Annotated in this window: 54 protein-coding genes (2 of these 54 running past the window's edge); 17 read left to right on the top strand and 37 right to left on the bottom strand. The window is 65.2% G+C overall.

The genetic code is table 11. From position 1 onward, the window contains the following. Both J5M67_RS06395 and J5M67_RS06390 read right to left on the bottom strand, forming a co-directional pair. Nucleotides 1-540, bottom strand: partial view of a MoxR family ATPase gene (locus J5M67_RS06395; protein ID WP_207884481.1) — the 5' portion only. It extends 378 nt beyond the left edge of the window; only the first 540 of its 918 coding nucleotides appear in the window; it begins with the start codon at nt 538-540; its stop codon lies off the left edge, out of view. A 118-nt stretch (nt 541-658) separates the two neighbouring features. Then, on the bottom strand, nt 659-1519 hold the full coding sequence (locus tag J5M67_RS06390; RefSeq protein ID WP_207884480.1) for a LysR family transcriptional regulator: 861 nt from the start codon (nt 1517-1519) through the stop codon (nt 659-661). A gap of 119 nt (nt 1520-1638) precedes the next feature. Between J5M67_RS06390 and J5M67_RS06385 the strand changes: the two genes are divergently transcribed. After that, entirely contained in the window at nt 1639-2085 is a 447-nt protein-coding gene (locus J5M67_RS06385; RefSeq protein ID WP_207884479.1) for a multidrug/biocide efflux PACE transporter, read from the top strand. Nucleotides 2086-2374: 289 nt separating this feature from the next. Here J5M67_RS06385 and pyrF read toward each other — a convergent pair whose 3' ends face one another. Then, nucleotides 2375-3073: an orotidine-5'-phosphate decarboxylase gene (pyrF, locus tag J5M67_RS06380; protein WP_207884478.1), complete on the bottom strand. Its 699-nt coding sequence runs from the start codon at nt 3071-3073 to the stop codon at nt 2375-2377. A gap of 290 nt (nt 3074-3363) precedes the next feature. On the opposite strand from pyrF, the gene J5M67_RS06375 reads away from it, so the two are divergent. The 3 genes from J5M67_RS06375 to J5M67_RS06365 all read left to right on the top strand — a co-directional run bounded on the left by J5M67_RS06375 (nt 3364) and on the right by J5M67_RS06365 (nt 5405). Next, nucleotides 3364-4287 carry a YeeE/YedE thiosulfate transporter family protein gene (locus J5M67_RS06375; protein WP_207884477.1) on the top strand — a complete coding sequence of 308 codons (924 nt, stop codon included), beginning with the start codon at nt 3364-3366 and terminating at the stop codon, nt 4285-4287. Nucleotides 4288-4369: 82 nt separating this feature from the next. Beyond that, a complete protein-coding gene (locus J5M67_RS06370; RefSeq protein WP_207884476.1) occupies nt 4370-4540 on the top strand; it encodes a DUF2897 family protein in 171 nt (56 codons plus the stop codon). Nucleotides 4541-4640: 100 nt separating this feature from the next. Beyond that, nucleotides 4641-5405 (top strand): CPBP family intramembrane glutamic endopeptidase, encoded by a 765-nt coding sequence (locus tag J5M67_RS06365; protein WP_207884475.1) that lies wholly within the window; start codon nt 4641-4643, stop codon nt 5403-5405. 110 nt (nt 5406-5515) lie between these two features. On the opposite strand, the gene J5M67_RS06360 is transcribed toward J5M67_RS06365, so the two are convergent. Then, the gene (locus J5M67_RS06360) at nt 5516-6136 is read right to left on the bottom strand and encodes a TetR/AcrR family transcriptional regulator (RefSeq protein ID WP_207884474.1); all 621 of its coding nucleotides are present in this window, start codon (nt 6134-6136) and stop codon (nt 5516-5518) included. Nucleotides 6137-6347: 211 nt separating this feature from the next. On the opposite strand from J5M67_RS06360, the gene J5M67_RS06355 reads away from it, so the two are divergent. From J5M67_RS06355 to J5M67_RS06320, 8 genes are all read left to right on the top strand, one after another. Then, nucleotides 6348-8150 (top strand): acyclic terpene utilization AtuA family protein, encoded by a 1803-nt coding sequence (locus tag J5M67_RS06355; protein WP_207884473.1) that lies wholly within the window; start codon nt 6348-6350, stop codon nt 8148-8150. Nucleotides 8151-8291: 141 nt separating this feature from the next. Beyond that, entirely contained in the window at nt 8292-9167 is an 876-nt protein-coding gene (locus tag J5M67_RS06350; protein ID WP_207884472.1) for an SDR family oxidoreductase, read from the top strand. 3 nt (nt 9168-9170) lie between these two features. Beyond that, complete coding sequence (atuC, locus tag J5M67_RS06345; RefSeq protein WP_207884471.1) at nt 9171-10787, top strand: geranyl-CoA carboxylase subunit beta; 1617 nt, start codon at nt 9171-9173, stop codon at nt 10785-10787. Nucleotides 10788-10891: 104 nt separating this feature from the next. After that, the gene (gene atuD / locus J5M67_RS06340; RefSeq protein WP_207884470.1) at nt 10892-12052 is read left to right on the top strand and encodes a citronellyl-CoA dehydrogenase; all 1161 of its coding nucleotides are present in this window, start codon (nt 10892-10894) and stop codon (nt 12050-12052) included. A gap of 4 nt (nt 12053-12056) precedes the next feature. After that, nucleotides 12057-12851, top strand: coding sequence for an isohexenylglutaconyl-CoA hydratase (atuE, locus tag J5M67_RS06335; RefSeq protein WP_207884469.1), 795 nt, complete (start codon nt 12057-12059; stop codon nt 12849-12851). A 17-nt stretch (nt 12852-12868) separates the two neighbouring features. Continuing rightward, nucleotides 12869-14860 carry a geranyl-CoA carboxylase subunit apha gene (gene atuF / locus J5M67_RS06330; RefSeq protein WP_207884468.1) on the top strand — a complete coding sequence of 664 codons (1992 nt, stop codon included), beginning with the start codon at nt 12869-12871 and terminating at the stop codon, nt 14858-14860. Between the two features lie 223 nt (nt 14861-15083). After that, entirely contained in the window at nt 15084-15905 is an 822-nt protein-coding gene (locus tag J5M67_RS06325) for an NAD(P)-dependent oxidoreductase (protein WP_207884467.1), read from the top strand. Between the two features lie 215 nt (nt 15906-16120). Further along, entirely contained in the window at nt 16121-17947 is a 1827-nt protein-coding gene (locus J5M67_RS06320) for a long-chain-acyl-CoA synthetase (protein WP_207884466.1), read from the top strand. Nucleotides 17948-18194: 247 nt separating this feature from the next. Here the strand turns inward: J5M67_RS06320 and J5M67_RS06315 are convergent, their stop codons facing one another. The 9 genes from J5M67_RS06315 to J5M67_RS06275 form a co-directional block, all read right to left on the bottom strand. Beyond that, nucleotides 18195-18824, bottom strand: coding sequence for a hypothetical protein (locus J5M67_RS06315; RefSeq protein ID WP_207884465.1), 630 nt, complete (start codon nt 18822-18824; stop codon nt 18195-18197). Nucleotides 18825-18904: 80 nt separating this feature from the next. After that, nucleotides 18905-19543, bottom strand: a complete 639-nt coding sequence (locus J5M67_RS06310; RefSeq protein ID WP_207884464.1) for a hypothetical protein — start codon at nt 19541-19543, stop codon at nt 18905-18907. Then, complete coding sequence (locus J5M67_RS06305) at nt 19540-20130, bottom strand: RNA polymerase sigma factor (protein WP_207884463.1); 591 nt, start codon at nt 20128-20130, stop codon at nt 19540-19542. Before J5M67_RS06305 ends, J5M67_RS06310 begins: the two co-directional genes overlap by 4 nt. Nucleotide 20131: 1 nt before the next feature. After that, the gene (locus tag J5M67_RS06300; protein ID WP_207884462.1) at nt 20132-21868 is read right to left on the bottom strand and encodes a VWA domain-containing protein; all 1737 of its coding nucleotides are present in this window, start codon (nt 21866-21868) and stop codon (nt 20132-20134) included. Between the two features lie 205 nt (nt 21869-22073). Continuing rightward, nucleotides 22074-23513 (bottom strand): PLP-dependent aminotransferase family protein, encoded by a 1440-nt coding sequence (locus tag J5M67_RS06295; RefSeq protein ID WP_207884461.1) that lies wholly within the window; start codon nt 23511-23513, stop codon nt 22074-22076. A gap of 123 nt (nt 23514-23636) precedes the next feature. Continuing rightward, nucleotides 23637-24272 (bottom strand): response regulator transcription factor, encoded by a 636-nt coding sequence (locus J5M67_RS06290; protein ID WP_207884460.1) that lies wholly within the window; start codon nt 24270-24272, stop codon nt 23637-23639. A gap of 156 nt (nt 24273-24428) precedes the next feature. Continuing rightward, the gene (locus J5M67_RS06285) at nt 24429-25241 is read right to left on the bottom strand and encodes an OmpA family protein (RefSeq protein ID WP_207884459.1); all 813 of its coding nucleotides are present in this window, start codon (nt 25239-25241) and stop codon (nt 24429-24431) included. Then, nucleotides 25238-25597: a DUF4398 domain-containing protein gene (locus J5M67_RS06280; protein WP_207884458.1), complete on the bottom strand. Its 360-nt coding sequence runs from the start codon at nt 25595-25597 to the stop codon at nt 25238-25240. Before J5M67_RS06280 ends, J5M67_RS06285 begins: the two co-directional genes overlap by 4 nt. A 13-nt stretch (nt 25598-25610) precedes the next feature. Beyond that, nucleotides 25611-26423, bottom strand: a complete 813-nt coding sequence (locus J5M67_RS06275) for an ABC transporter substrate-binding protein (protein ID WP_243434539.1) — start codon at nt 26421-26423, stop codon at nt 25611-25613. Nucleotides 26424-26534: 111 nt separating this feature from the next. Here J5M67_RS06275 and J5M67_RS06270 point away from each other — a divergent pair, with 111 nt between their 5' ends. Continuing rightward, the gene (locus tag J5M67_RS06270; protein ID WP_207884456.1) at nt 26535-27485 is read left to right on the top strand and encodes an alpha/beta fold hydrolase; all 951 of its coding nucleotides are present in this window, start codon (nt 26535-26537) and stop codon (nt 27483-27485) included. Nucleotides 27486-27564: 79 nt separating this feature from the next. On the opposite strand, the gene fabV is transcribed toward J5M67_RS06270, so the two are convergent. The 3 genes from fabV to J5M67_RS06255 form a co-directional block, all read right to left on the bottom strand. After that, entirely contained in the window at nt 27565-28761 is a 1197-nt protein-coding gene (gene fabV, locus J5M67_RS06265; RefSeq protein ID WP_207884455.1) for an enoyl-ACP reductase FabV, read from the bottom strand. A 215-nt stretch (nt 28762-28976) separates the two neighbouring features. Next, a complete protein-coding gene (locus J5M67_RS06260) occupies nt 28977-29906 on the bottom strand; it encodes an electron transfer flavoprotein subunit alpha/FixB family protein (protein WP_207884454.1) in 930 nt (309 codons plus the stop codon). Beyond that, nucleotides 29906-30655: an electron transfer flavoprotein subunit beta/FixA family protein gene (locus tag J5M67_RS06255; protein WP_207884453.1), complete on the bottom strand. Its 750-nt coding sequence runs from the start codon at nt 30653-30655 to the stop codon at nt 29906-29908. Before J5M67_RS06255 ends, J5M67_RS06260 begins: the two co-directional genes overlap by 1 nt. Before the next feature lie 311 nt (nt 30656-30966). Here J5M67_RS06255 and J5M67_RS06250 point away from each other — a divergent pair, with 311 nt between their 5' ends. Continuing rightward, nucleotides 30967-32655: an electron transfer flavoprotein-ubiquinone oxidoreductase gene (locus tag J5M67_RS06250; protein WP_207884452.1), complete on the top strand. Its 1689-nt coding sequence runs from the start codon at nt 30967-30969 to the stop codon at nt 32653-32655. A 119-nt stretch (nt 32656-32774) separates the two neighbouring features. On the opposite strand, the gene J5M67_RS06245 is transcribed toward J5M67_RS06250, so the two are convergent. From J5M67_RS06245 to J5M67_RS06225, 5 genes are all read right to left on the bottom strand, one after another. Beyond that, nucleotides 32775-33335, bottom strand: a complete 561-nt coding sequence (locus J5M67_RS06245) for a DUF1285 domain-containing protein (protein WP_207884498.1) — start codon at nt 33333-33335, stop codon at nt 32775-32777. A gap of 8 nt (nt 33336-33343) precedes the next feature. Continuing rightward, the gene (locus tag J5M67_RS06240) at nt 33344-33955 is read right to left on the bottom strand and encodes a DUF4823 domain-containing protein (protein ID WP_207884451.1); all 612 of its coding nucleotides are present in this window, start codon (nt 33953-33955) and stop codon (nt 33344-33346) included. A gap of 106 nt (nt 33956-34061) precedes the next feature. After that, nucleotides 34062-35519 carry a glycosyltransferase family 39 protein gene (locus tag J5M67_RS06235; protein ID WP_207884450.1) on the bottom strand — a complete coding sequence of 486 codons (1458 nt, stop codon included), beginning with the start codon at nt 35517-35519 and terminating at the stop codon, nt 34062-34064. A 182-nt stretch (nt 35520-35701) separates the two neighbouring features. After that, nucleotides 35702-36670: a GTP 3',8-cyclase MoaA gene (locus tag J5M67_RS06230; RefSeq protein WP_207884449.1), complete on the bottom strand. Its 969-nt coding sequence runs from the start codon at nt 36668-36670 to the stop codon at nt 35702-35704. A 93-nt stretch (nt 36671-36763) separates the two neighbouring features. Beyond that, nucleotides 36764-37402, bottom strand: coding sequence for a TetR/AcrR family transcriptional regulator (locus J5M67_RS06225; RefSeq protein WP_152224531.1), 639 nt, complete (start codon nt 37400-37402; stop codon nt 36764-36766). Between the two features lie 84 nt (nt 37403-37486). Here J5M67_RS06225 and J5M67_RS06220 point away from each other — a divergent pair, with 84 nt between their 5' ends. Beyond that, complete coding sequence (locus tag J5M67_RS06220) at nt 37487-38620, top strand: aminotransferase class V-fold PLP-dependent enzyme (protein ID WP_207884448.1); 1134 nt, start codon at nt 37487-37489, stop codon at nt 38618-38620. Between the two features lie 279 nt (nt 38621-38899). Here the strand turns inward: J5M67_RS06220 and J5M67_RS06215 are convergent, their stop codons facing one another. From J5M67_RS06215 to J5M67_RS06155, 13 genes are all read right to left on the bottom strand, one after another. Beyond that, complete coding sequence (locus J5M67_RS06215) at nt 38900-39676, bottom strand: TatD family hydrolase (RefSeq protein WP_207884447.1); 777 nt, start codon at nt 39674-39676, stop codon at nt 38900-38902. Nucleotides 39677-39757: 81 nt separating this feature from the next. Then, nucleotides 39758-40114, bottom strand: coding sequence for a PilZ domain-containing protein (locus J5M67_RS06210; RefSeq protein ID WP_009621447.1), 357 nt, complete (start codon nt 40112-40114; stop codon nt 39758-39760). A 35-nt stretch (nt 40115-40149) separates the two neighbouring features. Then, nucleotides 40150-41136 carry a DNA polymerase III subunit delta' gene (locus tag J5M67_RS06205; RefSeq protein ID WP_207884446.1) on the bottom strand — a complete coding sequence of 329 codons (987 nt, stop codon included), beginning with the start codon at nt 41134-41136 and terminating at the stop codon, nt 40150-40152. After that, a complete protein-coding gene (gene tmk, locus J5M67_RS06200; RefSeq protein ID WP_207884445.1) occupies nt 41129-41761 on the bottom strand; it encodes a dTMP kinase in 633 nt (210 codons plus the stop codon). The genes J5M67_RS06205 and tmk overlap by 8 nt, the downstream gene beginning before the upstream one ends. 39 nt (nt 41762-41800) lie before the next feature. Next, on the bottom strand, nt 41801-42877 hold the full coding sequence (gene mltG / locus J5M67_RS06195) for an endolytic transglycosylase MltG (RefSeq protein ID WP_207884444.1): 1077 nt from the start codon (nt 42875-42877) through the stop codon (nt 41801-41803). Nucleotides 42878-42883: 6 nt separating this feature from the next. After that, on the bottom strand, nt 42884-43699 hold the full coding sequence (gene pabC / locus J5M67_RS06190) for an aminodeoxychorismate lyase (protein ID WP_207884443.1): 816 nt from the start codon (nt 43697-43699) through the stop codon (nt 42884-42886). Then, complete coding sequence (fabF, locus tag J5M67_RS06185; RefSeq protein WP_207884442.1) at nt 43699-44943, bottom strand: beta-ketoacyl-ACP synthase II; 1245 nt, start codon at nt 44941-44943, stop codon at nt 43699-43701. Before fabF ends, pabC begins: the two co-directional genes overlap by 1 nt. A 118-nt stretch (nt 44944-45061) precedes the next feature. Further along, nucleotides 45062-45298: an acyl carrier protein gene (gene acpP / locus J5M67_RS06180; RefSeq protein WP_015477931.1), complete on the bottom strand. Its 237-nt coding sequence runs from the start codon at nt 45296-45298 to the stop codon at nt 45062-45064. A gap of 192 nt (nt 45299-45490) precedes the next feature. After that, a complete protein-coding gene (gene fabG / locus J5M67_RS06175; RefSeq protein WP_207884441.1) occupies nt 45491-46234 on the bottom strand; it encodes a 3-oxoacyl-ACP reductase FabG in 744 nt (247 codons plus the stop codon). Between the two features lie 13 nt (nt 46235-46247). Next, complete coding sequence (fabD, locus tag J5M67_RS06170) at nt 46248-47186, bottom strand: ACP S-malonyltransferase (RefSeq protein ID WP_207884440.1); 939 nt, start codon at nt 47184-47186, stop codon at nt 46248-46250. A 102-nt stretch (nt 47187-47288) separates the two neighbouring features. Then, nucleotides 47289-48296 (bottom strand): phosphate acyltransferase PlsX, encoded by a 1008-nt coding sequence (gene plsX / locus J5M67_RS06165; protein WP_207884439.1) that lies wholly within the window; start codon nt 48294-48296, stop codon nt 47289-47291. Nucleotides 48297-48299: 3 nt separating this feature from the next. Next, nucleotides 48300-48482, bottom strand: coding sequence for a 50S ribosomal protein L32 (gene rpmF / locus J5M67_RS06160; protein WP_009621425.1), 183 nt, complete (start codon nt 48480-48482; stop codon nt 48300-48302). Between the two features lie 13 nt (nt 48483-48495). Continuing rightward, entirely contained in the window at nt 48496-49026 is a 531-nt protein-coding gene (locus J5M67_RS06155) for a YceD family protein (protein WP_207884438.1), read from the bottom strand. Nucleotides 49027-49138: 112 nt separating this feature from the next. On the opposite strand from J5M67_RS06155, the gene J5M67_RS06150 reads away from it, so the two are divergent. Beyond that, nucleotides 49139-49717 carry a nucleoside triphosphate pyrophosphatase gene (locus J5M67_RS06150; protein WP_207884437.1) on the top strand — a complete coding sequence of 193 codons (579 nt, stop codon included), beginning with the start codon at nt 49139-49141 and terminating at the stop codon, nt 49715-49717. A 64-nt stretch (nt 49718-49781) separates the two neighbouring features. On the opposite strand, the gene sppA is transcribed toward J5M67_RS06150, so the two are convergent. From sppA to rluC, 3 genes are read right to left on the bottom strand one after another with little or no spacing between them, the layout of a single operon-like run. Continuing rightward, nucleotides 49782-50777, bottom strand: a complete 996-nt coding sequence (gene sppA, locus J5M67_RS06145; RefSeq protein WP_207884436.1) for a signal peptide peptidase SppA — start codon at nt 50775-50777, stop codon at nt 49782-49784. Further along, the gene (locus tag J5M67_RS06140; RefSeq protein WP_207884435.1) at nt 50767-51462 is read right to left on the bottom strand and encodes an HAD-IA family hydrolase; all 696 of its coding nucleotides are present in this window, start codon (nt 51460-51462) and stop codon (nt 50767-50769) included. Before J5M67_RS06140 ends, sppA begins: the two co-directional genes overlap by 11 nt. Then, nucleotides 51455-52411 (bottom strand): 23S rRNA pseudouridine(955/2504/2580) synthase RluC, encoded by a 957-nt coding sequence (rluC, locus tag J5M67_RS06135; RefSeq protein ID WP_207884434.1) that lies wholly within the window; start codon nt 52409-52411, stop codon nt 51455-51457. The genes J5M67_RS06140 and rluC overlap by 8 nt, the downstream gene beginning before the upstream one ends. Before the next feature lie 577 nt (nt 52412-52988). Here rluC and rne point away from each other — a divergent pair. After that, nucleotides 52989-56005, top strand: partial view of a ribonuclease E gene (gene rne, locus J5M67_RS06130; RefSeq protein ID WP_207884433.1) — the 5' portion only. The gene runs 163 nt beyond the window's last position; 3017 of the gene's 3180 nt are visible here — the first part of the coding sequence; its start codon is at nt 52989-52991; its stop codon lies off the right edge, out of view.

The following is a 56005-nucleotide window of genomic DNA, read 5'->3' as shown; positions in this document are numbered from 1 at the left end:
CAAGGCCTTCTCCGCCGCACGCCCCGGATAGCCCAGCGACAGGCGCATGAGGAAGCGGTCCAGCTGGGACTCCGGCAGCGCGAAGGTGCCACCCTGGGTCACCGGGTTCTGCGTGGCGATGACGAAGAAGGGTTCGGGCAGCGGACGGGTCGCCCCCTCGATGGTCACCTGGCCTTCCTCCATCGCTTCGAGCAACGCGCTCTGGCTCTTCGGCGTGGCGCGGTTGATCTCGTCGGCCAGCACCAGCTCGGCGAAGATCGGGCCCGGGTGGAAGACGAACTGCCCGCTCTCGCGGTTGAACACCGAGGTCCCCAGCACGTCGCCGGGCAGCAGGTCGGAGGTGAACTGGATGCGCTGGAAGCTCAGGCCCAGCACCCGCGCGAGAGCATGGCTCAGGGTGGTCTTGCCCATGCCGGGCAGGTCTTCAATGAGCAGATGGCCACGGGCCAGGAGACAGGTGAGCGCCAGCCGGACCTGAATCTCCTTGCCGAGCAGAACGTCATCCACTGCCTTCAGGCAATTCTCCAGCTTGGCGCGCATCCTGACCTCTCGCTCTAGGAAAACTCCGATCCTACTGGCCCCGCGCCAGCCGTCATAGGTCCGGACACATTTCGTCCGCATTCCTGTGAAGCAGCACGTGATTCCACTGTCACTGACGCTAGCGTCCCAGCAGCCGCTCGACCAGCCAACTGGCCGCTGGCCCGGTCGGGCGCTGTCGCGACCAGATCACGTCCACCGCCACCCGGCGCGGCCAGCCGGCGACCTTCAGCTCGTGCATACGCCCGCCGGCGAAGCGTCCCACCATCCAGCTGGGCAATTCGATCCAGCCGAAGCCCAGCACGGCCATGTCCAGCAACAGCAGGTAGTTCGGCGCGCTCCAGCAGCGCCCGCCGAGCATCGGCGCGGCGTCGTCCAGGTAGGTGTTCAGGCGCAGCGCCCGATACGCCAGCAAATCCTCCCGCTCCACCTGTTCGCGACTGGCCAGCGGATGGTCGCGGCTGACGAACAGGCCGAATTCGGCCTGCTCGCTCAGCGTCGCCGAACCGATGTCCGGCGGATACTCCCGCTGTGCCGCCAACAGACCCAGGCTGGCGCGGCCCTGGACGACCAGGTCGAGCACATCGCCGTGCTCGGCGATCAGCCATTCGAACTCCAGGTCCGGGTAGCGCGCGTCGATCTCCGCCAACCGCGCTTCGAACTGCGACGAGGAGTAGGTATCGGACATGGCCAGCGTCACCCGTGACTCCAGGCCGCCGGCGAGCTGCTGGGCGAGCTGGCCGAGGCGGTCGTTGGCCATCAGCACCTCCTCCACCCGTCCGAGCAACGCGTGGCCGGCCTCGGTCAGTTGCGGCTGGCGGGAGCTGCGGTCGAACAGGCTGAGGCCGAGGTCGATCTCCAGGCGGGCGATGGCCTCGCTGACGGTGGACTGGCTCTTGCCCAGCTTGCGCGCGGCGGCGCTGAAGGAGCCGAGGCACGCGGCCTCGGCGAAGGCTTGCAGGGATTCGGGGGAATATTGCATCGGAGGCGCCCTCTTCCATCGGTTTAACCGATGGTATCCAACTTAGATCCAGCCGGTCGACCGATGATAATGGCGCCGGACCGACGGAGTCGGCCTGCAACTGTTATCTGGAGAATCCCATGAGCCCGAACAAAACCCTGAAAGAGCGGCTGTTCCATGCCGTGCTTTTCGAACTGCTGGCGGTCGCCCTCTGCGCGCCGACCCTGGCCTGGCTGATGGATCGTCCCCTCGGCCACATGGGCGCCATGACCCTGATGTTCTCGGCCATCGCCACCCTGTGGAACATGCTGTTCAACGCCGGCTTCGACCGTGCCCAGCAGCGCATGGGCTTCACCCGCACCCTGCCGGTGCGCGTGCTGCACGCCTCGCTGTTCGAACTGGGGCTGATCTTCCTGCTGGTACCGCTGGCCGCCTGGTGGCTGTCGGTGAGCCTGCTGGAAGCCTTCATCCTGGATATCGGCCTGATCCTGTTCTTCCTGCCCTACGCCGTCGTCTTCAACTGGGTGTACGACGTGGTGCGCGAGCGCTGGGTCGGCCGTGCGCAGATCGCGCAGGCCAACGGCTGAGCACCGACTGGAGCGCGCCCAGCCTTCGATCGCGGACGGAGTCCGCTCCTACAGGAGCCACACGCTTGCGCAGGAGCGGACTCTGTCCGCGATGCTCCTCACCGGGCGAATAACCCGCAGTGTTCATACCGCCAGCCCAACCTGTAGGAGCGAGCTTGCTCGCGAACCACCTGACACCGTTGCATCCGGCATGAAAGCGTTCGCGAGCAAGCTCGCTCCTACGAAAAGCAGGCCGCCAGAAACGAAAAAGCCCGCATTGATGCGGGCTTTTTCATGCCTGGAGAAAGATTCAGGCCAGGCTGGCGACGATGTCCCGCAGGGCCTTGCCCGGATCGGCGGCCTGGCTGATCGGGCGGCCGATCACCAGGTAGTCGGAACCATTGTCCAGCGCCTGGCGCGGGGTGAGGATGCGGCGCTGGTCGTCCTGGGCGCTGCCAGCCGGGCGGATGCCGGGGGTGACCAGTTGCAGCGCGGGGTGCGCGGCCTTCAGCGCTGGCGCTTCCTGGGCCGAACACACCAGCCCGTCCATGCCGGCCTTCTGCGCCAACGCCGCCAGGCGCAGCACCTGCTCCTGGGGCTCGACGTCCAGACCGATACCGGCCAGGTCCTCGCGCTCCATGCTGGTCAGCACGGTCACGCCGATCAGCAAGGGTTTCGGGCCGTTGAAGGCTTCGAGGGTCTCACGGCAGGCGCTCATCATGCGCAGGCCGCCGGAGCAGTGCACGTTGACCATCCACACGCCCATCTCGGCGGCGGCACGCACGGCCATCGCCGTGGTGTTGGGGATGTCGTGGAATTTCAGGTCGAGGAAGACTTCGAAGCCACGGCTGTTCAGGGTCTCGACGATACCGGCGGCGCAGCTGGTGAACAGCTCCTTGCCCACCTTCACCCGGCACAGCGTGGGATCGAGCTGGTCAGCCAGCGCCAGCGCGGCTTCGCGGGTGGGGAAATCCAGGGCGACGATGATCGGGGACTGGCAGGCGGACATGGGCTCTCTCGGAGGTTGCGAAAAAATCGGCGCATATTGTCGCAGAAACGCTCCGACTTCCGTAGCCCGCCCGGCAGGAATGCTCTGCCAGCCCAAGCGTCCAGGCGTTCCCGGTTGTCGCGGAGCCGCGTGACCACCAGGCCGGGCAGGCGCGAACAGGCTTTGGTCAGCTCAATTTTCATCGGAGCTTCATTGGCGTGTCACAAACCGCCAGACGCGGCATCTACTCTTCAGAAACCGCCTGCCGCATTCAAACGGCGGCACGACCGGCTTTGCACAACGCAGGCGCCATGCCGACACTACTACCCAGCCTGACACTGGCCCTGCTCATGGGGTTCGCCATCCAGCGTGGCGGCACCTGCCTGGTCGCCGCCATCGAGGAAGTGTTGCACAAGCGCCGCTGGACCCGCTTCGCCGCCTTGCTGGAGGCCACGCTCTGGGTGACGGCCGGATTGGTGGCCCTGCGTTCGCTGGGCCTGCTGCAGCAGGTGCCGATGGGCATCCCCCTGCACTGGAGCGCTGTAGCCGGCGGCGTTCTCCTCGGCCTGGGCGCGGCCCTCAACGGTGGCTGCGTGCTAGGCACCCTCGCCCGGCTCGGTTCCGGACAATGGGCCTGGCTGGCCACACCGCTCGGATTTCTTGGCGGCTGCCTGCTACTGCGCAGTTGGGAGGCGGGGATGGAGAGCCAACCCATGCCGCTTTCGAGCTGGCTGTGGAACCTTCCAGCGACCCTGCCGGCACTGGTCCTGCTGCCATTGGCGCTACGCGCCGGCTGGCTCGTCCACGGCGCGCGGCGCCTGGGCAGCGCGCCCTGGCCCGCGCACCTGGCGACCCTGGTCATCGCCATGTGCTTTCTGGGGCTCTTCGTCACGGTTGGCCCATGGAACTACACCGATCTGCTGAACGAACTGGCCGATGGCCGCTTCATGCACCTGGGCATTCGCGGCCTGCTGTTGCCGACCCTGTTCGTCGGCGCGTTGCTCGGCGGCTGGCTTTCCGGGAATTGGCAACGGCGCTGGCCGCACGGGCCCGACATCGTGCGTTGCCTCGCAGGCGGACTGCTGATGGGCGCCGGCGCCAGGCTGGTACCGGGCGGCAACGACAGCCTGATCCTGTTCGGCATGCCGCTGCTCTGGCCGAACGCGTGGGTGGCCTTCGGCTTTATGTGCCTGAGCATCGTCCTCGCGCTCCGGCTGATGCAGTGGATGAAATAGACATCTGCGACCGGCCCGCGCCTGACAACCCCACCCCGCCAGCGTATCGTTAAGACCTACAGCCACTGTCGGAGACGGAACCATGCCCTGGTATGCCTGGTTGATCATTGCCCTCGCCCTGGGCTCCATTGTCGGGGCGCTGCTGATGCTGCGCGATACGGCGAAGAAGCTTCCGCTCACCGAGGAACAGTTGCGCCGCATCCATGAGCGCAACGCCGAAATGGACGCCAAGGACGCCGACGATAAGCGTTAAATCCTCTGCAAGTAGCTGACCGGCCGGCCAAAAACGGACGTCAAAGATGGCCAGCGATAGTGGAAATTGCCTAGACTGCGCCTCCTGGATGGAGGAAAGAATGCTCAGGAAGCTCCTGCCGCTGCTGCCCGTCGTGTTGTTGCTCTGCGGATTCGCGCTGGGTTATGTCCAGCCGGTGGGGTTGCTGATCGGTGCCGTCTACGTCGTATGGACACTCTACGGCGAGCATTTCATGCCACGCCTGCTCTGGTGGCTGGTGTGCCTGGCGGTCAGCGTCGCGCTGGCCGCGCACCTGTTGCCCGGCAACATCTCATGGACACTCTGGCCGGTGCGCCAGCTCAGCCCTGACGCTCCTGTCTACGCCCTGCGCCTGTCCTGGGACAAGGCCCTGGTCGGTATCACCCTGCTCGCCTGGTGGTTGCGCCGCGAGCCGGTGGCGACAGAAAAACGCTCGCCGGACTTCGCCGCCATCGCCATTGTCACCACCCTCTTCGCCGTGCCGCTGGTGGCCGTGGCCGGCGGGCTGGTGGTGTGGAACCCGAAATGGCCGCCGGGCTTCTGGCTGTGGATGCTGGTCAACGTCTGCGTGATCTCGCTCACCGAGGAAGCCTTCTTCCGTGGCCTGCTGCAAAGCGAGCTGGTGCGGCGCTTCGGCGCACTGTTCGGGGTGGCGGTGTCGAGCGTGCTGTTCGGCCTGGTGCACTGGCCGATCAATCCACTGTTCGCGGTAGTCGCGGGCATCGCGGGGCTGGGTTACGGCCTGGCCTTCCACTTCAGCGGCCGCCTGCTGGTGGCGGTGCTGCTGCATGCGGCGGTGAACAGCCTGCACCTGCTGCTGTTCAGCTATCCGTTGCGGATTCTCTGAACCGATCGATACCGCCGGTGAGCTATCGCGGACGGAGTCCACTCCTACCCATATGCCAGATTCGGTAGAAGCGGACTCCGTCCGCGATCGATTTCCCCCAACTCCGTAGCTCAGTCGCGCATGACCAGCAACAGCGCCTGCTCCGCCAGCTCATCCAGCGTCAGGCTGCCGTCGGGACGGTACCAGGTGATGGACCAGGACAGCGCCCCGGTGAGGAAGCGCCGCAGGATGAACGGGTCGCCCTGGCTGTAGCCCGCCAGGCGCGCCTCTTCCAGCACTTCCAGCCACATCTGCTCGTAGATGTCGCGCAGGCTGAGGATATAGGCCTGGCCCTCGTCCGACAGCGAGCGCCATTCGTAGACCAGCACCGCCATCGCCTCGCCGGTGCCGCCGGTGATCGACTGCAGTTCGCAGCGGATCAGCGCCAGCAGGCGTTCGCGCAGGGTCGTGGCCTCGGCCAGGGCGGCGCGCATCAGGGCGGTGTTGTAGAGGATGGTTTCCTCCATCACCGAGCGGAGGATTTCATCCTTGCTCTTGAAGTGATGGAAGATGCTGCCGGACTGGATACCCACCGCGCCGGCCAGGTCGCGCACGGTGGTGCGCTCGTAGCCCTTGCTGCGGAACAGGTGCGCGGCGGTCTGCAGCAGCTTGCCACGGGCGCTCTCCGGGTCGGTGATCTGCCCGGTCCCGATCAGCTCCAGCATCACTTCGCGGGCTTTGCGGTCATCCACGCTGTCTCTCTCCCCATCCGGCTCATCTGTTCGCGGCGACTCATCGAAACGCCCGCAAGTGCTTGTGTTGTCTGACGAAATGTAAGCCCGCGGAGACCTACCAAGCAAGCGCTTGGCCATCCATTGGTTGGGGTTGTCGTAAATCCCACTCTTTTCAACCAAGCGCTTGCTTGGTAATGTCGTTCCATCACCCAACGTCACGGGCAGAACAATGACTAAAACCGTACGTATCGGCTGCGCCTCCGCCTTCTGGGGCGACACCTCCACCGCCGCCGCCCAGCTGGTGCGCGGCGCGCAGATGGATTACCTGGTCTTCGACTACCTCGCCGAAATCACCATGTCGATCATGGCCGGCGCCCGCCTGAAGAATCCCGAGGCAGGCTACGCCACCGATTTCGTCGAAGTGATGACACCCCTGCTGGGCGATATCGCCGCAAAACGGATACGCGTGATCAGCAACGCCGGCGGAGTGAACCCGCAGGCCTGCGCCAGCGCCCTGGCCGCCGCCTGCGAGAAGGCCGGCGTGGCGCTGAAGATTGCCGTGGTGCACGGCGACAACCTGCAGCCGCGCCTGGGCGAACTGGCCAAAGCCGGCATCCGCGAGATGTTCTCAGGCGCGCCGCTGCCGCCGATATGCGTGTCGGTCAACGCCTACCTCGGCGCGCCCGGCATTGTCGAGGCGCTGAAAGCTGGCGCCGACATCGTCATCACCGGCCGCGTGGTGGACAGCGCGGTGGTCAGCGCCGCCCTGGTGCACGAATTCGGCTGGGCCTGGAACGACTACGACAAACTGGCCCAGGCCGCGCTGGCCGGGCACATCATCGAATGCGGCGCGCAGTGCACCGGCGGCAACTTCACCGACTGGGAAAGCGTGCCGGACTACGAGCACATCGGCTTCCCCCTCGTCGAAGTACAGGCCAGCGGCGACTTCGTGGTGACCAAGCCGCAGGGCACCGGCGGGCTGGTGACGCCGCTGTCGGTGGGCGAGCAGATGCTCTACGAGATCGGCGACCCGCGCGCCTACCTGCTGCCCGACGTGGTCTGCGATTTCACCCAGGTACAGCTCGCCCAGGTCGGCGAAAACCGCGTGGCCGTCAGCGGCGCGCGCGGCCTGCCGCCGACCGGGCAGTACAAGGTCAGCGCCACCTACCCGGATGGTTTCCGCTGCACCGCCAGTTGCCTGATCGCCGGCATCGACGCGGTGAAGAAGGCCGAGCGGGTCAGCCAGGCAATCATTGCCAAGACCGAGGAAATCCTCATGGAACGCGGCTGGGACCCGTACCGCGAGGTGAGCGTCGAACTGCTCGGCAGCGAGGCCACCTACGGCCCGCACGGCCGCCGTGGCGACAGCCGCGAGATCGTGGTGAAGCTCGCCGTGCGCCACAGCCGCAAGGAAGCCCTGGTGCTGTTCTCCCGCGAGATCGCCCAGGCTGCCACCGGCATGGCGCCGGGCCTGACCGGCATCGTCGGCGGTCGCCCGACCGTGTACCCGGTGATCCGCCTGTTCTCCTTCCTGATCGACAAGGACCGCTGCGAACTGGCGGTGGATATCGACGGTGAGCGCCAGCCGGTCGCCCTGCCGCACATCGAGCACTTCGACCCCGCAGCGCTGACCGACGACCTCCCGGTTGCCGCCGCGAAAGGCCCGGCCCAGGCCAGCGTACCGCTGGTGAAGCTGGCCGTGGCGCGCTCCGGCGACAAAGGCAACCACAGCAACATCGGCGTCATGGCGCGCCGGCCCGAATACCTGCCGTGGATCGCCGAGGCGCTGAGCGAAGGCGCGGTGGCCGAGTGGATGCAGCACGTGCTCGACCCGCAGCTTGGCCGCGTCAGCCGCTGGCACCTGCCGGGCACGCACAGCCTGAACTTCCTGCTGGAGAACGCCCTGGGCGGCGGCGGCGTCGCCAGCCTGCGCATCGACCCGCAAGGCAAGGCCTTCGCCCAGCAGTTGCTGGAATTCCCGGTGGCGGTGCCGCAGCACATCGCCGATGAAGTGAACGCCCACACCCTGTAGGAGCGAGCTTGCTCGCGAACGCTTTTCGCCGGAAGCACTAACGTCAGGCGGTTCGCGAGCAAGCTCGCTCCTACACAAGAACAGCGTTAGAGCGCCACCTTGACAGGGTGGGGGTCCAAACCCGGTAGGACGAAAACAACAATGAGCTACGACTCGATCTTCAAGGCAGGCCTGTTCGACGGCCAGACCATCATCGTCACCGGCGGCGGCAGCGGCATCGGCCGCTGCACCGCCCATGAGCTGGCGGCCCTCGGCGCCCATGTGGTGCTGGTCGGGCGCAAAGCCGAGAAGCTGGAGAAGACCGCCGGCGAAATCATCGAGGACGGCGGCAGTGCCAGCTGGCACAGCTGCGACATCCGCGACGAGGACGCGGTGAAGGCGCTGGTGGCGCAGGTCATCGCCGAGCGCGGGCCGATCCATCACCTGGTCAACAACGCTGGCGGCCAGTATCCCGCGCCGCTGGCCTCGATCAACCTGAAGGGCTTCGAAGCCGTGGTGCGCACCAACCTGGTGGGCGGTTTCCTGATGGCCCGCGAAGTGTTCAACCAGAGCCTGAGCAAGACCGGCGGCAGCATCGTCAACATGCTCGCCGACATGTGGGGCGGCATGCCCGGCATGGGCCATTCCGGCGCCGCCCGCGCCGGCATGGAGAACTTCACCAAGACCGCCGCCATCGAGTGGGGCCACGCCGGGGTGCGGGTCAACGCCGTGGCGCCGGGCTGGATCGCATCCAGCGGCATGGATACCTACGAAGGCGCGTTCAAGGCGGTGATCCCGACCCTGCGCGAGCACGTGCCACTCAAGCGCATCGGCACCGAATCGGAAGTTTCTGCCGCCATCGTCTTCCTGCTCTCCCCCGGCGCGGCGTTCATCAGCGGCAACACCATCCGCATCGACGGCGCCGCCAGCCAGGGCAGCCGCGCCTTCCCGCTTTCCAAGGCAAAGCCGGGGCAGAGCCGTTCCTACAATGGCTTCCACCGTGCCTATCTACCCGATGTCTTGAAGGATCAGGAGTAAGCCATGCCGGTGATCCAGTCGGAAATCGACGCCCAGGGCGACGACTTCGCCCGCAACCGCGAGGCCATGCTGGCCGCCGTGGCGAGCTTCCGCGAGGTCGAACAGAAAGTGCTGGACAAGGCCGCCGAGGCCAAGCCGAAGTTCGACAAGCGCGGCCAGCTGCTGCCGCGCGAGCGCCTGAACCTGCTGCTGGACCCCGGTGCACCCTTCCTCGAAATCTCCTCGCTGGCCGGCTACAAGCTGCATGACGACAAGGACGGCACCCAGGCTGGCGGCGGCATCATCTCCGGCATCGGCTACATCGCCGGGGTGCGCTGCCTGGTGACCGCCAGCAACAGCGCGATCAAGGGCGGCACCATTTCCCCCACCGGGCTGAAGAAGACCCTGCGCCTGCAGCAGATCGCCCTGGAGAACAAGCTGCCGGTGGTGGCGCTGACCGAGAGCGGCGGCGCCAACCTGAACTACGCCGCGGACATCTTCGTCGAGGGCGCGCGCGGTTTCGCCAACCAGGCGCGCATGTCGGCGGCGGGCATTCCGCAGATCACCGTGGTGCACGGCTCGTCCACCGCCGGCGGCGCCTACCAGCCGGGGCTGTCGGACTACGTGGTGGTGGTGCGCGGCAAGGCCAAGATGTTCCTCGCCGGCCCGCCGCTACTCAAGGCCGCCACCGGCGAAATCGCTACCGATGAGGAACTCGGCGGCGCCGAACTGCATGCCCAGGTCGCCGGCACCGCCGAGTACCTGGCGGAGAACGACGCCGACGGCGTGCGCCTGGCCCGCGAAATCCTCGCCGCGCTGCCGTGGAACGCGCAGCTGCCGCCGCGCCCGAAGCAGGCATGGGATGCCCCGCTGTACCCGGCCGAGGAACTGCTCGGCGTGGTCCCGGCGGACGCGAAGAAGCCCTATGACGTGCGCGAGATCGTCGCGCGCATCGCCGACGGCTCGCGCTTCCTCGACTTCAAGAACGAGTTCGACAGCCAGACCGTCTGCGGCCACCTGCATATCGAAGGCCACGCCTGCGGCCTGATCGGCAACAACGGCCCGATCACTCCGCAGGGCGCGGCCAAGGCGGCGCAGTTCATCCAACTGTGCGAGCAGAGCAACACGCCGATCCTGTTCCTGCACAACACCACCGGCTTCATGGTCGGCACCGAGTCCGAGCGCCTGGGCGTGATCAAGCATGGCTCGAAGATGATCCAGGCGGTGGCCAACGCCACGGTGCCCAAGCTCACCCTGGTCGTCGGCGGCTCCTACGGTGCCGGCAACTACGCCATGTGCGGCCGCGGGCTGGACCCGCGCTTCATCTTCGCCTGGCCCAACAGCCGCACCGCCGTGATGGGCGGCGCCCAGGCCGGCAAGGTGCTGCGCATCGTCACCGAGGAGAAGCACGCCAAGGAGGGCAAGGAGCCCGACCCGAAGATGCTCGACATGCTCGAACAGATGACCGCGCAGAAGCTCGACGCCCAGTCCACAGCGCTCTATGGCACGGCGAGCCTGTGGGACGACGGGCTGATCGACCCGCGCGATACCCGCGCGCTGCTCGGCTACCTGCTGGACATCTGCGCGGAGGCGGCCGTGCGGCCGCTGAAGAACAACAGTTTCGGCGTCGCGCGATTTTGACCGTAGGGCGCATGACGCCCCCGGCGTCATCCGCCAAGCCGGCGGATAAAGCGTTCCGCTTTATTCGTCCTACCTGAATTGAAAGATCCCACGGAGAACAAGAAATGATCTTCACCCAGGAACACGAAGAACTCCGCCGCACCGTCCGCAACTTCGTCGAGAAGGAGATCAATCCCTACGTCGACGAGTGGGAAAAGGCCGGTCGCTTCCCAATCCACGAGGTCTTCAAGAAAGCCGGCGACCTGGGTCTGCTGGGCATCTCCAAGCCGGAGAAATTCGGCGGCATGGGCCTGGACTACAGCTACTCGGTGGTGGCCGCCGAAGAGTTCGGCACCATCCATTGCGGCGGCGTGCCGATGGCCCTGGGCGTGCAGACCGACATGTGTACCCCGGCCCTGGCGCGCTTCGGCTCCGACGAGCTGCGCGAGGAATTCCTGCGCCCGGCGATTGCCGGCGAGATGGTCGGCTGCATCGGCGTCTCCGAGGTCGGCGCCGGCTCCGACGTCGCCGGGTTGAAGACCATCGCACGCAAGGATGGCGACGACTACGTCATCAACGGCAGCAAGATGTGGATTACCAACTCGCCGTCGGCCGATTTCATCTGCCTGCTGGCCAACACCTCCGACGACAAGCCCCACGTCAACAAGTCGCTGATCATGGTGCCGATGAAGTCCAAGGGCATCAGCGTCAGCCCGCACCTGGACAAGCTCGGCATGCGCAGCTCGGAGACCGCCCAGGTGTTCTTCGACGACGTGCGCGTGCCGCAGCGCAACCGCATCGGTGCCGAGGGCGCGGGCTTCATGATGCAGATGCTGCAGTTCCAGGAAGAACGCCTGTTCGGCGCCGCCAGCGGGATCAAGGGCCTGGAGTATTGCGTCAACGCCACCATCGACTACTGCAAGGAGCGCAAGACCTTCGGCCAGGCGCTGATCGACAACCAGGTCATCCACTTCCGCATGGCTGAGCTGATGACCGAGATCGAGTGCCTGCGCGCCCTCACCTACCAGGCCACCGAGCAGTACATCCGTGGCAAGGACGTGACCCGCCTGGCCTCCATGGCCAAGCTCAAGGTCGGCCGCCTCGCCCGTGAAGTCACCGACGCCTGCCTGCAGTACTGGGGCGGCCAGGGCTTCATGTGGGAGAACCCGATTGCCCGCGCCTACCGCGACACCCGCCTGGTCTCCATCGGCGGCGGCGCGGACGAAATCATGCTGGGCATCATCTGCAAGCTGATGGGTACCCTGCCGGGCAAGAAGAAGGGCTGACGCCATGACCCTGCCGAACTGCGAAACCCTGCTGCTGGAACGTGACGGCGGCGTGCTGCACGTCACCCTGAATCGCCCGGACAGCCGCAACGCCATGAGCCTGGCGATGGTCGGCGAACTGCGCGCGGTGCTCGCCGCCGTGCGTGACGACCGTGGCGTGCGCGCCATCGTCCTGCGCGGCGCCGGCGGGCACTTCTGCGCCGGCGGCGACATCAAGGACATGGCCGGCGCCCGCGCCGCCGGCCCCGAAGCCCATGCGGCGCTGAACCGTGCCTTCGGCGGCCTGCTGGAAGAAGCCCAGGCACAGCCGCAGGTGCTGGTCGCCGTGCTGGAAGGCGCGGTGCTCGGCGGTGGCTTCGGCCTCGCCTGCGTCTCGGACATCGCCATGGCGGCGGCGGACGCGCAGTTCGGCCTACCGGAAACCAGCCTCGGCATCCTGCCGGCGCAGATCGCGCCCTTCGTGGTGAAGCGCATCGGCCTGACCCAGGCGCGCCGCCTGGCCCTAACCGCCGCCCGCTTCGATGGCCGCGAAGCGCTGCGCCTGGGCCTGGTACACGCCTGCGCGGACAGCGCCGAAAGCCTCGGTGAACAACTGACGCAGACGCTCGACCAGGTGCGCCGCTGCGCCCCTGGCGCCAACGCCGCCACCAAGGCGCTGCTGCTCGCCACCGAGACCGAAGCCCTCGACACTCTGCTGGACGACGCCGCGCGCCAGTTCGCCACCGCGGTGACTGGCGAGGAAGGTGCCGAAGGGACGCTGGCCTTCGTGCAGAAACGCAAACCGGTCTGGGCGCAGTAGCCCCCGAGGAAACCCCCATGCCCAGTTTCGACAAGATCCTCATCGCCAACCGTGGCGAGATCGCCTGCCGGGTGATCCGCACCGCCCACGACCTGGGCTACCGCACTGTCGCCGTGTACAGCGAGGCCGACGCCAACGCCCGCCATGTGCAACTGGCCGACGAAGCCGTGTGCATCGGCCCGTCCCCCGTAGGCCAGTCCTACCTGAAGCCGGAAGCGATTCTCGACGCGGCGAAACGCACCGGCGCCAGCGCCGTCCACCCCGGCTACGGTTTCCTCTCGGAGAACGCCGACTTCGCCCGCGCCTGCGAGACCGCCGGCATCGTCTTCATCGGTCCCGGCGTGGAAGCCATCCACCTGATGGGCAGCAAGCGCCTGTCGAAGATCGCCATGCTCGAAGCCGGTGTGCCCTGCATCCCCGGCTACGAAGGCACGGAGCAGGACGACGCCACGCTGACCCGCGAAGCGCAGCGCATCGGCTACCCGCTGATGATCAAGGCCAGCGCCGGCGGCGGCGGGCGCGGCATGCGCCTGGTGACCCGCAGTGAAGACCTCGCCGAACAGCTGCGCACCGCGCGCTCGGAAGCGCAGAACGCCTTCGGCAGCGGCGAGCTGATCCTGGAGAAAGCCGTGGTGCAGCCGCGCCACGTGGAAATCCAGGTATTCGGCGACCGCCACGGCCACATCGTCTACCTCGGCGAGCGCGACTGCTCGGTGCAGCGCCGCCACCAGAAGGTCATCGAGGAAGCGCCCTGCCCGGTGCTCAGCGAGGAGCTGCGCGCCGCCATGGGCGAGGCTGCGGTGAAAGCCGCCGCGTCGGTGAACTACGTCGGCGCCGGCACCGTGGAGTTCCTGCTGGAGGCCAGCGGTGCCTTCTACTTCCTGGAGATGAACACCCGCCTGCAGGTGGAGCACCCGGTCACCGAGCTGGTCACCGGCCAGGACCTGGTGGCCTGGCAGATCCGCGTCGCCGAGGGTCATCCGCTGCCGCTGACCCAGGAGCAGATCCAGCTCAAGGGCCACGCCATCGAAGTGCGCCTGTACGCCGAGGACGCAGGTAACGGCTTCCTCCCGCAGACCGGCCAGGTACTGCGCTGGACGCCACCGCAACTGGACGGCATCCGCATCGACCACGGCCTGCGCGAAGGCCAGCCGGTGACGCCGTTCTACGACCCGATGCTGGCCAAGGTCATCGCCTACGGCGCCACCCGCGACGAGGCCCGGCGCAAGCTGGTGCGCGCCGTCGAGGATTGCGTGCTGCTGGGCGTGACCGGCAACCAGCGCTTCCTCGCCAACCTGCTCAGGCACCCGGAATTCGCCGCCGGCAAGGCCACCACCGCGTTCATCGGCGAGCAGTTCGCCGGCGACCCGAGCCTGGCCCCGCGCCAGCCGCAGGCGCTGGAACTGGCCTGCGCCGCCGCCCTGCTCTACCAGGCCTCGGCCAGCGATCGCGCGCACCAGCCCGGCCTTTCCGGCTGGCGCAGCGCGGGCAGTGCGCCGTGGCGCTTCGCCCTCAAGCAGGGCGAGGACAAGTTCGTCGTCGAACTGGAGGTTCGCGAACACGGGGCGCAGCCCGCGCTGCTAGCACGTATCGGCGAGATGCGGATTGCGCTGCGTCTTCTGGGAGAAGAAAACGGCGATGCGATCCTCGAAGCCGACGGCATCCGCCGCCGCCTGCCGTTCCACCGCGACGGCACGCGTCTGTGGCTGTACGGCGCGGACGGCAACCTGGAACTGCAGGACGTCACCCACGAACCGGCTGGCGCCGCCGCTGGCGCGGGCTCCGGCACGGTGAAAGCGCCGATGGATGGCGCCATCGTCGACGTGCTGGTGGCCGAGGGCACGCGGGTCAGCAAGGGCCAGCTGCTGCTGGTGCTGGAGGCGATGAAGATGGAGCACCCGCTCAAGGCCGGCGTCGACGGCGTGATCCGCCGGGTGCAGGTGAGCAAGGGTGAGCAGGTGAAATCCCGGCAGTTGCTGGTGGAGGTCGAGGCGCTGGAGTCCGCCTGAACCTCTCATCCCCTCACCCCAGCCCTCTCCCCTAGGAGAGGGGGCCGATCGGCGTTGTCGGGTGGCACGGACTTCATCCTCGCTGTGGACAGTCCCCTCTCCCTCCGGGAGAGGGTTAGGGTGAGGGCAGGCCCGAGCACACCCGCCATCAGGAAACACATTTCTTAGGAGCGGATTCATCCGCGATGCCGTCCGACAAACAACAAGAACACGGAGCCCCCACATGTCCCTTTCCGGCAAAACCCTCTTCATCACCGGCGCCAGCCGTGGCATCGGCCGCGAGATCGCCCTGCGCGCCGCCCGCGATGGCGCCAACATCGTCATCGCCGCCAAGAGCGCCGAGCCCCACCCGAAACTCGAAGGCACCATCTTCAGCGTCGCCGCGGAAGTCGAAGCCGCCGGCGGCAAGGCCCTGGCCCTGCAACTGGACGTACGCGACGAGAACGCCGTGCGCGAGGCCATGGCCAAGGCCGCCGAGCACTTCGGCGGCATCGACGCCGTGGTGAACAACGCCGGCGCCATCAAGCTGGTCGGCGTGGAGCGCCTGGAGCCCAAGCGCTTCGACCTCATGTACCAGATCAACACCCGCGCCGTGATGGTCTGCAGCCAGGCCGCACTGCCCTACCTGAAGCAGAGCCAGGGCCACATCCTCAGCCTGTCGCCACCGCTGAACATCGCCAACAAATGGTTCGCCCAGCACGGCCCCTACACCGTCACCAAGTACGGCATGAGCATGCTCACGCTGGGCATGCACGAGGAGTTCAAGCGTTACGGCATCAGCGTTAACTCGCTGTGGCCGCAGACCATGATCGCCACCGCCGCCATCGAGTTCGAACTAGGCAGCCGCGACGCCTTCAAGCGCGCCCGTACCCCGGCGATCATGGCCGACGCCGCCTACGCCATTCTCTCCAGCACCGAGCGCAGCATCAGCGGACGCCTGCTGATCGACGAGGAAATCCTGCGCGAACAGGGCCAGACCGATTTCGAGCAGTACCGCTACGATCCGGACGGAGGCTCGCTGGTGCCGGACCTGTTCCTCGACTGACTATCCGTAGGATGGGTGGAGCGGAGCGATACCCATGCCGCAAGAGATGGGTATCGCAGGCTCCACCCATCCTACGGCGTGCCGCTGTCCCTTCGGCGCCCCATTTGCCGAACTGCCTGACGCACCGCGCGTCCGAGTCATAGCCTCGATGCGCAAACACCTCCTAGAGTGATGGGACGCCAGTTCCCGCAGAACAACGACAAAGCGCGAGAGCCATGACCCACGCCGACCTGATTACCCCGACCCGCTTCCTCGCCCATCTGCCGGCCACCCTCGGCCGCGTGCCGCGCATGTTGCGCGGGCTGTACTACACCGGCATCCGCAACCGCGAGAAGAATCTCTCCCTGGGCTGGGCGCTGGAGCGCGCCGCACGCCTGTATCCGGACAATCCAGCGCTGATCGATGAACGCCGACGCCTGTCCTACGCCCTTTTCAACGGCTGGGCCAACCGCCTGGCGCGAGCCTTCCAGGCCGAGGGCGTGGGCCATGGCAGCGTAGTCGCCGTGATGCTGGAGAACCGCGCCGAGCTGATGGTGGTGCTCGCCGCGCTGGCCAAGCTCGGCGCCATCGGCGCACTGGTCAACACCACCCAGCGCGGCCAGGTGCTCAGCCATAGCCTCAACCTGGTCAAGCCCAGCCACTTCGTGGTCGGCGAGGAACTGCGCGAAGCCTTCGAGGATGTCCGTCCGGTGCTGGAAAACAGCGGCGGACGCTGCTACTGGGTGGCCGACGGCGACACCCTGAGCGAACCCAGCCAGCCGCCGGTGGGCTGGCACAACCTGATGCGCATGGCCCAGGAGCAGAACTCGACCAACCTGGCGGAAACCGCCCAGGTCCGCCTGAAGGACGCCTGCTTCTACATCTACACCTCCGGCACCACCGGCCTGCCGAAAGCCTCGATCATGAGCCACGGCAAGTGGATCAAGGCCTACGGCGGCTTCGGTCATTCAGGATTAGGCCTTACGCACAGCGACGTGATCTACCTGACCCTGCCCTGCTACCACAACAACGCCGTCACCGTGTGCTGGAGCGCGGCGCTGGCCGGCGGCGCGGCCATCGCCCTGCGCCGTCGTTTCTCCGCCAGCGCCTTCTGGAAGGACGTGAAGACCTACCAGGCCACCTGCTTCGGCTACATCGGCGAGCTTTGCCGCTACCTGCTCAACCAGCCGGAATGCCCGGAGGAACGCGGCAACAGCCTGACCTGCATGATCGGCAACGGCCTTCGCCCGTCGATCTGGAACGAGTTCAAGGAGCGCTTCGGCATCGAGCGGATCACCGAGTTCTACGCCTCCAGCGAAGGCAACATCGGCTTCACCAACGTCTTCAACTTCGACAACACCGTGGGCTTCTCCCCCGCCACCTACGCCATCGTGCGCTACGACCTGGAGAACGACCAGCCGGTGCGCGGCGCCAAGGGCTTCATGGAGAAGGTCGACAAGGGCGAGGCGGGCCTGCTGATCAGCGAGATCAGCGACAAGTGGCCGTTCGATGGTTACACCGACCCGTCCAAGAGCGAGGCGGTGATCTACCGCGACGTGTTCAAGAAGGGCGATGCCTGGTTCAACACCGGCGACCTGATGCGCGACATCGGCTTCAAGCACACCCAGTTCGTCGACCGCCTGGGCGACACCTTCCGCTGGAAAGGCGAGAACGTCTCGACCACCGAGGTGGAAAACGCCCTGGGCGCCTTCCCGGCCGTCGAGGATGCGGTGGTCTATGGCGTGGAGATTCCCGGCACCAACGGCCGCTGCGGGATGGCCGCGCTGCGCCTGCGCGATGGCGCCAGCCTCGACGGCACGCAACTGGCCGAGCACCTGGACTGCGCGCTGCCGGCCTACGCCGTGCCGCTGTTCCTGCGCCTGTTGCAGCAGGTCGAGACCACCGGAACCTTCAAGTACAAGAAGACCGACCTCAAACGCAGCGCCTACGACCCGCAACAGGTGAGCGAAGCCCTGTTCGTCCGCCTGCCCGGCGAGGCGAGCTACCGTGCACTGGATGGCGGGCTGTTCGAGGCGATCCGGCGCGGCGAGTATCGGTTCTGAGATTCGCCCCGTAGGGCGTACAACCGTTCGCGGTTGTATGCCCTACGCCACGGGTATCGCGGTGCCTGATTGGAGTTCCATCGCGGACAGAGTCCGCTCCTACACAAGCAGACTGGCGCGCGTACTGGACAGCGTTTCGTAGGAGCGGACTCTGTCCGCGATCTGCATCGATGCTCGCCCTGAAGTCCCGGCAGCGTGCGGTGCGCGAGCAAGAACCAGGCGTCCCCCTCGCTCCTACAGCGGCAGATCAGTTGCGGAACTGGAACTGCAGCTCCGCGCCGCGGATTTCCGAGTGCCAGCTGTCGTCGTTGGTTTCGCGTTCGTTGCGTTCGCGCTGGATCAGCCGGCCACCCACTTCGAACGGACTCTGTCCGGTCTTCTCACCGAACATCGGCGGCAGGATCGGTTTCTCTTCCACTTCCAGCACCGGCTCGTCCGGCTGCAGCTGCTTCACCAGGTCCCTGGGCAGACGCAGATCCAGTGTCACCGGTGGCAGCGGATGCTTGATGGCGGGATCAACCTCCGGCTTCTTCACCGTCCTCGCCTTGGGGGCCGCCTCCCCCTCGTGCCTGGCAGGCGCTTTCGCTTCGGGCTTGGTCGCCGATTCAATCGCTGGCGCCTTGGCCGACGCCACCGGCTCGGCCGCGGACGGCGCGGCTTCCGACTCGCGCGGCTGTTCAGCGGCCGGCTTCGGTGCCGGCGCGGCGATGGGCGCTGCTGTGGACTGCGCGGGCGGCGGGCTGGGAGCCTTGTCCTTGTGCTCGTCGCCACAGGCGGCGAGTAGCAGTGTCAGGCAGGCGGCAAGGAGGATTCGACTGTACTTCATGATCGGGCAAGCGGGAAAAAACGCGCAATGCTGGCGCGAGTCGAAGGCCATGGCAAGAGGCCAGTTATCACAAGGATTTACTGCTACCCCCTGAGTCTGTCAAAGGCCGCCTTGCGGCGGCCTGTCATCGGTCAAGGCTTGGGCGGAAGAGCGCGCAGCGCGGCGTCGATATCCAGCTTCGGGAACTGCCGCTGCAGGGTTTGGCGCAGCGCACGAGCGTCATCCTCCCTGCCCTGCTCCTGCAACACGCGCAGGCGCAGCAGACTGGCCTGGGGCTCATCCGGCGCCATGGCATCTGCCATCGCGGTGACGGACGCGGCCTCCTCCGCCAGCGCACCGGACACCTTCGCCGCAGGCTGCTGGTTGGTGATGCCACGGGCGACGGACTCGGCCTTGCGCTTGGCCTCCGCCGGCTCGGCGGCGGGGGGCGCAGCAGGGGCCATGGCAGGCTTCGGAGCCGGTGGCGCCGCTTGCATCATCGCCGGTGCGACGGGCGCGTCGAACCGCTGCGGCGCTTCCTCGAAAGTGCGCATCGTCAGGCTCAGACCAATCCCCAGAGTCGCCAGACCGGCCACGGCGACACCCCAGCGCTGGCGGCTGCCGGAGCCCAGCAGCCAGTGGCGCAGGCGTTCGGCCAGGCTCGGTTTGCGCAATTGCACGGCGGCACGTGCAGCGGCCAGGATGCGCGCGTCCAGCTGCGCCGACGGCTGCTCATCGCTGTGCCGGCGGTAGTGCTCGAGCAGCTCCTGCTCGTGCGGATCGCGGTTCATGGGCTCACCTCCTCGGTCGCCGCCGGGTCGGACAGCAACCGGCGCAGTTTCTGCATCGCGTAGCGCAGCCGGCTCTTCACCGTCTCGGCCGGGGTTCGCGTCAGCTCGGCAATCTCGTTCAGTTCCAGGTCGCCGTGGGCGCGCAGCAGGAACACTTCGCGCTGTTCCTCTGGCAGCGCCTCCAGCGCGCCCTGCAGGCGCTGTTGATCACGGCTCAGGACCAGCTCGCGCTCGGGGTCCTCGCTTTCGCCGGACAGCGCTTCGCCGTGCAATTGCTCATCGAAGCTCTCCTGGCGCCCCTGGTGCCGACCGAGCTTGCGCCAGTGGTCGATCAGCCGGTTACGGCCGATCTGGTAAAGCCAGGTCTTGAAGCTGGCCGATCCCGGCTGGCTGTCGCTGCGCACCAGACTCAGCCAGGTTTCCTGGAAGACTTCCTCGGCCTGTGCGTTGTCGCCGCACAGGCCGCAGAGAAAGCGGAACAGGCCGAGGCGATGGCGAGCGTAGAGCTCGGCGAAGGCCTCGGCGTCACCTTGTCGATAACGCCGCAGCAGTGCGGCGTCACTGTCGTCCCTGAGGGGTATGTTCACATCACTCGATCCGTGCCTGTTCGGGTACCGGGGTCTGCAGGCTCTGCGCCAGCTCGGCGAGCTGGACGAACTCCGCACGCAGGCCGAAGCGATCATCGCCCCGCGCGGCGCGAGCCAGCTGCACAGTATCGCCGATGTCGAAGGCACCGGTGTAGCGACCGCCCTCCAGTTGCTGGGCAAAGGCGGCAACGGCGGCGGCGAAGCGCAGGTCGTCGCTGGCCTGGGCAATGTCGGAGCGCTGCTCGGCGGCGCGGATCGGGCGCTCGATCAGTTGACTGGCGCCGCCCTGCGGGCCCTTGTAGCGCACCCGCAGCAGGGCCAGTTCATCGCCCTTGGCATCGGCTTTCGCGGCACTGTTCTGGTAACGCAACGGCTCCAGCCAGCCCTTGCCGCCGGCCGGGACTATCTCGTAGAGCGCGGTGACCGTATGCCCAGCGCCGATCTCGCCGGCATCCACCTTGTCGTTGCTGAAATCCTCGCGCTTGAGGGCGCGGTTCTCGTAGCCCAGCAAACGGTATTCGCTGACCTGGGCCGGGTTGAATTCGAGCTGGATCTTCACATCCTTGGCCACTACCGCCAGGGTCGAACTGAGCTGCTCCACCAGCACCTTGCGCGCCTCGCGCAGGTTGTCGATGTAGGCGTAGTTGCCGTCGCCGGCATCGGCCAGCTGCTCCATGAGCTGCTCGTTGTAGTTGTCCACGCCGTAGCCGAGGGTGGTCAGCGACACGCCGCTGCGGCGCTTCTCGGCGGCCATCTGCTTGAGCGTCTCGAAGTCGCTGATGCCGACGTTGAAGTCGCCGTCGGTGGCCAGCAGGATGCGGTTGATGCCCTTGTCCAGATAGCCCTTCTGCGCCATCCGGTAGGCCAGTTCGATGCCCGAGGCGCCGGCGGTGGAACCGCCCGCCTGGAGCTGTTCGATGGCATTGCGGATGGTCGCCTTGTCACGTCCGGAAGTCGGCTCCAGCACCACCCGCGATTCGCCGGCATAGACCACCAGGGACACCTTGTCCTGGTCGCGCAACTGGTCCACCAGCAACTTCAGGGTGCTCTTCACCAGCGGCAGGCCCTCGCGGCGGTCCATGGAGCCGGAGACATCCACCAGGAACACCAGGTTGGCCGGCGGCAGTTCCGCCACGCTGCGATCCGACGCCTTGATGCCGATCCTCAGCAGGCGGGTATTCGGGTTCCACGGCGAGGGAGCGAGTTCGGTGGTGATGCCGAAGGGCGATGCGGCATCGCCGGGCAGCGCGTAGTCGTAGGGGAAGTAGTTGACCATTTCCTCCAGCCGCACCGCGCCCTTGGGCGGCAGCCGGCCTTCATTGAGGATGCGCCGGACGTTGGCATAGCTGCCGGTGTCCACATCGATACTGAAAGTGGACACCGGGTCCTGGGCGACGGAGTGGATCGGGTTGTCCGGCAGCGTCTGGTATTGCTCGCGGGGCACGTCCACGTAGCCGGGCTGCTGCATGTCCGCCATGGGCGCGGGCATGATGCTCGCGACCGGAGCCTGGGCGACGTAGCCGGCGGCGCGCTGCACCTTTGCGCTCTCCTCCAGACGAGGCGCGGGCGGAGGGCTGGCCGGCTTGGCGAGCGGCTCGACCTGGATGGCATCGGTGTTCGCGGCGGCCTTCTGCTTCGGCTCGCCCTCGCGGGAAATACCGCAGCCGGCGACGGCGATCAGCAGACCGATGGCAAAGCCCTGGGCGGCAGGGCGAAGGAAGTGAACGGGAAGCGACATGGCGGCGGCCTCGTGGAGGGATTCAACTCCTCAGACGAGACCCTGTGGGGAAACGGGTTAACGCAGCGTGGAACCGGAGCTTTTCGTAGGAGCGAGCTTGCTCGCGAACAACCCAACATCGATATGACCGGGCGAGATCTGTTCGCGAGCAAGCTCGCTCCTACAGGTACGGGTGCTCACCTGCAGCATGGGTGCGATTTGCCGATCAGGCCGCGATCAGCCCTTCCTGGCACAGCTGACAGGCCAGCATGCCGAGGGTCATGATCGCCCGCTCCGCCTCGCGGTCCCAGGGGATGCCGCAGGTCAGGCGCAGACAGTTGTTGAACTGTTCGGTGTTACTGAAGATCAGCCCCGGCGCGATGCTGATGCCCTGCTCCAGCGCGCGCACGTGCAGCTCCTTCGTATTCACCTTGGCCGGCAGGCTGACCCAGAGGATGAAGCCGCCCTTGGGCCGGGTCATCTGCGTGCCTTCGGGGAAGTACTGCTGCACCGCCAGCTGGTAGGCGGTCATGTTCTTGCGGTACTCCTGGCGGATATAGCGCAGGTGCCGGTCGTAGCCGCCGTTCTCCAGGTAGGCCGCCACGCCCATCTGGGTGACGGTGCACGCCGAATGGGTGGTGAAGGTCTGCAGGCGGCGGATTTCCTCCTGGTAACGCTCGGTGATGATCCAGCCGATGCGCACGCCGGGGGAAATGGTCTTGGAGAAGCTGGAGCAGTACACCACCCGGCCATCGCGGTCGTGGGCCTTGAGCGCCTTGGTCTGGCCCTGGTCGAACATCAGCTCGCCGTAGATGTCGTCCTCGATCACGCCGATGTTGTGCTCGGCGGTGAGCTTGAGCAGTTGCTTCTGGCGCTCTTCGGGGATGGTGCCGCCCAGCGGGTTGCTCAGGCGCGGGGTCAGTACCAGCGCCTTGATCGGCCACTGGTTGGCGGCCAGTTGCAGCGCCTCCAGGCTGATGCCGGTGAGCGGGTCGCTGGGAATCTCGATGACCTTCAGGCCGAGGATGTCGGCCAACTGCAGCAGGCCGTAGTAGCTCGGCGACTCGGTGGCGATCAGGTCGCCCGGACGGGTCATCACCCGAAGCGCCATGTGGATGGCGTCCACGCAACCGTGGGTGATGGTCACCTGGGTCGGGTCGACCACCACGCCGGCATCGCGCATGCGGATCGCCACCTGGCGGCGCAGCGGCTCGTAGCCGGGGCTGAACATGTAGCTGAAGGCGCGCGGGCTGGAGAAGCGGGTGACCTTGGCCAACTGCTGGTGCAGCGCCCGGACCGGGAGGTAGTCCACATGCGGCACCGCGGCGCCCAGCGGGAACACGCCTTCGCGGCGCGCCTCGGCGAGCACCTGGTTGATGATGCTGCTGCGGGTGACCAGGCCGGGACGCTCGACCCGGGCGATATCCGGGGTCGACGCAGTCAACGCCGGCGTGCGATGCACGTAGTAGCCGGACTGCGGACGCGCGCGGATCAGCCCCTGGTCTTCGAGGGTGGCATAGGCCTGCAACACCGTGGCATGGCTGACGTTGAGCTGGGTGCTCAGCTTGCGCACGGACGGCACGCGCTCGCCCGGCTGGTAGACACCACGGCGGATGTCTTCGGCCAGTTGCTGGGCGATGCGCTGGTACAGAAGCAGATTGGACATGACGGCCATCCCTCGGTCATTGGACCGAAACAGTAGCTAAAAAGCCGCAACTGTTCCAGAACAGTGACAGGGATTGTGCGCGTTACAGTTACCGCTGACCAGCGCCGCGTGGGGTGTGAGGCGTCAGACCTCGCCGAGCCAGTCCAGTACGCCGAAGGCGACCAGCTGCGCGTCACTGGTCAGGCCCAGCTTCTGCATGGCGTTGCGCTTGTGGGTGCTGATGGTCGAGACGCTGCGGTTGGTGCGCTCGGCGATCTCGCCAACGGTAGCGCCGTGGGCGAGGCGGCGGATGATATCCATCTCGGTGGGGCTCAGCGGTCGTCCGGTATGGCGCGGCTGGCGCAGCGTCGGGTCGATGTAGGTTTCGCCACGGCGAACGCGCTGAATCGCATCGGTGAGCACGCTCAGGGCGCTGCGCTTGCAAACGTAGCCCAGCGCACCGCACTTCACCACCGACGCCGCCATCAGCGGGGCGCCGAGCAGCGAGTACACCAGGATCTGTACGTTGGGATAGTGGCGGCGCAGCCATTCGATGAGGTGTACGCCGTCGCGCCCACGCTCTCCCGGCAACGCCATTTCCATGATCAGCAGGTCGGTATCGGTCCATTCGCTCAAAGCGGTCAGCAGACTCTCCGTGTCGCTGACATAGGCTTTCACCTGAGCGTCGCAGTGGTCGGCCAGATAATGCTCCAGCCCCCAGCCGATCATCGGCTGGGCATCGGCCACAATCACGTTCAAGGTCTTTTTTTCGGACAGCATTTACGTCTCTCGCTGGTGGCTCCCCAGCATGGGGATTAGTCGCTGGGGATTATTTTCGCCAACGCAGACCTCGAACAATTTCGAGATGCCCCAGCAAAAAGCCCCGGAGCAGGCTGCTCCGGGGCTTCATTTGCAACCCGATGTAACCGTGTGCGCTCAGCGCTCGGCGCCCAGCTGGCCCTTTTCGTCGGAGAAGACGATCTCGACCCGGCGGTTCTGCGCACGGCCCAGCGACGACGCATTGTCCGACACCGGATAGGCCTCGCCGTAGCCCTGCACCTGGATACGCTTGGGGTCGACGCCCAGGTCGGACAGTGCGTCCGCCACCGCCTGCGCGCGATCCTTCGACAGCTGCTGGTTCAGCTGCTGGTCGCCGTCGCTGTCGGTATAGCCTTCGATGCGGATCACCCGCCGCGGGTTGAGCTGGAGGAACTGCACCACCTTGAGCACGGTGCGGTTGGCGGCGGGTTTGAGGTCCGCCTCGCCGCTGTCAAACAGCACGTCACCCAGGGTCAGTACCAGGCCGCGCTCGGTTTCGTTGGTGGCCAGGCTGACCATCTGCTGCTCCAGCCACTTGTTCTGCTCCTGCACGTTGGCCAGGCGCGCTTCACGCATGGCCAGTTGCAGGCGCTCGCGCTCGAGCTGCTGCTTGGCCAGGAGCTCCTGGTTCAGTGCGTAGTTGCTGTGCTCGCGGGCGATCTCGCTGTAGCGCTGGCTGAGGTAGGAGTACTGCAGCACGTCATCGCTGCTGCCCCAGTAGTTGGACAGGCGCTCGGCACGCGCCAGGGACTCGCCCGCGCGGATCACGTCCTTGGGCGCACTGCGCAGCACCGCGGAATCTTCCTTCACGGACTGGAACTGGCTGCGCGCCTGTTCCAGGGACTTTTCGCTCAGCTGGCTGTTGGCGCAGCCCGCCAGCGCGACCACGGAGCCCAGTGCCGCGAGACGCAACAGTTGCAGCGAAGTCATTGTGCTTCTCCCAACTGTTTGCGCAGACGATTGATGCTCTTGCTCTGCTCGGCCAACTGATTCGCGCTCTTGCGCGTCAGCTCCTTGGCCTCGGCAAGGCGGGCATCGAGTTCGGCCTGCTCGGCGAGCTGCCGTGCCTTCTTGTTCGACTCCACCGCCAGGGCGCCCTTGGCGGCCTGGTACTTGTCCTCGGCGAGCTTGAGCTCCGCTACATCATCCGTTGCGCCCACGGCCTTGGCCTGCTCCAGCGCCTGCTCGGTGAGGCGCATCTGCTCGGTGGGTGCCGGGTCGTTCGTTGCACAACCGGCCAGGGCAAAAAGAGCCAGACCGGCGGCCATCATCCGTCGATTGATCACGAAATCTGTTGTCCTACTGGGTGGGAGTGCTGGCGGGCTGCAACTGCTGCCCCTTCCAGCGGGCCAGGTTGTCCTGCAGCAGGCGCTGCGGGACTCCGGCGGCCGTCAATTCTGTCATTTTTTTCGCCAGTTGTCCGCGCAGCCACGGGTCGTTGCAGGCCGAGTTGTGCGCCAGGGTCAGGTACAGACCCTCGCTGGAGACTGCCGGTTCCAGCGGCTGGAGGTCATCCAGCATGCCGAGGGTAGCGGCCACGGCCAGGCCGGGATAGTGCTCGTAGATCACATAATCGGAGCGCTTGAGCAGCAGCTTCTGGAAGGCCTGGGTCAAGCTGGGCACCTCCTCCAGGGTCAGCTGCTGCTTGGCGAAGGCGTCGAAATCCGCGCCAAAACTGTTGTTCACCAGGGTGCCGCCCTTCAGGCCGCGCAGGTCCTCCCAGTGTGCATAGGGGATGGTGGCGTCCTTGCGGGTCCAGACCACGCTGTCGGTGGTGAGGAAGGCGGGATGGACGTAGTCCATGGTTTCCATCCGCGCCGGCGTCAGGAAGGCGCCGGCGATCAGGTCGACGCGCCCCAGTCGCGCTTCCTCCTGCGCCCGTGCCCAGGAGCCGGTATAAATCACCCGGATGTCGACGCCAATGGCCTTGCCGATTTCCTGCAGCAGGTCGGCATTGGCGCCGATCAGGCGCTCGGGCTTCATCGGGTCGCGCCACAGGTAGGGCGGGTATTCGGGGTTGCCCGTGGCGACCAGGCGCTCGCACTTGCCCGCGGCGAGCCCCACCAGGGGAGCCGAAAAGGTCACCAGCAGAAGAGCTGCACGCAGCATCATCGAGTAATGGAGCATGGTTAATCTCGCTTACCGGAAGTAAGAACGGTCATGCTTAGACCTGCAAAATGCTAGCGTAAAGCACACCATCCGATTTGGTAATAAGGACTTCTCATGAAGAAAGCCCTTCTGTTCCTCGTCCTGCTGCTCGCCGCCTCGGCGGGCATCCTCTATGCCTTCCCCTCCACGCTGCTGGCCACCGCGCAGTTCGCCGAAAGCAGCCGCGCGGGCCTCAGCGAACGCAGCCAGACGGCGGACGACCTCGACATCCGCTACTACGAGGGAGGTCCGGACAAGGCCCAGACCATCCTGCTGGTCCACGGTTTCGGCGCCGACAAGAGCAACTGGCTGCGCTTCGCCCGCTTCCTCACCGACCGCTACCACGTCATCGCCGTGGACCTTCCGGGCTTCGGCGACAGCAGCAAACCTTCCAACATCAGCTACGACGTCGGCACCCAGGCCGAACGCCTGGCGGACTTCATGCGCGAGCTGGGCATCGGTCGCTACCACGTGGTCGGCAACTCCATGGGCGGTCACATCGCCGCCCTGCTTGCCGCGCGCCACCCGAACGAAGTGCTGTCGGCCGGCCTGTTCGACAACGCCGGAGTCATGGCGCCCCGTCAGAGCGAACTGTTCCAGCGCCTGAGCAAGGGCGAGGACAACCCGCTGGTGCTGCGTTCGGTGGACGACTTCCCTGCCCTGCTCGACTTCGTCTTCGTGCAGCGGCCGCCCATGCCCTCGCGGCTGGAACACTACCTGGCGGAGCGTTCGCTGGAGCGCAGCGCCTTCAACAACAGGGTCTTCCAGCAACTGCGTGAACGCTACATCCCGCTGGAGCCGGAACTGCCGAAGATCACCGCGCCGACCCTGCTGCTGTGGGGCGACCGTGACCGGGTGCTGGACGTGTCCAGCATCGACGTGATGAAACCCCTGCTGAAGAAACCCAGCGTAGCCATCCTGCGCGATTGCGGCCATGTACCGATGATCGAACGGCCGGAGGAAACCGCCCAGCTGTATCTGGATTTCCTCAAGCAGAGCCAGGCACCGGCCACCGCAGCCAACTGACAGACCCGAAAAGCAGAAACGGCGCCCAGGGCGCCGTTTCTGTTTGAGCCGATGCCCGACCAGTGGCCAGGCTTCAACCTCAGAGCTGGATCAGATTGGGAATCTGCACGTCCGGATTGACGTCCTGCTCGTAGTCCACGCCGGCGATCTCGAAGCCGAACAGGCGCAGGAACTCGGTCTTGTAGCCGGTGAAGTCGGTCAGCTGGTACAGGTTTTCGTTGGTCACCTTGTCCCACAGGTCCTTCACGGTGTTCTGCACGTCTGGCTGCAGCTCCTTGTAGTCGGCGCGCAGGCGGCCGTCGGCGTCCAGGTGCGGTTCGGCGCCGTACAGGCTTTCGCGGAACAGACCGTCGACCTGCTCGATGCAGCCTTCGTGGGTGCCCTTCTCCTTCATCACCTTGAACAACAGCGACAGGTACAGCGGCATCATCGGGATGGCCGAGCTGGCCTGGGTGACCACGGCCTTGAGCACGGAAACGCGGGCGTCACCACCGGTGGCGGCCAGCTTCTCGCGAATGCCCAGGACCTTCTGGTCCAGATCCTTCTTGGCGGCGCCGATGGAGCCGTTCCAGTACAGATCGTGGGTGATCTCTTCGCCCAGGTAGGTGAAGGCGGTGGTCTTCACGCCATCGGCCAGCACGCCGGCCTCCTGCAGCGCGTCCATCCACATCTGCCAGTCTTCACCGCCCATCACCGCCACGGTGTTGGCGATTTCCTCGGCAGTGGCCGGCTCCATCACGCTTTCCTTGATCACTTCCTTGTCAGTATCCAGACCACGGAAGTTGACGGTCTTGCCGACCGGCTTGAGCACGGAGTTGAAGACCTCGCCGGTCTTCGGGTGGGTGCGGCGCGGCGCGGCCAGGCTGTAGACCACCAGGTCGACCTTGCCCAGGTCCTGCTTGATGGTCTCGATGGTGACCTTCTTCACTTCGTCGGAGAAGGCATCGCCATTGATGCTGCGCGCATACAGGCCCTTGGCGTGGGCGAACTTCTCGAAGGCGGCCGAGTTGTACCAGCCGGCGGTACCGGCCTTGGTCTCGCTGCCCGGACGCTCGAAGAACACGCCCAGGGTGTCGGCGCCGGCGCCAAAGGCGGCGCTGATGCGCGCGGCCAGGCCGTAGCCGGTGGAGGAACCGATGACCAGGACCTTCTTCGGACCGTTGGCGATGGGGCCATGCGCCTCGACGTACTCGATCTGTTCCTTGACGTTGGCTTCACAGCCGGTCGGGTGGGTAGTGACGCAGATGAAGCCACGCACGCGCGGTTTGATGATCATGAAAACCTCGGTAGCCAGGTGTCGATTGAACACATTCAGGAACTGGAGACGTCGCGCATTGTAGATGAGACACCTTCGTCCGGGGACTTATCGGCGAAGTTTCGTGACCAATGGGTCATGCGCGCGGAAAACAGGCCTTTTCAGAGCAGAATCAAGGACCTGAAATGAAAGAACCCGCCACATGGGGCGGGTTCCTTGACGCAAGCGGATCAGGCTCAGACGGCCTTTTCCAGCTCCGGTACGGCTTCGAACAGGTCGGCGACCAGGCCGTAGTCGGCAACCTGGAAGATCGGCGCCTCTTCGTCCTTGTTGATCGCAACGATCACTTTCGAATCCTTCATGCCCGCCAGGTGCTGGATGGCACCGGAGATGCCGACCGCGATGTACAGCTGCGGAGCAACGATCTTGCCGGTCTGGCCGACCTGCATGTCGTTCGGCACGAAGCCGGCGTCGACCGCGGCGCGGGAAGCCCCGACAGCGGCGCCCAGCTTGTCGGCCAGGGCGTAGAGGATCTTGAAGTTGTCGCCGTTGCCCATGCCGCGGCCGCCGGAAACGACGATCTTGGCAGCGGTCAGTTCCGGACGGTCGGACTTGGCCAGCTCTTCGCCGACGAAGGCGGACTTGCCGGCATCGGCCGGGCCGGAAACGGCTTCGACAGCGGCGGAACCACCTTCGGCAGCAACGGCGTCGAAGCCGGTGCCACGCACGGTGATGACCTTGACGGCAGCCGAGGACTGCACGGTCGCGATGGCGTTACCGGCATAGATCGGGCGCTTGAAGGTGTCGGCGCTGACGACTTCGATGATCTCGGAGATCTGGTCGACGTCCAGCAGGGCGGCAACGCGCGGCAGGAAGTTCTTGCCGTTGGTGGTGGCGGCGGCCAGCACGTGGCTGTAGCCCTTGCCCAGCTCAGCGATCAGCGGAGCAACGTTCTCCGGCAGCTGGTGAGCGTAGGCAGCGTTGTCGGCGACCAGCACCTTGGAAACGCCTGCGATCTTGGCAGCGGCTTCGGCCACGCTGCCGACGTTCTGGCCAGCGACCAGGACTACGACGTCGCCACCGATCTTCTGCGCGGCAGCGACGGTGTTCAGGGTGGCAGCGCCCAGAGCGCCGTTGTTGTGCTCAGCGATTACCAGGATAGCCATCAGATTACTTTCGCCTCGTTCTTCAGTTTCTCGACCAGTTCGGCAACGGACTTGACCTTGACGCCAGCGCTGCGGGCAGCCGGCGCTTCGACTTTCACGGTCTTCACGGTGGAAGCGGTGGAAACGCCCAGGGCGTCCGGGGTCACCACGTCCAGCGGCTTCTTCTTCGCCTTCATGATGTTCGGCAGCGACGCGTAGCGCGGCTCGTTCAGGCGCAGGTCGGTGGTGACGATCGCCGGCAGGTTCAGGGCAACGGTCTGCAGGCCGCCGTCGATTTCACGGGTGACGTTGACCTTGTCGCCAGCGACTTCGACCTTGGAGGCGAAGGTGCCCTGGGCGTAGCCGGACAGCGCAGCCAGCATCTGGCCGGTCTGGTTGTTGTCGCTGTCGATGGCCTGCTTGCCGAGGATGACCAGCTGCGGCTGCTCTTTGTCCACGATGGCTTTCAGGGCCTTGGCGACAGCCAGGGAATTCAGTTCGTCGTTGGATTCGACGAGGATGGCGCGATCGGCACCCAGAGCCAGCGCGGTACGCAGTTGCTCCTGGGCGGCGGTCGGGCCGACGGAGACCGCAACGATCTCGGTGGCGACGCCTTTCTCTTTCAGGCGAACGGCTTCTTCCACGGCGATTTCGCAGAAGGGGTTCATGGACATCTTGACGTTGGCGAGATCGACGCCGGAGTTGTCCGCCTTGACGCGGACCTTGACGTTATAGTCAACCACTCGTTTGACAGCTACAAGAACCTTCATGGATTCCTCGTTATTCTCCGGTGAATAGGAATGTCGCCAGACAGGCCTGGCTGGTAGTGCACGCCATCTGCGACTACATCCAGCGAGACCGCGACCGCAAAACCGCAGGTATCTTGACCGCATCGCCCTGGCGGGTCAATACGCGAAAATACCCCTTCATAAGCCGCGGACCCCGATTCTATCAGGGTTACATGCGATTCAAACAAACGTTTGTATTGCGCTCGATAAAGGGTTTAGATATAGCAACAGGTCTAGCTATAATGCGCCCCGCTCTTACCGGGTGGGGGCACGCCCAACCCAATACCTACAAAATGCCCAGAGCCTTGATTCAGGAGAGATCGATAGTGGAACGCGAATTTATGGAATTCGACGTCGTCATCGTCGGCGCCGGCCCTGCCGGTCTGTCCGCCGCTTGCCGACTGAAGCAGAAGGCCGCCGACGCCGGTCAGGAAATCAGCGTCTGTGTGGTCGAGAAGGGTTCCGAAGTGGGCGCCCACATCCTCTCCGGCGCCGTGTTCGAACCGCGCGCGCTCAACGAGCTGTTCCCCAACTGGAAAGAGCTCGAAGCGCCGCTGAACACCCCGGTCAAGCGTGACGACATCTATGTGCTGAAGAGCCCGGAAGCGGCTGACAAGGTGCCGAACTTCTTCGTGCCCAAAACCATGCACAACGAAGGCAACTACATCATCTCCCTGGGCAACCTGTGCCGCTGGCTGGCCCAGCAGGCCGAGGGCCTGGGCGTCGAGATCTACCCGGGCTTCGCCGCCCAGGAAGCGCTGATCGACGAAAATGGCGTGGTGCGCGGCATCGTCACCGGCGACCTGGGCGTTGACCGCGAAGGCAATCCGAAAGAGGGTTACTACACCCCCGGTATGGAACTGCGCGCCAAGTACACCCTGTTCGCCGAAGGCTGCCGTGGCCACATCGGCAAGCAGCTGATCAAGAAGTACAAGCTCGACAGCGAAGCCGACGCCCAGCACTACGGCATCGGTATCAAGGAAATCTGGGACATCGACCCGGCCAAGCACGAGCAGGGCCTGGTGGTGCACACCGCCGGCTGGCCGCTGAACGACGAGAACCCGGGCGGTTCCTTCCTCTATCACCTGGAGAACAACCAGGTGGTGGTCGGCCTGATCATCGACCTGTCCTACACCAACCCGCACCTGTCGCCGTTCGACGAGTTCCAGCGCTACAAGCACCACCCGGTGATCAAGCAGTACCTGGAAGGCGGCAAGCGCGTGGCCTACGGCGCTCGCGCCATCTGCAAGGGCGGCCTGAACTCGCTGCCGAAGATGGTCTTCCCGGGCGGCGCACTGATCGGTTGCGACCTGGGCACCCTGAACTTCGCCAAGATCAAGGGCAGCCACACCGCCATGAAGTCCGGCATGCTGGCTGCTGACGCCGTTGCCGAAGCCCTGGCCGCCGGCCGTGAAGGCGGCGACGAGCTGACCAACTACGTCGATGCGTTCAAGGGCAGCTGGCTTTACGACGAGCTGTTCCGCAGCCGTAACTTCGGCGCGGCCATCCACAAGTTCGGCGCCATCGGTGGCGGTGCGTTCAACTTCATCGACCAGAACATCTTCGGCGGCAAGATCCCGTTCACCCTGCACGACACGACGCCGGACTACGCGACCCTGAAGAAGGCCAGCGAAGCACCGAAGATCGACTACCCCAAGCCCGACGGCAAGATCAGCTTCGACAAGCTCTCCTCGGTGTTCCTCTCCAACACCAACCACGAGGAAGACCAGCCGATCCACCTGCGCCTGACCGACCCGAGCGTCCCGGTACAGAAGAACCTGCCGCTCTACGACGAGCCGGCGCAGCGTTACTGCCCGGCCGGCGTGTACGAAGTGGTAAGCAACGACGACGGCAGCAAGCGCTTCCAGATCAACGCGCAGAACTGCGTGCACTGCAAGACCTGCGACATCAAGGACCCGGCCCAGAACATCACCTGGGTGGCACCGGAAGGTACCGGCGGTCCGAACTACCCCAACATGTAATGCGTTGGCGGTAACGAAAAAGGCTCCCCTTCGGGAGCCTTTTTTTTGGCCGGAAACCTGTTTCAGAGAGCGTGTAGCAGACTAAAAAAAGAACTACCAGACCCATTCAGACTATGGAGTCACGGTTGCGGCGCGATGGGGAAGAACTCGCCCGAACTCCAGACGCCAAGCCACTCGACGCCGTCGATTTCGCGCGGAACTGCCAGCTCCACCAGTTGGTAGAACACGTTGCGATGGATCAGCGCCTCCAGGTTCACTCGCACCAGCACGTAGGGCGACGGCTCCTGGGTCTGCGGGTCGAGCTCCACGCGAATCGGATGCTCGGCATCGGCCACCACCTCGTCCTCGACATTGGTGGAAAAGCGCAGCACCTGCTGCTCCCCTTCCCCCTCTACAACCAGGCTGATTGCGACGAACGGCGCGTCATCGACGGTGATTCCGCACTTTTCCACCGGCGTGACCAGGAAATAGTCGTCGCCATCCCGGCGGATGATGGTGGAGAACAACCGCACCATGGGCTTGCGCCCGATCGGCGTGCCCAGGTAATACCAGGTGCCGTCGCGGGCGATGCGCATGTCGATGTCACCGCAACAATCCGGGTTCCACAGATGTACGGGCGGCAGGCCCTTGGTGGCAGGGATCTGCGCCAGCAGGTTGCCGGCGCGCTCCGGAGGGTTCAGTGGGTCGCTCATTGGTACTCCTCGTGCGTCTTCACCCCCAGGAGACTGCGGGCGTAATCTTCCAGCGGCGGTCCGATCAGGTCATCGGGGCTGGCATCCAGGAATGTCAGAAAACCGCCGCGGCTGCGGATGGTGGCACTGTCCACCAGATAGCGGTTGGCGGTTTCGATCAGCATCACCTGAATCACGCTGCGGTCGCGACCGACCGCGTTGTCGGTGTCTTCATACTGCTCGTAGCTGCCGGCGTTGTCTTCCCCGTACGCGAAGCGGGTGTAGAGCAGGTAGTTGGCCCCCACCGCTCGCGCCTCCTTCATCGCGCCCTCAAGGCCCAACGGCCCCTGGGCACGGCGCACCATCGGGAAATACTCGACGAAGCCCTTGAACGCCTCCTCCGCCACCACGTTCGGCCGCGAATAGGGGTGACCGGGCGGCACGAACGGGCCTTGGGCGATGTAGATGAAGGAGTCCGGCTGCAGGCGCCAGTTCCCCGTGCGGCGTGCCTGGCTGTGATCGAGGAAGCCGGCATCACCCGCGTAATAGCCGGTGCGTTCCGCCATGTCGCTGGGCGTCATGCAGCCCGCCAGGGCTGCCATGGCGAGAATCGCCAGAAGGGTGCGCATGTCTTGTCTCCACGGCCGGCGTCGAGAAACCGGCATTCGACCGTCGGATGCAGATTCCGCGCCACCGACCGGCACAAGCGCCCCGCTCGCACAGCGCAACAGCTGTTCAGCCATGGGTATTTCCCACGGCCGGCTGCGTGGCCGTATCACCTCCACCGCAGGCGCCGCCCAACAGCACGACCTGCAGCTCCTTGCGACGACTGAGGTACTTCGGAACCGTGTCGCTGACGCAATGCGATGACGCCTGCAGCGAGGCTGGCAACTTTCCGGGCACGAATAGCAGGCCGGCCGCGGCCGAGGCTGCCGAATCAGCCGACAAACGGGTAACGGGGCGCCCGGCGTAATACACCAGGCGCATGTCCGGAACCTCGAGACTGTAGAGCGGCAGGCTGGGATGTGCGGCAGCAATCCGGGTGACTTCCGGCAACGCCTGGTAGCGATAGGCGAAGACGGTGCGTTCAAGGACGGTATAGAAGCCGACAAAACCAAACAGCAGCACCAGGGGCGCCCAGATCATGGCCTTGCGCCGCCAGCCCTCCATCCGGGAAAAGACCTGAACCCAGTGATACGCCAGCAGCAGGGCGACACAGGGGTAGGTCGGCAGGAGGTACTTGGCGTGCTTGTCGCTGAACAGGGAGAACACCACCAGCGGCACGAGAGTCGCGCAAAGCGCCAGGAGCAGCGGCGGACTCTGCCGGATCTGCCGCCAGAGTTGCCTCGGTCCCACCAGCAGCAACAGACAGAACGGAGCAAAATCACCGGCGAGGTACAGCAGATAGGCATACCAGGGGTCGCTGCCGAAGCTGCCGCTGACCTTGTCGACGATGTCCTGCTGGAAGATCGCCTTCCAGACATCCATGCCCTCGTGCAGGGTCACGGCGGCATACCAGGACGCCCCCAGCGACAGGGCGATCAGCCAGCCGGGGATGTCGCACAGGTAGGCGCGCGCGCGCTCCTGGCGCTGGATCAGGGCGAAGACCAGCACCGGCAGGGTCACCAGCAGCAGGCTGACCGGCCCCTTGGTCAGCAGGGCGCAACCAAGCAGGGCGTAGCTCAGGATGCTCCAGCGGCGGCGGCCATCGACGAACAGGTAGACGTAAGCGCTGAGCAGCGACAGGAAGCAGAACGCCGTCAGGGCCATCTCGATTTCCGCGCGGCGGGCGAACTGGGCGAACCCCGCGTTGGCCGCCAGGAAGATGCAGGCGAAGATCCCGACGCCGCGCCCGCCAATGCGGCGCCCCCAATAGAAGGTGCCGGCCAGCGTGGCGAGCGCAAGCAGCGCCGACGGCAGGCGCACGGCCCACTCCGACACACCACCCGCCAGGTACACCGGAAGCAATGCCAGCCAGTAGAAGAGCGGCGGCTTAGCCAGATAAAGGTCGCCGTTCATGTGCGGCAGCAGCCAGTCGTTCGCCTGGTACATCTCGCGAACCGTGACCGCCCTCCGCGCCTCATTGACGCTGAGGAAGGCGATATCGCCGTTCCCCCACAGGCACAGAATCAACAGCAGCGCTACAACCACCAGGAACCAGAACCCCTGTTCCAGTTCGATACGTGCCTGCATCAATGCAACCTCCCGCGGTGCAACGGACAAGGACAAAGGATAGGAGCGAGAAAAACGCCCAGCCCGCGAGGTTTCGCGGGCCGGAATGCGACTCGAGGAAGCGGTGCCCGGCCAGATAGCCATGCGCCGCTACGACGCGGCGCCCATTCTGCTTCAGCCGGAGGCCGACGGGAACTAGCGGATCAGCCGCCGATGATCTTCATGACGGTGACGCCGCCGGAGAAGGCGACTTCCTGCTTGTCCGCCAGGGCACGCACCAGCAGGCGCTGGAGGGCCGGCAGGGCCTGGTGACGGGGTTTGTCGAGGAGATCGCCGACATAATGGCGGTTGCTCGACGACAGGCAGCCATGCAGCCAGCCGGTGGACGACAAGCGCAGGCGCGAGCAGGTCCGGCAGAACGGCACGCTTTCGTTGGCGATCACGCCGAAGAAGCCCTGCCCCGGCACTTCGTAGCGCAGCGCGGTGGCATCCACGGGCGCGTTGGCCTGGATGTAGGGATGACGTTCGCCGATCAGCTCCAGCAGTTCCTGCATAGCGATGAACTGCTGGTTGAAGGCATTCGGATCACGAGCCAGGTGCCCCATGCGCATCAGCTCAATGAAGCGCAGCTCGAAGCCATGCTCCAGGCAGTAGTCCAGCAATGGCAGGACCTGATCCAGGTTCTGGCCGCGCAGCGGCACCATGTTGAGCTTGATCTTCAGCCCCGCCGCACGGGCCTCGTCGAGCCCCTTGAGCACGGTCGCCAGGTCGCCGCCACGGGCGATGCGGCGGAAGGCATCGGCATCCAGGGTATCGAGGGAAACGTTGAGGCGGCGGATGCCGCAGTCCAGCAGCAGCGGCAGCTTCTTCGACAGCAGCTGGCCGTTGGTGGTGATGGCGATGTCCTGCAGACCGAGGCGACTGACACCGTGGAGAAAGGCATCCAGCTTGGGACTGACCAGCGGCTCGCCGCCGGTCACCCGCAGGCGTTCGATGCCGGCGGCTTCGATCAGGTAGGCGACACCGCGGACCAGGGATTCGGCCGACAGCTCGTCCTGGGCGGCGACCAGACGCTTGCCGTCCGGCACGCAATAGGTGCAGGCATAGTTGCACGCGGCGGTCAGGCTGACCCGAAGGTTGCGGAAGCGCCTGCCCTGGCGGTCGACGATCATGCTCGGCTCCGGTGGGGATTACCCATTGAGTATATCCCCACCCTCACCCGCCACCCTGTCGCACAAGCGACGATCGGCAGCGCGAATATCGACTCAGGCGGCCGGCGTATCGCCGTCGCGCTTGCGCTTGTTACCCATGCGCACGCCGATGTCCATGAGGAACTGGAAGAAGCCTTCCTGGTCCTCCAGCACTTCGCGCCAGAACGGCGAGTGGTACAGCGCCACGGCGCCGTGCACCAGCGCCCAGGCTGCGCAGTAGTGGAAGTAGGCCGGCACGTCTTCCAGCTTGCCCGCCGCGATGCGTTCCTTGATCAGCTGGCTCAGGCGCTCGAAGTTGGACTCGCGGATCTTGTGCAGCTCCTCGACCATCTCCGGGACCTGGCTGGTCTTCACCACCTTCTCTTCCAGGCGGTCGAACAGGCGGTAGCGCTGCGGGTCGCGCATGCGGAACTCGAAGTAGGCGCGCGACAGACGCTCCTTGTCCCGCGCCACGTCTTCGGAATGGAACAGCGCCGCCAGGTCGCGCTCATAGTCCAGCATCAGGCGCAGGTAGATCTCCGCCTTGGACTTGAAATGTTTGTAGATGGTGCCTTTGCCGATACCCACGGCATCGGCGATCATTTCGACCGTGACACTGTCTTCGCCCTGCTCCAGGAACAGCTTGAGGGCGGTGTCGAGGATTTCCTGTTCGCGACGACGGAATTCGCGAACCTTGCGCGGCTCTTTCTGCATAAAAAGACTGTTCGGTCAAAAATAGTCAAAATTCGAAGCCGCGTATTATGCCTATTCAGCGCCAAATTGCACGGATCATCCGACATGATTAGCTTTTCCCACGAGTTTCCCCAACAGTTCGGCCTGCGCTACCTGAATCACGCAGCTGTAGCGCCCTGGCCCAAGCGTGCGGCTGACGCCGTAGCCGCCTTTGCCCAGGAGAACGTCCTGATCGGCGCCCGCGACTACCCGCAGTGGCTGACCATCGAGAAGCGCCTGCGCGAGCGTCTGGCACGCCTGCTCAACGCCCAGACCACCGGCGATATCGCACTGGTGAAGAACACCTCCGAAGCCCTGTCGTTCGTCGCCTTCGGCCTGGACTGGCGCGCCGGCGACCAGGTGGTGATCAGCGACCAGGAGTTCCCCTCCAACCGGGTCGTCTGGGAAGCGCTCAAGCCCAGGGGGGTCGAGGTCATCCAGGTCAGCCTGAACGGTACCGACCCCGAGGGTGATCTGCTCACCGCCTGCGGCCCGCGCACGCGCCTGCTGTCGATCAGCGCCGTGCAGTACGCCAGCGGGCTGCGCATGGACCTGGAGCGCCTCGGCGCCGGCTGCCGCCAGCGCGGCGTGCTGTTCTGCATCGACGCCATCCAGCAGCTCGGCGCCCTGCCCTTCGACGTCCAGGCCTACGACTGCGCCTTCGCCATGGCCGACGGCCACAAGTGGATGCTCGGCCCGGAAGGCCTGGGCGTGTTCTATTGCCGCGCCGCCGAACGGGAACAACTGGCGCTGCAGGAGTACGGCTGGCACATGCTGGAAAACGCCGGCAACTACGACTCGGCCGACTGGCAGCCGGCGCGCAGCGCGCGGCGCTTCGAGTGCGGCAGCCCGAACATGCTCGGCGCGGTGGCGCTGGAGGCCAGCCTGAGCCTGCTGGAAGAAGTGGGCATGGCCAAAGTGGGCGTCCTGGTCGAGGAACGCGTGCAGCAGTTGCAGGAGGGTCTGGCACGGATTTCCGGTGCGGCCCTGCACAGTCCGCTGAATCCGGCGCGCCGCGCGGGCATCCTGACCTTCAGCCTGGCCGGCTGGGACAATGCGCAGCTGCTGGAGCGCCTGCGTGCGGAACAGGTGGTCTGCATCCAGCGCGGCGCCGGCATTCGCTTCTCGCCGCATTTCTACACCAGCGACGCGGTGATCGAGGAAACGCTGGGCCTGATCGAAGCCCTGGCGCGGGCTTGAGGCAGGCAGGGCGGAGAAAGCGACTCAGCCCGGTGTGATGTATTCCAAATCCGTTTAAAAAACACCCGGCCCTGTGTGGCAGCCGCGTCATCTTGACCAATACTTGTAGTTACCGGTGCGCGGCATCTCCCCCCAAGTGCCCCGCCGGTGAAGGTACCGAGGATCGCGTACCTTATTGTTACACTCCTAATGGTCTTGACCCGGATTCATCCCCCAGAACCCGGGTTTTTTTTGTCCGCGATTTTTATAACCCGTCAGCCGTAATCGGACCGGCGGCCATCAGGCGGCCAGCGGGAACAGCCGGCGGAAGTTGGCAGTGGTCTGTTCGGCCAGGGTCTCGAAGCTTACGCCACGCAGCACGGCCAGGTACTCGGCCACTTCGCGCACGTACTCCGGCAGGTTCGGCTTGCCACGGTGCGGCACCGGGGCGAGGTACGGCGAATCGGTTTCCACCAGCAGGCGGTCGGCCGGCACCTGGCGCGCCACTTCGCGCAGTTGCTCGGCATTGCGGAAGGTGACGATGCCCGACAGCGAGATGTAGAAGCCGATTTCCAGCGCCGCCTTGGCCATCTCCCAGTCCTCGGTGAAGCAGTGCAGCACGCCGGCCTGCGGCAGCGCGGCCTCGCGCAGCAGCGCCAGGGTGTCGGCGCGCGCCTCGCGGGTATGCACGATGACCGGCTTGCCGGTGACCTTGGCCGCTTCCAGGTGCAGGCGGAAGGCTTCCTGCTGCAGCTCGGCGGCTTCGGGCTCGTAGTGGTAGTCCAGGCCGGTCTCGCCGATGGCGACCACGCGCGGGTGATTCAGCTCGCCCAGCAGCCAGTCCAGCGCCGGCGCGGCGCCCGGCTCCAGGTCCAGCGGATGCACGCCCACCGAGCAGTGCACGTCGGTGTAGCGCTCGGCAAGGTCCTTGACTGCCCTGGCATTGTCCGCGCTGACGCCGATGCACAGGAACTGGCTCACACCACGCGCGCGCGCGGCGTCCAGCGCGGCATCCAGCGAACCGCCGTGGGCGGCGAGATCGAGGCGATCGAGGTGGCAGTGGGAATCGACCAGCATGAAAACACTCTCCGGAAAATGACGAAGCGCCCATTCGGGCGCTTCGTGTCTGCAGACGGTAAAGCCCGCCAATGGTATGAGCTACATGGTGTGAGTCGGACGGTCCGACTTCAGCGCACCGGCCAGGTAGGTCTCGATCTTGTTGCGCGCGGTATTGTCGCCATCGTTGAACTGCACGCCGATACCCGCCGCGCGGTTGCCCTGGGCGCCCTTGGGGGTGATCCAGACCACCTTGCCGGCCACCGGGATCTTCTCCGGCTCATCCATCAGGTTGAGCAGCATGAAGACTTCGTCGCCCAGCTTGTAGGTCTTGTTGGTCGGGATGAACAGACCACCGTTGCGAATGAACGGCATATAGGCGGCATACAGTACGGACTTGTCCTTGATCGTCAGGGACAGGATTCCGTTCCGCGGACCCAGATTCGGTGGCAAGCTCATTCAGCTGTCCTGGCAGTTGTATCCATGGGCGAATTCTAGCCCGCCCCGGGAAGGCTTGCCCACTGTACGAGCAAGGCTTCGAGAAGCAAGGCACGATTGAGGTTGGCTTTGTTCAGGACTTTCTGCCGCTGCGCGAGCAACCAGTCCTGCATCGCCAGCACCTTGTGCTGTGCCGACTTCTCGGCGAGGTACTGCACCACCTTGCGCATATCGCTCAGACCGAGGCCGGCTTCGTCGCGCGCCAACTGGTAGCGCAGGGTCAACAGGGCCCAGTCGCAGAACCAGTCGAACAGCAGCGGCAGGGGCAGCGCGTTCCAGCTCTCCGCCAACTGGCTAGGGGCAGCCTGCTGCTTGAGCAACTTCTTCACCCCGTCCACCACCAGCGCACGCTGCTCGCGGACGCCCTGCCCATGCAGGCGCAGCGCGGTGAGCGGCGAGCCACCGGCCAGCACCAGCAACTCGTCGAGCCCTTCCGCCGATTCCTCCGGCAAGGCACCGGCCAGCCAGGCGCGGCTCTGCTCCCCGGTCGGTTGCGGGCAGGCCTGCTGCACACAGCGACTCTTGATGGTCGGCAGCAGCCGGCTGGGCTGGTGGCTGATGAGCAGCAGCACCGTGTTGCCGGACGGCTCTTCCAGGCTTTTCAGCAGGGCGTTGGCGGCGTTGAGGTTCATCGCCTCGGCAGGCTCCAGTAGCAGCACCTTGCGCCCACCCAGCTGGGCGGTCTGCACCACGAAATCCACCAGCTCGCGCACCTGGTCGACACGGATGGGCTTCTCCGGCTCTTCCGGCTCCAGCAGGAAGAAATCCGGGTGGGTGCCGGCGGCGAGCAACTGGCAGGCCTTGCACTGGCCGCATGCCTTGCCGTCCGTCGGTTTCTGGCAGAGCAACAGGTGCACCAGGTTATCGGCCAGCACGCGCTTGCCGATACCGGCCGGGCCATGCAGCAGGTAGGCATGGGCATGCCGCTCGCGGCCGCTCAGGTGCTGCCAGAGGCCCTGCTGCCAGGGATAGATGTCAGCCATGCAGGCGCTCCAGCAGGGTCGGCAGCAGTGTATCCAGGCTGCGCTGCACCTCGGCCAACGGCTGGGCGGCATCGACGATGCGGTAGCGCGCAGGCTCGGCGCGGGCGCGATCCAGGTAGGTGCTGCGCACGGCCTCGAAGAAGGCGCGGCCTTCCTGCTCGAAGCGGTCAAGCCGGCCACGGGCGGCAGCGCGGGACAGACCGATTTCCACCGGCAGGTCGAATACCAGGGTCAGGTCCGGGCGCAGATCGCCCTGGACGAAGCTTTCCAGTTGCGCAATACGTTCCACCGGCAGGCCACGACCGCCGCCCTGGTAGGCGTAGGTGGCGTCGGTGAAGCGGTCGCAGAGCACCACGGCGCCGCGCGCCAGGGCCGGGCGGATCACCTCGGCGATGTGCTGGGCGCGGGCGGCGAAGACCAGCAGCAATTCGGTGTCCACCGCCATCGCTTCATCGCTGGGCGAGAGCAGCAGTTCGCGGATGCGCTCGGCCAGCGGGGTGCCACCGGGCTCGCGGGTCAACTGGACTTCGATGCCGCGCTCGCGCAGGCGTTCGGCCAGGTATTCGCGGTTGGTGCTCTTGCCCGCGCCTTCGGGGCCTTCCAGGGTGATGAACAGGCCGGTCACTCGGCTCTCCTTAACTATTTCGGGCCCAGGTCTGTCGGGCTACTGCGCCGCCGGAGCATCGCCGGCGGGCGCGTTCGGCGCGGAAACCGGCGCCGGACTGGAACGGTAGTCGGCACGACGCTTGAGCTGGAACTCCTGCACCGCCTTGTTGTGATCGTCGAGATTGTCGGAGAAGGCATGGCTGCCATCGCCGCGCGCAACGAAATACAGACTGTCACCCGGCACCGGGTTGAGCGCCGCGTGGATGGCCTCACGCCCCGGCAAGGCGATGGGTGTCGGCGGCAGGCCGGCGATTACATAGGTGTTATAGGGGGTCGGTTCGCGCAAGTCGGCACGGGTGATCTTGCCAACATAGCGCTCGCCCATGCCGTAGATGACGGTCGGGTCGGTCTGCAGCAGCATGTTCTTTTCCAGGCGACGCACGAAGACCCCGGCGATCTGCCCGCGTTCCTGTGGTACGCCAGTTTCCTTCTCCACCAGCGAAGCCATGATCAGCGCCTGGTAGGAGTCCTTGTACGGCAGGTCCGACTCGCGCTTGTCCCACTCCTCGGCAAGGATGTTGTCCATGCGCTGGTAGGCCTGTTTCAGCAGGTCGACGTCCTTGGTGCCGCGAACGAAGCGGTAGGTGTCAGGGAAGAAACGACCCTCGGGAAATGCACCCGGCTTGCCCAGTCTGGCCATCACCTCGGTGTCGCTGAGGCCGGCCAGGGTCTGGCCGAGCTTGGGCTGGCGGGCGAGCAGTTCCCGTACCTGATGGAAGGTCCAGCCTTCGACCAGGGTCAGGCCGTACTGCACCACGTCGCCGTCACGCCACTGGTCGAGCAGTTCGGCGGCGGTCATGCCGGGCTTGAGGCGGTATTCGCCGCTGTGCAAAGCCTCGCCGGCCAGGTTGAAGCGCCAGTACAGGCGCAGCCAGAACGCGCCATGTAGCACGTCCTCATCCTGCAGCCGGGTCAGCAGCCCGCCCGGCGTCGCCCCGGAAGGCGCATCGAGCAGTCGCTCTTCGGTGAGCTGGAGCGGCTGTTGCAGCGCGCGGTGCTGCTCCCAGGCCGCCAGGCCCAGCACAAGCCCGGCCAGCAGCAGGCCGCCTTCCAGCAGCACCAGCAATTTGCGCATCACGTGTCAGGAATCCAGAAGTTCGCGAAGTTGGCCTTGCAGTTTACGGGTCAGCGACCCGACCGGCCAAGCATGGCCAGCAAAGCCACGCACCGGCCAGATGCCGTAGAGGCTGTTGCAGAGAAAGACCTCGTCGGCCTTCGCCAGTTCGGCGAAGTCGATGTCCCGTACGATGACCGGTAGCCCGAGGTCGCCGGCACGCTCGATCACTTCGGCGCGCATCACCCCCGCAACGCCGCAGCGGCTGAGCTCGGCGGTGAGCAGTTCGCCATCGCGAACCAGGAACAGGTTGCTGAACACGCCTTCGACGATCCGGCCGGAGACGTCGCGCATCAGCCCTTCGGCGAAGGTCGGGTCATCCCACTCGGCGCGGGCCAGCACCTGCTCCAGGCGATTGAGGTGCTTGAGCCCCGCCAGCAGTGGCTGTTCGGCCAGGCGCGTGGCACAGGGGAAGAGCTGCACGCCCTCCTCCTGGTGCTTCGCCGGATAGGCCGGCGCCGGGGATCCGAGCAACAGGCGGCGCACATCGGCGTTTGCCTGCGGCGCATAGCCGCGCGCGCCTTCGCCACGGGTCAGCATCAGCTTGGCGACGCCGTCACCCAACGCCGTACTGAAGCGCAGCAGTTCATCTTCGATGCGGTCCAGCGAGACCGGCAGGGACAGGCGTTGCACGCCCTCCTCCAGTCTCTCCAGGTGGCGTGCCAGCAGGCGCGGACGGCCCGCCGACACGCGGATGGTCTCGAACAGGCCGTCGCCGTAGGCCAGCCCGCGATCTCTCACGGACAGTACCTCGGCGCTTCGGCCGTCGACCCAGCTCAGCATCAGCCGTGGAACCGGCGGAACACCAGGGAACCGTTGGTGCCGCCAAAGCCGAAGGAGTTCGACAGGGCGATCTCGATCGGACGCTCCTTGGGCTGGTGCGCCACCAGGTCCAGGTCACAGCCTTCGTCGGGGTTGTCCAGATTGATGGTCGGCGGCGCCACCTGGTCGCGCAGGGCGAGCACGCAGAAGATCGCTTCGACCGCGCCGGCGGCACCCAGCAGGTGGCCGGTCATGGACTTGGTGGAGCTCATCGACAGCCCATAGGCATGCTCGCCGAAGATCGACTTCACCGCGGCGATTTCCGCGATGTCGCCGGCCGGCGTGGAGGTGCCGTGGGCGTTGATGTAGTCGACCTGCTCCGGATTCAGCCCGGCATCGCGCAGCGCCGCCTTCATGCAGCGAGCGGCGCCCGCGCCGTTTTCCGGCGGAGCGGTCATGTGGTAGGCATCGCCGCTCATGCCAAAGCCGACGACTTCGGCATAGATGCGCGCGCCACGGGCCTTGGCATGCTCCAACTCTTCCAGCACCAGCGCACCGGCGCCGTCGGAAAGCACGAAGCCGTCACGATCCTTGTCCCACGGGCGGCTGGCCTTGGCCGGCTCGTCGTTGCGGGTGGACAGCGCGCGGGCCGCGCCGAAGCCGCCCAGGCCCAGACCACAGGCGGCCATTTCCGAGCCGCCGGCGACCATCACGTCAGCCTCGCAATAGGCGATATTGCGCGCGGCCATGCCGATGTTATGGGTGCCGGTGGTGCAGGCAGTGGTGATGGCGTAGTTGGGACCCTGCAGACCGAGGTTGATCGACAGGAACCCGGAAACCATGTTGATGACCGAGCCGGGCACGAAGAACGGCGAGATGCGCCGCGGGCCCTGCTCGAACAGCGAACGGCACGTATTTTCGATGTTGGTCAGACCGCCGATACCCGAACCGATGGCAACGCCGATGCGTTCACGGTTGGCGTCGGTGACTTCCAGGCCGGAGTCGCGCACCGCCTGATAACTGGCGGCCAGGCCGTACTGGATGAACAGGTCGAGTTTGCGAGCTTCCTTGGCGGACATGTACTGCTCGACGTCGAACCCCTTCACCGAACCGCCGAAGCGGGTGGAGAAGGCGGACAGGTCCATGTGTTCGATCGGGGCGATACCACTGCGCCCGGCGAGAATGCCTTCCCAACTGCTCGGCACATCCACACCCAGGGGCGACAGCATACCCATGCCGGTGATGACTACGCGTCTACGCGACACTGTGACTTCCTCTCATACGTTTCACGGCAATAACGCCGGCTGATGCCGGCGTTAAAGAAAAGCCGCACGCCTTTGCAGGCCGTGCGGCTTCTTTCGTCGGGGAACCGACGACTACGTCTTATGCCTGGTGGGCAACGATGTAGTCGATGGCTTCCTGAACGGTGGTGATCTTTTCGGCTTGCTCGTCGGGGATTTCGGTCTCGAATTCCTCTTCCAGAGCCATCACCAGCTCAACGGTGTCAAGGGAGTCGGCGCCCAGGTCTTCAACGAAGGAAGCGCTGTTGGTGACTTCTTCTTCCTTAACGCCGAGTTGCTCAGCAACGATCTTCTTGACGCGTTCTTCGATGGTGCTCATACCTTGTTTTCACTCCTATGGACAATCCGTACAGCTGGGCTGCGGGTAAGTGTATAGAAAGGGTTTTCTGCATTTCAAGCTGAACGCTGACGCCCCTTCGCGGCCACCCCAGATGCTCTGCCTAATCCCGTTCGCAATGTTCGGGGAATTTTAGACAGCGCATAGGACATCGCCACGAAGAAACACGTCACATCAACTCATGTACATTCCGCCATTCACCGGTACCGTGGCACCCGTAACGTAAGCTGCGCCCTCGGAAGCGAGGAATGCTACCACTTTGGCGATCTCTTCCGCTTGCCCAAGTCGACCCAGCGGAATCTGGCCGAGCAGAGCTTCACGCTGCGCCTCGGGCAGTTCGCGGGTCATATCGGTGTCGATGAAGCCCGGCGCGACCGCGTTGACAGTGATAGCACGGGAACCGACTTCGCGCGCCAGGGCGCGGGTGAAGCCCTCCAGACCGGCCTTCGCAGCAGCGTAGTTGGTCTGCCCGGCATTGCCCATGGCGCCAACTACCGAACCGATGTTGATGATGCGGCCCCAGCGTGCTTTGGTCATGCCACGCAGGACGGCTTTCGACAGGCGGTAGAGGCTGTTGAGGTTGGTGTTGACCACATCGAACCACTCGTCGTCTTTCATGCGCATCAGCAGGTTATCGCGAGTGATGCCGGCGTTATTGACGACGATAGCCGGCGCGCCGGCCTCTTTCTGAATTGTTTCCAGGGTGCTGGTCACGGACTCGTCATTGGAGACATCCAGCACCATGCCCGAACCCTGGATGCCATTGGCCTTCAGGTATTCGGAAATCTTCTGCGCGCCGGACTCGCTGGTGGCGGTACCGATCACGGTGGCGCCCATGCGCCCCAGCTCCAGGGCGATGGCCTGGCCGATACCACGGCTCGCGCCGGTAACCAGTGCAACCTTACCTTGCAGACTCATGCTTTATCTCCTGTCAGACCAGCGCCGCGCGTGCCGCCCCGAAGGCGTCCGCGGAATCCAGATTGTGAGTGGTCACGCCCTTGGCGCAACGCTTGTTCAAACCAGCCAGCACCTTGCCCGGACCGCATTCGACCAGGTCGGTGACGCCCTTCTCGGCCAGCAGCTGCACGCTCTCCACCCAGCGAACCGGGCTGTACAGCTGGGCCAGCAAGTCACGCTTGAGCGCGGCCAGATCGGCCGGAACCTGGGCGGTAACGTTCTGCACCAGGGCGATCTGCGGCATCTGCCATTGAATGGCTTCGACGGCCTCGGCGAAACGCTCGGCAGCCGGACGCATCAATTCGCAGTGCGACGGCACGCTGACCGGCAGCGCGACGGCACGCTTGGCGCCACGCGCCTTGCAGCCCTCGATGGCGCGCTCGACGGCCTTGGCCGCACCAGCGATCACTACCTGGCCCGGCGCATTGAAGTTCACGGCACTGACCACTTCGCCCTGGGCCGCTTCGGCGCAGGCAGCGAGTACGTCGGCGTCTTCCAGGCCGAGGATGGCGGCCATGCCGCCGGTGCCGGCGGGAACGGCTTCCTGCATCAGCTGGCCACGGCGCTCGACCAGCTTCACCGCATCGGCGAAGGCCAGGCTGCCGGCGGCGACCAGCGCGGAGTATTCACCCAGGCTGTGACCGGCAACGTATGCCGGCTGCGCACCACCTTCGGCTTGCCACAGACGCCACAGGGCGATGGAGGCAGTGAGGATGGCGGGCTGGGTCTTGTCAGTCTGGTTCAGGCGCTCTTCCGGCCCTTCCTGCACCAGGACCCAGAGGTCATACCCCAGGGCAGCGGAAGCTTCGGCAAAGGTATCGCGCACGATGGCGTGCTGGCCGCCCAGCTCGGCGAGCATGCCGAGGGACTGCGAGCCTTGACCGGGAAATACGAAGGCGAGGGATGCGGACATTGCAACAGGTCCCTTTTGTCTGATTCGTCAAATGGATATCGCCGGCGAGAGCCTGGCGTATTGAACTGACAGTTGGATGACGGTCTGACGACCGCGGTCACATTAGAGCAGATGTTCCAGCCGGCCATGCAGCCGCTGGGGCAGATTCTCGCGAACTTCGAGCAGCGCACGACGCAAGGCGCTCTGAATGCCCTCCTCTTTCGCGCTGCCGTGACTCTTCACCACGATGCCCTGCAAACCGAGGAAACTCGCACCATTGTGCTGGGATGGGGTGAGATCGGCGCGCAGCCGGCGGAGGAACGGCATGGCCATCAGACCCACCGCCTTGGCCGGCAAACTGGAGTTGAACAGTTCTTCAAGGCGGGCCGCGACCATCGCCGCCAACCCCTCGCTGGACTTCAGCAGGATGTTGCCGACGAAACCGTCGCACACCACCACATCGGCCAACCCGCGATACAGGCCGTCACCCTCGATGTAGCCGATGTAATTCACACCCCGCGCCTGCTGCAGCAGACTGGCTGCCAGCTTCACCTGCTGATTACCCTTGATGTCCTCGGTGCCGACATTGAGCAGCGCCACCCTGGGATTCTGCTTGCCCAGCGTTTCCGCCGCGACAGCCCCCATGACCGCGAACTGGTACAGATGCTCGGCACTGCAATCGACGTTGGCGCCCAGATCGAGCAGGTGGCAGTGACCACCCTGCGTCGGCACGGCAGTGACCATCGCCGGACGATCGATACCGGGCAACGTCTTCAACAGGTAACGGGACAGGGCCATCAGCGCACCGGTATTGCCGGCACTGACGCAGGCATGAGCCTTGCCATCCCGAACCAGTTCGAGGGCAACACGCATGGAGGAATCGGGCTTGCCACGCAACGCCTGGGACGGACGCTCGTCCATCGTGACGACTTCGCTGGCGTGGTGAACGTGAAGACGCTGCCGGTCGACCGGGGAAAGGCCGCGCAGGTGTTCTTCGATCAGGGGAGCCTGGCCGACAAGGACCAGCTGAAGAGAGGCGTACTCGGCCAGAAAGGAAATGCAGGCCGGAACAATGCAGTGGGGACCGTAGTCCCCACCCATTGCATCAATCGCGATGATTGGTGCGGACAAGGATTACTCGTCAGAGCCCTTGTCTACGACCTTGCGGCCGCGATAGAAACCGTCCGGGGAGACGTGGTGACGCAGGTGAACTTCACCGGTGCTCTTCTCTACGGACAGAGCGTTCGCGTCCAGGGCATCGTGGGAACGACGCATGTCACGAGCGGAACGGGATTTTTTGTTCTGCTGAACAGCCATGATTGATTAACTCCTAAACGTTTGGGTCACGCTTCAACTGCGCCAGTACGCTGAACGGATTGGGCCGCTCTTCGACGTTCTCGCTCGGTTCGGGCGCTGTAGCGTATCCCACCGGCTGCTGGCAATCCTCAGGGTCATGGACCGGCACGATGGGCAAGGCGAGCAGCAACTCGTCCTCGGCCAGCGAGGTCAGGTCGATGGGGTCATCCCCCACTTCCAGCGCATCGTAGCCATTGGGCAGATCATCGATCGACTTGCCTTCCGGGATGATGACGTAATCGTACTCACCACCCACATGGAAGTTGGCCGGCTCGAGACAGCGCTGGCATACCATGCTCACCTCGGCGTCGAGTTCGACGTGCATGACCGCCAGCTTCTGCTCATCACGGAAGAAGGAAAACTTCGCATGAATCTTGCCATCACTGCTGGTCAGTTGCTCGTTGAGACGTGGCATCTTGGCGATCGGCAGCTCACCTTCGAGGGTGGCGGCGCGCTCTACCAGTTTGCGCGGATCAACGTGAGGTGGTATCGGTCCATTCAACATAAGCGCGCCATTATAGGGATGCACCCGAAGCTGTCAAAGGAAATTAGCCATAAACCGCTGTATGGACAGCCCTTTTCGCTAGAATCGCAGCCACGCTCCGAAGGAATCTTCCATGCTGCCCCTGATCCTTGCCTCCAGCTCACCCTACCGCCGCGAATTGTTGCAGCGCCTGCGCCTGCCGTTCGAATGCGCAAGCCCCGACATCGACGAAAGCCCGCTGCCCGACGAAAGCGCCAAGCAACTGGTCCGGCGCCTGGCGGAAAGTAAAGCGCGCGCCCTCGCCCAGCGCTATCCCGACCACCTGATCATCGGCTCCGACCAGGCCGCAGTGAACGGCAACCGGATTCTCGGCAAACCTCACGACATCGAGCGCGCCATCGAACAACTGAAGGCCGCCAGCGGCAAGAGCGTCAGCTTCCTCACAGGCCTCTGCCTGCTGAACAGCCGGAGCGGCCGCAGCCAGGTCGATTGCGTGCCCTTCACCGTGAACTTCCGCGATCTCGACGACACGCGCATTCGCCGCTACCTGGAAGCCGAGCAGCCCTTCGACTGCGCCGGCAGCTTCAAGGCCGAAGGCCTGGGCGTAAGCCTGTTCCGCTCCACCGAAGGCGAAGACGCCACCAGCCTGATCGGCCTGCCACTGATCCGCCTTGTGGACATGCTGCTGGCCGAGCAGGTGCTCATTCCCTGAAGTCAGGACCCGAAACGCAGAAGGCCCGGCAATTGCCGGGCCCTCCTTTATATAGAGGAAGGAATCAGCGCAGAGCAGGCCCCTGCCAGCCCATCCACAGCGCCAGACGCTCGGCGACGCTGGTACCCAGCTTCTTGGCGAAGCGGTCGAAGGGAGTTTCCTGGACGGTGTAGTCCACCACTTCCTTCTCCTTGATGATTTCGCGCGCCACATAGCTGGTGCTACCCAGGCCGTCGATCAGACCCAACTGCAGCGCCTGCTCGCCGGACCAGATCAGACCGGAGAACAGCTCGGGATGATCCTTGTCCTTCAGACGATCGCCACGCCCTTTCTTCACACTGTCGATGAACTGCTTGTGCGTCGTATCCAGCACCTGCTGCCAGAACGCGGTTTCATCCGGCTTCTGCGGCTGGAACGGATCGAGGAACGCCTTGTGTTCGCCCGAGGTGTAGACACGGCGATCCACCCCCAGCTTCTCCATGGTACCGACGAAGCCGAACGTCGCCGCCGTCACACCGATGGAGCCCACCAGACTGGCCTTGTCGGCATAGATCTGGTCGGCAGCACTGGCGATGTAATAAGCACCGGAGGCGCCGAGATCACTGATCACGGCATAGACCTTGATATCCGGATGCTCGCCGCGCAAGCGCTTGATTTCATCGTAGATATAGCCCGACTGCACCGGACTGCCGCCCGGACTGTTGATGCGCAGCACGATCCCCTTGGTACCGGCATCCTCGAACGCCGATCGCAGCGCACCGACGACATTGTCGGCACTGGCCGGCTCGTCGTCGGCGATCATGCCCTTCACCTCGATCATCGCCGTATGACTGGCACTGCGCGAGGCAGACTTGGACAGACCACCGAACGGACTGAACAGCGCCAGGGCGACGAATAGATAAAGGAAGGTCAGCAACTTGAAGAAGATGCCCCAGCGGCGCGAGCGGCGCTGCTCCTGAACTCCAGCCAGCACGGCCTTCTCCAGCAGCTTCCAGCTCTTATCGTCACCTACCGTGGCTTGCGCGGCCTTGCTCTCGTCAGCCTTCCATTCATCCGACATCGTTGCCCACCTTAAGCAGCGGTTTTACCGAGCGCCCGGACAGCCAGGCGCGAAATTCATTGAAATGCCCCACTTCCAGCGCCGGAGCATACTCCCGCAGAATCTCCAGCGACTGCGCACCATAGCCCACCGCCACCGAATCCATGCCGGCCCGGCGCGCCATTTCCAGATCGAAGGGCGAATCGCCCACCATCAGCGCATCGCGAGCATCGACCCGGCAATGCCGGAGAATTTCATGGAGCATACGTGGATCAGGCTTGCTCGCCGACTCGTCGGCAGCACGGGTGATATCGAAGAAGTCGGTCCAGCCCTGCCCCGCCAGCACGCGATCCAGCCCACGGCGATTCTTGCCGGTAGCAACCGCCAACTGGTATCCCGCATCACGAAACTCGACCATCGCCTCGGCAACGCCGGGGAACAGCGGCGAAGGCTGCACTTCCAGACTTAGATAGTGTTCGCCGTAGTCGCGACGGAATCGATCCAGAGGCTCGCCCTCTTCCACTTCGGGATAGAGCGTCTGGATCGCCTCGGGCAGGCCAAGACCGATGATGCCCTTGATCGCCTCATCACTGCGCGACGGCAGGCCGGAGTTGACCGCCGCAACGCGCATCGACTCGACGATACGGCCGATGGAATCCACCAGCGTGCCATCCCAGTCGAAGATCAGCAGGGAATACTCACGCATCCAGGCGCTCCACAGTACGCTGCCAGACCTCATCGACCGGCGCCTCCAGCTCCAGCACCGAGCCATCAGGCATCGGCACGCGCAGGAACGCGGAATGCAGGAACAGGCGCTTGCCGCCCAGCTCGCGGATTTCGCGGGAGAAATCTTCGTCGCCGTACTTGGGATCACCGGCAATGGAATGACCGGCATGCTTGGCATGCACGCGGATCTGGTGAGTACGACCGGTAATCGGGCGCGCCTCCACCAGGGTGGCGAAGTCACCGAAGCGGCGCAGCACCTTGAACTCGGTCAGCGCCTCCTTGCCCTCAGGGTTCACTTCCACCACGCGCTCGCCGGAGCGCAGGTTGTTCTTCAGCAGCGGCACGGCAATCTGCTTCTTCGCCGCCGGCCAGCTGCCACGCACCAAGGCGTGGTAGCGCTTGTCCACCACGCGCTCGCCGCGCAGAGCGTCGTGCAGATGGCGCAGCATGCTGCGCTTCTTGGCGATCATCAGCAGACCGGACGTATCACGGTCCAGGCGATGCACCAGCTCCAGGTCCTTGCATTCCGGACGCAGCTGGCGGAACGCCTCGATGACGCCGTAGTTCAGCCCGCTGCCGCCATGCACGGCGATACCGGTGGGCTTGTTCACCACGATCAGCGCCTTATCCTCGAAGACGATGGCGGCCTCAAGGCGCTCCAGCAGGCCCTGAGCCAATGGCACGGGCTCGTCGCGCTCGGCCAGGCGCAGCGGCGGCACGCGCACCACGTCGCCGGCCTGCAGCTTGTACTCGGGCTTGATGCGGCCTTTATTGACCCGCACCTCACCCTTGCGAAGGATGCGGTAGATCAGGGTCTTGGGCACGCCCTTGAGCTGGGTGCGGAGGAAATTGTCGATACGTTGGCCGGCATACTCCGGCGCGACTTCAAGCAGCTGAACGCCGGAAGTCGGAGGGGCGGGATTCGTCATCCGGATATAATAACAATTTTTCATTCAATTGAAGCACTTAATCATTGCTGCTATATTCGGGAGGCCGCCAAAAGTGGCCAGGCCCGCGGATGATCGCGTAATCGCCGTCCCCAACCGCCTGCAAACACATTGAACGGACACGAGGCAGTCCCCTGAAGCGTTGCAACGGCAAGAGCGATTCGCCCGCCGACAGCGCCTCGAAACCCAGGCCTTGAGACATGACCACGGCCACCAAGGTAGCCGTGATAAAAGCCAACCCCGCTCCCGGATTCTGCGAGCGGCACCCGGCTCTTAAGGAAATGTGCAGGGCGGAGATGCACAACTGTCGGATTGCGTTGCTTTCATGCCTTGAACGTAGACGCCTTCATCGTCCGCATCTGACAGTCGATTCCTCCTCCTGATGAGTGCTTGTTCTTACTCGACAAGCAGGAAACGTAGTCGCGGCACAGCAGATTTCTCCTGCTGCCGCTGGACACGGGAATGGCCCGCCATTCCTGAGTACGTGCCTTAGCACCGACCGTGAGAGTCGTGTGTGCCGATCGCCGTTTCCGGTGGCCCCGGAAACCATTGGTACTACATGAAAAGAATGCTGATCAACGCAACTCAACCCGAAGAGTTGCGTGTAGCGCTAGTAGACGGCCAACGCCTGTTCGACCTGGACATCGAGTCCGGCGCGCGCGAACAGAAGAAGGCCAACATCTATAAAGGGCGCATCACCCGCATCGAACCCAGCCTCGAAGCCGCCTTCGTCGACTTCGGCGCCGAGCGCCACGGCTTCCTCCCCCTCAAAGAAATTTCCCGCGAATACTTCAAGAAGAACCCCGAAGGCCGCATCAACATCAAGGATGTGCTCAGCGAGGGCCAGGAAGTCATCGTCCAGGTCGAGAAAGAAGAGCGTGGCAACAAGGGCGCAGCCCTGACCACCTTCATCAGCCTCGCCGGCCGTTACCTGGTGCTGATGCCGAACAACCCGCGTGCCGGTGGCATCTCCCGCCGTATCGAAGGCGAAGAGCGCAATGAACTGCGCGAAGCGCTGAACGGCCTGAACGTTCCCGGCGACATGGGCCTGATCGTCCGCACTGCCGGCCTTGGCCGCAGCTCCGAAGAGCTGCAGTGGGACCTCGACTACCTGCTGCAACTGTGGGGCGCCATCAAGGAAGCCTCGGGCGAGCGCAGCGGTCCGTTCCTGATCTATCAGGAAAGCAACGTCATCATCCGCGCCATCCGCGACTACCTGCGCCAGGACATCGGCGAAGTGCTGATCGACAGCATCGACGCCCAGGAAGAAGCCCTGAACTTCATCCGCCAGGTCATGCCGCAGTACGCAAGCAAGGTGAAGCTGTACCAGGACAGCGTTCCGCTGTTCAACCGCTTCCAGATCGAGAGCCAGATCGAAACCGCCTTCCAGCGTGAAGTGAAGCTGCCGTCGGGCGGCTCCATCGTCATCGACCCGACCGAAGCCCTGGTGTCCATCGACATCAACTCGGCGCGCGCCACCAAAGGCGGCGACATCGAGGAAACCGCGCTGCAGACCAACCTGGAAGCAGCCGAAGAGATTGCCCGTCAGCTGCGCCTGCGCGACATCGGCGGCCTGATCGTCATCGACTTCATCGACATGACCCCGGCGAAGAACCAACGCGCCGTGGAAGAGCGTGTGCGCGAAGCCCTGGAAGCCGACCGCGCCCGCGTCCAGGTTGGCCGCATTTCGCGCTTCGGCCTGCTGGAAATGTCCCGTCAGCGCCTGCGTCCGTCCCTGGGCGAGACCAGCGGCATCGTCTGCCCGCGCTGCAACGGCCAAGGCATCATCCGCGACGTCGAATCCCTGTCGCTGGCGATCCTGCGCCTGATCGAGGAAGAGGCCCTGAAGGACCGCACCGCCGAAGTTCGTGCACGCGTGCCGTTCCAGGTTGCCGCCTTCCTGCTCAACGAGAAGCGCAACGCCATCACCAAGATCGAGCTGCGCACCCGCGCGCGCATCTTCATCCTGCCGGACGACCACCTGGAAACTCCGCACTTCGAAGTGCAGCGCCTGCGCGACGACAGCCCCGAGCTGCTGGCCGGCCAATCCAGCTACGAGATGGCCCACATCGAGCACGAGGAAGTCCAGCCGATCAGCTCCACCCGCACCCTGGTCCGCCAGGAAGCCGCGGTGAAGACCGTATCCCCGCAAACCCCTGCCCCGCAGCAGACTGCCGCCGCAGCCGCGCCCGCGCCGGTTGTCGAAGCGCCCAAGCCGATGCCGGAGCCGAGCCTGTTCCAGGGCCTGGTGAAGTCGCTGGTCAGCCTGTTTGCCGGCAGCAAGCCGGAGCAGCCGCAACCGGCCGCCGCCGAGAAGCCGGCCACCGAGCGCAGCGAAGGCCAGGGCGAACGCCGCAACGGCCGTCAGCAGAACCGTCGCCGTGATGGTCGCGACGGTGGCCGTCGCGATGACGAACGCAAGGAACGTGGCGAGCGTCGTCGCGACGAGCGCGGTGAGCGTGGCGAACGCGCCGAGCGGCCGGCCCGCGAAGAGCGCCAGCCGCGTGAGGAACGTGCCGAACGTCAGCCCCGCGAGGAGCGCCAGCCGCGTGAAGAGCGTGCCGAGCGTCAACCGCGCGAGGAACGCCAGCCGCGCGAAGAGCGTGCCGAACGTCAGCCCCGCGAAGAGCGTCAACCGCGTGAAGAGCGTGCCGAGCGCCAGCCCCGCGAGGAACGCCAGCCGCGTGAAGAGCGCGCTGAGCGCCAACCCCGCGAGGAGCGTCAGCCCCGTGAAGAGCGTGCCGAGCGTCAACCGCGTGAAGAGCGCCAGCCCCGCGAAGAGCGTGGCGAGCGTCCGGCCCGCGAGGAACGTCAGCCGCGCGCCGAGCGTCAACCACGTGAAGAGCGCCAGCCGCGCGAGGAACGTCAGGCCAGCGAAGCCGCTGCCGTGGAATCCGAAGAGCTGCTGAACGAAGAACTGCTGGACCAGCAGGACGACCAGGAAGGCGCCGATGGCGAGCGTCCGCGTCGTCGCTCCCGCGGCCAGCGCCGCCGCAGCAACCGCCGCGAGCGTCAGCGTGAAGCCGGTGTCGATGGCGTAGAAGGTGCCGAAGAAAGCGGCGAACAGGCCGCTGGCGAAGCGCCGGCTGCTGCCGTGGTTGCCGCTACTGCCGCTGTCGTTGCCGAAATCGCCGCTGAACAGCAGCCGGCCGCCGAAACCGCTTCCGAAGCCGCTCAACCGGTCGAATCCAACGTCGTCGAGGCCGTACGCACCGAAAGCGCCCTGGAACAGACCATCGAGTTCCTGGCCAAGCCCGCCGAACAGGCTGCCGAGCCGGTCGCTGCAGAAGAAGTGCCGGTTCCGGTTGCTGAAACCGTGACCGAAGCCGTCGCCCAACCGGCAGAAGAGCCCAAGGTAGAAGCTCCGGCTGTCGCTCCGGCTCCTGCCGAAGATGCTGCTCCAGCCGTTCCGGCCAACGCCACCGGCCGCGCCTCCAATGACCCGCGCGAGCGTCGTCGCCAGGAGCGCCTGGCTCGCGAAGCCGCTGCTGCCGCTGCGGCAGCTCCGCAGGTCGAAGCAGCTCCGGCTGTCGAAGCTGTGGCTGAAGAAGCTGCTGCCGTGGAAGCCGAAGTCGT

It is taken from the genome of Pseudomonas sp. 30_B, from assembly GCF_017491605.1.
Lineage (GTDB): Bacteria > Pseudomonadota > Gammaproteobacteria > Pseudomonadales > Pseudomonadaceae > Pseudomonas.
This window is presented reverse-complemented; position numbering and strand designations above follow the sequence as displayed.

Excerpts from the sequence above, each read along its gene's own strand:
- rluC (WP_207884434.1), bottom strand. The coding sequence starts at position 52,411 with ATGACGAATCCCGCCCCTCCGACTTCCGGCGTTCAGCTGCTTGAAGTC.
- pabC (WP_207884443.1), bottom strand. The coding sequence starts at position 43,699 with ATGCTGAGCTGGGTCGACGGCCGAAGCGCCGAGGTACTGTCCGTGAGA.
- J5M67_RS06215 (WP_207884447.1), bottom strand. The coding sequence starts at position 39,676 with ATGCTGGTCGATTCCCACTGCCACCTCGATCGCCTCGATCTCGCCGCC.
- J5M67_RS06240 (WP_207884451.1), bottom strand. The coding sequence starts at position 33,955 with ATGCGCACCCTTCTGGCGATTCTCGCCATGGCAGCCCTGGCGGGCTGC.
- J5M67_RS06290 (WP_207884460.1), bottom strand. The coding sequence starts at position 24,272 with ATGCTGTCCGAAAAAAAGACCTTGAACGTGATTGTGGCCGATGCCCAG.
- fabD (WP_207884440.1), bottom strand. The coding sequence starts at position 47,186 with ATGTCCGCATCCCTCGCCTTCGTATTTCCCGGTCAAGGCTCGCAGTCC.
- J5M67_RS06225 (WP_152224531.1), bottom strand. The coding sequence starts at position 37,402 with ATGCAGAAAGAGCCGCGCAAGGTTCGCGAATTCCGTCGTCGCGAACAG.
- J5M67_RS06390 (WP_207884480.1), bottom strand. The coding sequence starts at position 1,519 with ATGCAATATTCCCCCGAATCCCTGCAAGCCTTCGCCGAGGCCGCGTGC.
- atuD (WP_207884470.1), top strand. The coding sequence starts at position 10,892 with ATGATCTTCACCCAGGAACACGAAGAACTCCGCCGCACCGTCCGCAAC.
- J5M67_RS06295 (WP_207884461.1), bottom strand. The coding sequence starts at position 23,513 with ATGTCCAATCTGCTTCTGTACCAGCGCATCGCCCAGCAACTGGCCGAA.
- J5M67_RS06210 (WP_009621447.1), bottom strand. The coding sequence starts at position 40,114 with ATGAGCTTGCCACCGAATCTGGGTCCGCGGAACGGAATCCTGTCCCTG.
- J5M67_RS06285 (WP_207884459.1), bottom strand. The coding sequence starts at position 25,241 with ATGACTTCGCTGCAACTGTTGCGTCTCGCGGCACTGGGCTCCGTGGTC.
- fabG (WP_207884441.1), bottom strand. The coding sequence starts at position 46,234 with ATGAGTCTGCAAGGTAAGGTTGCACTGGTTACCGGCGCGAGCCGTGGT.
- J5M67_RS06315 (WP_207884465.1), bottom strand. The coding sequence starts at position 18,824 with ATGGCCTTCGACTCGCGCCAGCATTGCGCGTTTTTTCCCGCTTGCCCG.
- atuF (WP_207884468.1), top strand. The coding sequence starts at position 12,869 with ATGCCCAGTTTCGACAAGATCCTCATCGCCAACCGTGGCGAGATCGCC.
- J5M67_RS06355 (WP_207884473.1), top strand. The coding sequence starts at position 6,348 with ATGACTAAAACCGTACGTATCGGCTGCGCCTCCGCCTTCTGGGGCGAC.
- J5M67_RS06320 (WP_207884466.1), top strand. The coding sequence starts at position 16,121 with ATGACCCACGCCGACCTGATTACCCCGACCCGCTTCCTCGCCCATCTG.
- atuE (WP_207884469.1), top strand. The coding sequence starts at position 12,057 with ATGACCCTGCCGAACTGCGAAACCCTGCTGCTGGAACGTGACGGCGGC.
- J5M67_RS06385 (WP_207884479.1), top strand. The coding sequence starts at position 1,639 with ATGAGCCCGAACAAAACCCTGAAAGAGCGGCTGTTCCATGCCGTGCTT.
- mltG (WP_207884444.1), bottom strand. The coding sequence starts at position 42,877 with ATGCGCAAATTGCTGGTGCTGCTGGAAGGCGGCCTGCTGCTGGCCGGG.
- J5M67_RS06140 (WP_207884435.1), bottom strand. The coding sequence starts at position 51,462 with ATGCGTGAGTATTCCCTGCTGATCTTCGACTGGGATGGCACGCTGGTG.
- sppA (WP_207884436.1), bottom strand. The coding sequence starts at position 50,777 with ATGTCGGATGAATGGAAGGCTGACGAGAGCAAGGCCGCGCAAGCCACG.
- rpmF (WP_009621425.1), bottom strand. The coding sequence starts at position 48,482 with ATGGCTGTTCAGCAGAACAAAAAATCCCGTTCCGCTCGTGACATGCGT.
- J5M67_RS06205 (WP_207884446.1), bottom strand. The coding sequence starts at position 41,136 with ATGGCTGACATCTATCCCTGGCAGCAGGGCCTCTGGCAGCACCTGAGC.
- pyrF (WP_207884478.1), bottom strand. The coding sequence starts at position 3,073 with ATGTCCGCCTGCCAGTCCCCGATCATCGTCGCCCTGGATTTCCCCACC.
- fabV (WP_207884455.1), bottom strand. The coding sequence starts at position 28,761 with ATGATCATCAAACCGCGCGTGCGTGGCTTCATCTGCGTCACTACCCAC.
- J5M67_RS06325 (WP_207884467.1), top strand. The coding sequence starts at position 15,084 with ATGTCCCTTTCCGGCAAAACCCTCTTCATCACCGGCGCCAGCCGTGGC.
- J5M67_RS06270 (WP_207884456.1), top strand. The coding sequence starts at position 26,535 with ATGAAGAAAGCCCTTCTGTTCCTCGTCCTGCTGCTCGCCGCCTCGGCG.
- J5M67_RS06350 (WP_207884472.1), top strand. The coding sequence starts at position 8,292 with ATGAGCTACGACTCGATCTTCAAGGCAGGCCTGTTCGACGGCCAGACC.
- J5M67_RS06255 (WP_207884453.1), bottom strand. The coding sequence starts at position 30,655 with ATGAAGGTTCTTGTAGCTGTCAAACGAGTGGTTGACTATAACGTCAAG.
- J5M67_RS06155 (WP_207884438.1), bottom strand. The coding sequence starts at position 49,026 with ATGTTGAATGGACCGATACCACCTCACGTTGATCCGCGCAAACTGGTA.
- J5M67_RS06260 (WP_207884454.1), bottom strand. The coding sequence starts at position 29,906 with ATGGCTATCCTGGTAATCGCTGAGCACAACAACGGCGCTCTGGGCGCT.
- J5M67_RS06275 (WP_243434539.1), bottom strand. The coding sequence starts at position 26,423 with ATGATGCTGCGTGCAGCTCTTCTGCTGGTGACCTTTTCGGCTCCCCTG.
- J5M67_RS06365 (WP_207884475.1), top strand. The coding sequence starts at position 4,641 with ATGCTCAGGAAGCTCCTGCCGCTGCTGCCCGTCGTGTTGTTGCTCTGC.
- J5M67_RS06235 (WP_207884450.1), bottom strand. The coding sequence starts at position 35,519 with ATGCAGGCACGTATCGAACTGGAACAGGGGTTCTGGTTCCTGGTGGTT.
- J5M67_RS06375 (WP_207884477.1), top strand. The coding sequence starts at position 3,364 with ATGCCGACACTACTACCCAGCCTGACACTGGCCCTGCTCATGGGGTTC.
- J5M67_RS06250 (WP_207884452.1), top strand. The coding sequence starts at position 30,967 with ATGCCCAGAGCCTTGATTCAGGAGAGATCGATAGTGGAACGCGAATTT.
- J5M67_RS06300 (WP_207884462.1), bottom strand. The coding sequence starts at position 21,868 with ATGTCGCTTCCCGTTCACTTCCTTCGCCCTGCCGCCCAGGGCTTTGCC.
- J5M67_RS06220 (WP_207884448.1), top strand. The coding sequence starts at position 37,487 with ATGATTAGCTTTTCCCACGAGTTTCCCCAACAGTTCGGCCTGCGCTAC.
- J5M67_RS06310 (WP_207884464.1), bottom strand. The coding sequence starts at position 19,543 with ATGAACCGCGATCCGCACGAGCAGGAGCTGCTCGAGCACTACCGCCGG.
- J5M67_RS06370 (WP_207884476.1), top strand. The coding sequence starts at position 4,370 with ATGCCCTGGTATGCCTGGTTGATCATTGCCCTCGCCCTGGGCTCCATT.
- J5M67_RS06230 (WP_207884449.1), bottom strand. The coding sequence starts at position 36,670 with ATGATCGTCGACCGCCAGGGCAGGCGCTTCCGCAACCTTCGGGTCAGC.
- J5M67_RS06150 (WP_207884437.1), top strand. The coding sequence starts at position 49,139 with ATGCTGCCCCTGATCCTTGCCTCCAGCTCACCCTACCGCCGCGAATTG.
- atuC (WP_207884471.1), top strand. The coding sequence starts at position 9,171 with ATGCCGGTGATCCAGTCGGAAATCGACGCCCAGGGCGACGACTTCGCC.
- acpP (WP_015477931.1), bottom strand. The coding sequence starts at position 45,298 with ATGAGCACCATCGAAGAACGCGTCAAGAAGATCGTTGCTGAGCAACTC.